Source organism: Streptomyces griseicoloratus (assembly GCF_014534645.1).
In the GTDB taxonomy this organism is placed as follows: Bacteria; Actinomycetota; Actinomycetes; order Streptomycetales; family Streptomycetaceae; genus Streptomyces; species Streptomyces griseicoloratus.
In genome coordinates this window covers 113,789-171,459 of sequence record NZ_JACVQF010000235.1, presented here as the reverse complement: position 1 = coordinate 171,459, position 57,671 = coordinate 113,789, and the positions used below count along the sequence as shown (strand labels likewise).

At 72.0% G+C, this 57,671-nt stretch carries 39 protein-coding genes (1 of these 39 cut by a window edge); 14 read left to right on the top strand and 25 right to left on the bottom strand.

What is annotated here, in order from left to right; genetic code table 11:
- A protein-coding gene (locus H0H10_RS36470; protein ID WP_188185482.1) for an aldo/keto reductase family protein crosses the window boundary here: on the bottom strand, nucleotides 1-160 show its beginning. 839 nt of this gene lie to the left of the window's left edge; only the first 160 of its 999 coding nucleotides appear in the window; its start codon is at nucleotides 158-160; its stop codon lies beyond the left edge, outside the window.
- Nucleotides 161-170: 10 nt separating this feature from the next.
- Nucleotides 171-1,037, bottom strand: coding sequence for a helix-turn-helix transcriptional regulator (locus tag H0H10_RS36465; RefSeq protein WP_188185481.1), 867 nt, complete (start codon nucleotides 1,035-1,037; stop codon nucleotides 171-173).
- Nucleotides 1,038-1,195: 158 nt separating this feature from the next.
- On the opposite strand from H0H10_RS36465, the gene H0H10_RS36460 reads away from it, so the two are divergent.
- The gene (locus H0H10_RS36460) at nucleotides 1,196-1,951 is read left to right on the top strand and encodes an SDR family NAD(P)-dependent oxidoreductase (protein WP_188185480.1); all 756 of its coding nucleotides are present in this window, start codon (nucleotides 1,196-1,198) and stop codon (nucleotides 1,949-1,951) included.
- Between the two features lie 27 nt (nucleotides 1,952-1,978).
- Here H0H10_RS36460 and H0H10_RS36455 read toward each other — a convergent pair whose 3' ends face one another.
- Nucleotides 1,979-2,542 (bottom strand): DinB family protein, encoded by a 564-nt coding sequence (locus H0H10_RS36455; RefSeq protein ID WP_188185479.1) that lies wholly within the window; start codon nucleotides 2,540-2,542, stop codon nucleotides 1,979-1,981.
- Nucleotides 2,543-2,712: 170 nt separating this feature from the next.
- Here H0H10_RS36455 and H0H10_RS36450 point away from each other — a divergent pair, with 170 nt between their 5' ends.
- Together H0H10_RS36450 and H0H10_RS36445 are read left to right on the top strand one after the other, a co-directional pair.
- Entirely contained in the window at nucleotides 2,713-4,041 is a 1,329-nt protein-coding gene (locus H0H10_RS36450; RefSeq protein ID WP_188185478.1) for an MFS transporter, read from the top strand.
- A gap of 191 nt (nucleotides 4,042-4,232) precedes the next feature.
- Nucleotides 4,233-4,958, top strand: a complete 726-nt coding sequence (locus tag H0H10_RS36445; protein WP_188185477.1) for an SDR family NAD(P)-dependent oxidoreductase — start codon at nucleotides 4,233-4,235, stop codon at nucleotides 4,956-4,958.
- 131 nt (nucleotides 4,959-5,089) lie between these two features.
- Here H0H10_RS36445 and H0H10_RS36440 read toward each other — a convergent pair whose 3' ends face one another.
- From H0H10_RS36440 to rhaI, 10 genes are all read right to left on the bottom strand, one after another.
- Nucleotides 5,090-5,458: a VOC family protein gene (locus H0H10_RS36440; protein WP_188185476.1), complete on the bottom strand. Its 369-nt coding sequence runs from the start codon at nucleotides 5,456-5,458 to the stop codon at nucleotides 5,090-5,092.
- An 86-nt stretch (nucleotides 5,459-5,544) separates the two neighbouring features.
- The gene (locus H0H10_RS36435) at nucleotides 5,545-6,102 is read right to left on the bottom strand and encodes a pyridoxamine 5'-phosphate oxidase family protein (RefSeq protein ID WP_188185475.1); all 558 of its coding nucleotides are present in this window, start codon (nucleotides 6,100-6,102) and stop codon (nucleotides 5,545-5,547) included.
- 137 nt (nucleotides 6,103-6,239) lie between these two features.
- The gene (locus H0H10_RS36430; RefSeq protein ID WP_188185629.1) at nucleotides 6,240-7,385 is read right to left on the bottom strand and encodes an RNA polymerase sigma factor; all 1,146 of its coding nucleotides are present in this window, start codon (nucleotides 7,383-7,385) and stop codon (nucleotides 6,240-6,242) included.
- Nucleotides 7,386-7,393: 8 nt separating this feature from the next.
- A complete protein-coding gene (locus H0H10_RS36425) occupies nucleotides 7,394-7,801 on the bottom strand; it encodes a YciI family protein (RefSeq protein WP_188185474.1) in 408 nt (135 codons plus the stop codon).
- Between the two features lie 140 nt (nucleotides 7,802-7,941).
- On the bottom strand, nucleotides 7,942-8,583 hold the full coding sequence (locus tag H0H10_RS36420; RefSeq protein ID WP_188185473.1) for a LutC/YkgG family protein: 642 nt from the start codon (nucleotides 8,581-8,583) through the stop codon (nucleotides 7,942-7,944).
- Nucleotides 8,580-10,004 (bottom strand): LutB/LldF family L-lactate oxidation iron-sulfur protein, encoded by a 1,425-nt coding sequence (locus H0H10_RS36415; protein ID WP_188185472.1) that lies wholly within the window; start codon nucleotides 10,002-10,004, stop codon nucleotides 8,580-8,582. Before H0H10_RS36415 ends, H0H10_RS36420 begins: the two co-directional genes overlap by 4 nt.
- Nucleotides 10,001-10,756 (bottom strand): (Fe-S)-binding protein, encoded by a 756-nt coding sequence (locus H0H10_RS36410; protein WP_188185471.1) that lies wholly within the window; start codon nucleotides 10,754-10,756, stop codon nucleotides 10,001-10,003. The genes H0H10_RS36415 and H0H10_RS36410 overlap by 4 nt, the downstream gene beginning before the upstream one ends.
- On the bottom strand, nucleotides 10,756-12,255 hold the full coding sequence (locus H0H10_RS36405) for a rhamnulokinase (RefSeq protein ID WP_188185470.1): 1,500 nt from the start codon (nucleotides 12,253-12,255) through the stop codon (nucleotides 10,756-10,758). Before H0H10_RS36405 ends, H0H10_RS36410 begins: the two co-directional genes overlap by 1 nt.
- 314 nt (nucleotides 12,256-12,569) lie before the next feature.
- Entirely contained in the window at nucleotides 12,570-14,615 is a 2,046-nt protein-coding gene (locus H0H10_RS36400; protein WP_188185469.1) for a bifunctional aldolase/short-chain dehydrogenase, read from the bottom strand.
- Nucleotides 14,616-14,774: 159 nt separating this feature from the next.
- Complete coding sequence (gene rhaI, locus H0H10_RS36395) at nucleotides 14,775-15,941, bottom strand: L-rhamnose isomerase (protein WP_188185468.1); 1,167 nt, start codon at nucleotides 15,939-15,941, stop codon at nucleotides 14,775-14,777.
- 361 nt (nucleotides 15,942-16,302) lie between these two features.
- On the opposite strand from rhaI, the gene H0H10_RS36390 reads away from it, so the two are divergent.
- The 6 genes from H0H10_RS36390 (at nucleotide 16,303) to H0H10_RS36365 (ending at nucleotide 22,567) form a co-directional block, all read left to right on the top strand.
- Nucleotides 16,303-17,832 carry a sugar ABC transporter ATP-binding protein gene (locus H0H10_RS36390; RefSeq protein WP_188185467.1) on the top strand — a complete coding sequence of 510 codons (1,530 nt, stop codon included), beginning with the start codon at nucleotides 16,303-16,305 and terminating at the stop codon, nucleotides 17,830-17,832.
- Complete coding sequence (locus tag H0H10_RS36385) at nucleotides 17,829-18,884, top strand: ABC transporter permease (RefSeq protein ID WP_188185466.1); 1,056 nt, start codon at nucleotides 17,829-17,831, stop codon at nucleotides 18,882-18,884. Before H0H10_RS36390 ends, H0H10_RS36385 begins: the two co-directional genes overlap by 4 nt.
- Nucleotides 18,877-19,908, top strand: coding sequence for an ABC transporter permease (locus H0H10_RS36380; protein WP_188185465.1), 1,032 nt, complete (start codon nucleotides 18,877-18,879; stop codon nucleotides 19,906-19,908). The genes H0H10_RS36385 and H0H10_RS36380 overlap by 8 nt, the downstream gene beginning before the upstream one ends.
- A gap of 76 nt (nucleotides 19,909-19,984) precedes the next feature.
- The gene (rhaS, locus tag H0H10_RS36375) at nucleotides 19,985-21,070 is read left to right on the top strand and encodes a rhamnose ABC transporter substrate-binding protein (RefSeq protein WP_188185464.1); all 1,086 of its coding nucleotides are present in this window, start codon (nucleotides 19,985-19,987) and stop codon (nucleotides 21,068-21,070) included.
- Between the two features lie 67 nt (nucleotides 21,071-21,137).
- Nucleotides 21,138-21,458 (top strand): L-rhamnose mutarotase, encoded by a 321-nt coding sequence (locus H0H10_RS36370; protein ID WP_188185463.1) that lies wholly within the window; start codon nucleotides 21,138-21,140, stop codon nucleotides 21,456-21,458.
- Between the two features lie 80 nt (nucleotides 21,459-21,538).
- Nucleotides 21,539-22,567: a LacI family DNA-binding transcriptional regulator gene (locus H0H10_RS36365; protein ID WP_188185462.1), complete on the top strand. Its 1,029-nt coding sequence runs from the start codon at nucleotides 21,539-21,541 to the stop codon at nucleotides 22,565-22,567.
- Between the two features lie 70 nt (nucleotides 22,568-22,637).
- Here H0H10_RS36365 and H0H10_RS36360 read toward each other — a convergent pair whose 3' ends face one another.
- From H0H10_RS36360 to H0H10_RS36350, 3 genes are all read right to left on the bottom strand, one after another.
- Nucleotides 22,638-25,904, bottom strand: coding sequence for a family 78 glycoside hydrolase catalytic domain (locus H0H10_RS36360; protein WP_188185461.1), 3,267 nt, complete (start codon nucleotides 25,902-25,904; stop codon nucleotides 22,638-22,640).
- Nucleotides 25,905-25,946: 42 nt separating this feature from the next.
- On the bottom strand, nucleotides 25,947-29,357 hold the full coding sequence (locus tag H0H10_RS36355) for a glycosylhydrolase-like jelly roll fold domain-containing protein (RefSeq protein ID WP_188185460.1): 3,411 nt from the start codon (nucleotides 29,355-29,357) through the stop codon (nucleotides 25,947-25,949).
- 102 nt (nucleotides 29,358-29,459) lie between these two features.
- Nucleotides 29,460-32,054, bottom strand: coding sequence for a glycoside hydrolase family 127 protein (locus tag H0H10_RS36350; protein ID WP_223180962.1), 2,595 nt, complete (start codon nucleotides 32,052-32,054; stop codon nucleotides 29,460-29,462).
- Between the two features lie 356 nt (nucleotides 32,055-32,410).
- On the opposite strand from H0H10_RS36350, the gene H0H10_RS36345 reads away from it, so the two are divergent.
- Nucleotides 32,411-35,464 (top strand): glycosyl hydrolase, encoded by a 3,054-nt coding sequence (locus H0H10_RS36345; protein WP_223180961.1) that lies wholly within the window; start codon nucleotides 32,411-32,413, stop codon nucleotides 35,462-35,464.
- 105 nt (nucleotides 35,465-35,569) lie between these two features.
- Here H0H10_RS36345 and H0H10_RS36340 read toward each other — a convergent pair whose 3' ends face one another.
- From H0H10_RS36340 to H0H10_RS36320, 5 genes are all read right to left on the bottom strand, one after another.
- The gene (locus H0H10_RS36340) at nucleotides 35,570-35,977 is read right to left on the bottom strand and encodes an STAS domain-containing protein (protein WP_188185459.1); all 408 of its coding nucleotides are present in this window, start codon (nucleotides 35,975-35,977) and stop codon (nucleotides 35,570-35,572) included.
- Between the two features lie 206 nt (nucleotides 35,978-36,183).
- Nucleotides 36,184-37,539 carry a GH1 family beta-glucosidase gene (locus tag H0H10_RS36335; RefSeq protein WP_188185458.1) on the bottom strand — a complete coding sequence of 452 codons (1,356 nt, stop codon included), beginning with the start codon at nucleotides 37,537-37,539 and terminating at the stop codon, nucleotides 36,184-36,186.
- A gap of 55 nt (nucleotides 37,540-37,594) precedes the next feature.
- Entirely contained in the window at nucleotides 37,595-38,434 is an 840-nt protein-coding gene (locus H0H10_RS36330) for a carbohydrate ABC transporter permease (RefSeq protein ID WP_188185626.1), read from the bottom strand.
- A gap of 28 nt (nucleotides 38,435-38,462) precedes the next feature.
- Nucleotides 38,463-39,458 carry a carbohydrate ABC transporter permease gene (locus tag H0H10_RS36325; RefSeq protein WP_188185457.1) on the bottom strand — a complete coding sequence of 332 codons (996 nt, stop codon included), beginning with the start codon at nucleotides 39,456-39,458 and terminating at the stop codon, nucleotides 38,463-38,465.
- A gap of 14 nt (nucleotides 39,459-39,472) precedes the next feature.
- Complete coding sequence (locus tag H0H10_RS36320) at nucleotides 39,473-40,789, bottom strand: ABC transporter substrate-binding protein (RefSeq protein WP_188185456.1); 1,317 nt, start codon at nucleotides 40,787-40,789, stop codon at nucleotides 39,473-39,475.
- Between the two features lie 188 nt (nucleotides 40,790-40,977).
- Here H0H10_RS36320 and H0H10_RS36315 point away from each other — a divergent pair, with 188 nt between their 5' ends.
- Nucleotides 40,978-42,300, top strand: coding sequence for an ROK family protein (locus tag H0H10_RS36315; RefSeq protein ID WP_188185455.1), 1,323 nt, complete (start codon nucleotides 40,978-40,980; stop codon nucleotides 42,298-42,300).
- 57 nt (nucleotides 42,301-42,357) lie between these two features.
- Here the strand turns inward: H0H10_RS36315 and H0H10_RS36310 are convergent, their stop codons facing one another.
- From H0H10_RS36310 to H0H10_RS36295, 4 genes are all read right to left on the bottom strand, one after another.
- A complete protein-coding gene (locus H0H10_RS36310; protein ID WP_188185454.1) occupies nucleotides 42,358-44,757 on the bottom strand; it encodes a beta-glucosidase family protein in 2,400 nt (799 codons plus the stop codon).
- A 14-nt stretch (nucleotides 44,758-44,771) separates the two neighbouring features.
- Nucleotides 44,772-45,851, bottom strand: coding sequence for a DUF1996 domain-containing protein (locus tag H0H10_RS36305; protein ID WP_188185453.1), 1,080 nt, complete (start codon nucleotides 45,849-45,851; stop codon nucleotides 44,772-44,774).
- A 71-nt stretch (nucleotides 45,852-45,922) separates the two neighbouring features.
- Nucleotides 45,923-48,091, bottom strand: a complete 2,169-nt coding sequence (locus H0H10_RS36300) for a discoidin domain-containing protein (protein WP_188185452.1) — start codon at nucleotides 48,089-48,091, stop codon at nucleotides 45,923-45,925.
- A 132-nt stretch (nucleotides 48,092-48,223) separates the two neighbouring features.
- A complete protein-coding gene (locus H0H10_RS36295; RefSeq protein WP_188185451.1) occupies nucleotides 48,224-50,428 on the bottom strand; it encodes a discoidin domain-containing protein in 2,205 nt (734 codons plus the stop codon).
- Nucleotides 50,429-50,744: 316 nt separating this feature from the next.
- Between H0H10_RS36295 and H0H10_RS36290 the strand changes: the two genes are divergently transcribed.
- The 3 genes from H0H10_RS36290 to H0H10_RS36280 all read left to right on the top strand — a co-directional run bounded on the left by H0H10_RS36290 (nucleotide 50,745) and on the right by H0H10_RS36280 (nucleotide 57,647).
- Nucleotides 50,745-51,074 (top strand): trypco2 family protein, encoded by a 330-nt coding sequence (locus tag H0H10_RS36290; protein WP_188185450.1) that lies wholly within the window; start codon nucleotides 50,745-50,747, stop codon nucleotides 51,072-51,074.
- A 69-nt stretch (nucleotides 51,075-51,143) separates the two neighbouring features.
- Nucleotides 51,144-56,324, top strand: coding sequence for a trypsin-like peptidase domain-containing protein (locus tag H0H10_RS36285; protein WP_188185449.1), 5,181 nt, complete (start codon nucleotides 51,144-51,146; stop codon nucleotides 56,322-56,324).
- A gap of 195 nt (nucleotides 56,325-56,519) precedes the next feature.
- The gene (locus H0H10_RS36280) at nucleotides 56,520-57,647 is read left to right on the top strand and encodes a glycoside hydrolase family 12 protein (protein WP_188185448.1); all 1,128 of its coding nucleotides are present in this window, start codon (nucleotides 56,520-56,522) and stop codon (nucleotides 57,645-57,647) included.
- The last annotated feature ends 24 nt before the right edge of the window (nucleotides 57,648-57,671 follow it).

Genomic DNA, 57,671 nt, shown 5'->3' with positions numbered 1-57,671 from the left:
AGACGTTGGCGGTGTCGAAGAAGTTGACGCCCGCGTCGAACGCCGCCTCCGTGCAGGCACGGGTCGTGTCCGCCTCGATGCCGCCGGAGTAGGTGAGCCAGGACCCGAGCGAAATCTCGGAGACCTGCAGGTCCGAGCTGCCGAGTGTGCGGTACCGCATGGTTGCTCCTTCAGGTGGTCCGGTCCCGTGTCCACGGGCCGACGGGCTCGTCGTGGCGCCGGGCGGCGTGGAGGGAGCCCAGGAGGCCGAGCGCCTGGGCGCTGGGGCTGCCCGGTTCGGCGTGGTAGATGACGAGCTGCTGGCCGGGTGCGTCGCGTACGTCGAAGGCCTGGTAGGTGAGGGTGAGGGCGCCGACGTCGGGGTGGAGGAGGTGCTTGGGTTCCTGCGTCTTGCCGCGCACGGTGTGGGCGTTCCAGAGGCGGGTGAACTGCGGGCTGTGCTCGGTGAGGGTGCGGACCAGGGCGCGCAGCCGCGGCTGGTTCGGGTCGAAGCCCGCCGCGTGGCGCAGGTTGGCGACGGTGGCCTGGGCGGCCCGGTCCCAGTCCGTGTAGAAGTGCCGGCCTGCGGGGTCGAGGAACGTCATCCGCGCCAGGTTGTCCGCCGGGTCGAAGGGAGAGTAGAGAGCGTCGGCCAGAGCGTTGGCCGCGAGGATGTCCAGGGTCCGGTTGAGGACGAGCGCGGGTGTGTTCGGGTAGCCGTCCATCAGCTGGCGCAGTGCCGGACCGACCCGTTCGGTGGTGTGGGTGCCGACCTGGTCGCCCGGTGTCTGCCCGGCCAGCCGGAACAGGTGCGCGCGGGCGTCCGTATCGAGCCGCAGGGCGCGGCTGAGGGCGTCGAGCACCTGGGGCGAGGGGTTGCGCTCGCGTCCCTGTTCCAAGCGGGTGTAGTAGTCGACGTTGACCCCGGCCAGGACGGCGACCTCCTCGCGGCGCAGTCCGGCGACCTTGCGTGTCCCGTAGCTCGCCATGTCGACGTCCTCGGGACGCAGGTCGGCGCGGCGTGCGCGGAGGAAGTCGCCCAGGTGGTTGTCGGTCATGTGTCCAGGCTAGGCAAGGACCGGTGGACGCTGCCCGGGTGCGCCGCACCCAGGCAGCGCGCGCCCTGGCCGGCCTCTGCCGACCTGCCCATTCTCGGTGGAGAGCGACGGATGCACGGGTCGCGAGCCGAAGACAGGGAATCGAGGCAATCATCATCATGATGGGACGTCTGGCGGGAAAGACCGCGCTGATCACCGGCGCGACGGGGGGCATCGGCCGAGCCACCGCGGAGCTGTTCGCCCGCGAAGGAGCACGTCTCGTGGTCACCGATGCCGCCGCCGACGCCGCGGCGCAGTTCGCGGCACGCCTGGAGAACGACGGCGCCGAGGCCGTCGGCACCGGCCTGGACGTGACCTCGGCACAGCGGTGGAGCGAGGTCATGGCCCTCGTCGAGCGGCGCTTCGGGCGGCTGGACGTGCTGGTGAACGTCGCCGGCATCGTGGACTGGCCCGGCGTCGAGGACACCGATCAACAGGGATGGGACCGGGTCATCGCGGTGAATCAGACCGGCACCTGGCTTGGCATGAAGGCGGCCATGCCGCTGCTGCGCGCCGGCGGCAACGGCTCGGTGATCAACACCTCGTCCGTGCTGGGGCTGATCGGCAGCGGGGCCGCCGTCGCGTACCAGGCGTCCAAGGGAGCGGTACGCCTGCTGACCAAGACCGCCGCCGTGGAGTACGCGACCCGGGGCGTGCGCGTGAACTCCGTGCACCCGGGAGTCATCGCGACGCCCATGATCCAGGAGATCCTCGACGAGGAGGGTGATCAGCAGCCCGACATCCTGCGGACCCCGATGCGGCGCGCCGGCCGGCCCGAAGAGATCGCTCCCATGATGCTGTTCCTGGCCGGCGACGAGTCCTCGTTCATCACCGGGGCGGAGTTCGTCGTCGACGGCGGACTCACCGCGCACTGACCGCCGGCTCACCGCCTGGGCCGGCTCTCACTGGCCCACCCGGCCGTCGATGCGCTCACGCAACAGGTCGGCGTGGCCGCAGTGGCGGGCGTACTCCTCGATCCTGTGCACCATCAACTCCCGCACCGAGATCTTGTCCTTGCCCAGGCGGTGGCCCAGGTCGGGGTGCTCGGCCAGCGCGGCGTCGGTGGCCGCCTGTTCGCGGGCCAGGGCCGCGTACGCGGCGTCGACCTCGGCCTGCTCGGGCACGGCTCCGTCGAAGTCGGGGTCGCCGTCGTCGCCGTACAGCTTCGGCAGCGGATCGCCGTCGGTGATCCAGTTGAGCCAGTCCCGTTCCACCTCGGCGAGGTGGCGAACCAGGCCGAGCAGCGACATCGTCGACGGTGGAACCGACCGGCGGGCCATCTGCTCCGCGTCCAGGCCGTCGCACTTCATCAGCAGGGTCGCGCGGTAGTTCGTCAGGAAGTACCGCAGCGTCGCGAGCTCACCCTCCGGACGGGCTCCGTCGCTGTGGCGGGGGTCGTCGTCCGGGTCGGCCCACATGTCGGGGTAGACGGTCGCGCGGCTCCATCGTGCGGGTTGGTCGCTCATGCGCCCATCTTCGTGCGCGAGCGCCCGAGCCCGCCAGATTCCCTCCCGACAGCCGTGTCGGACGCCGTGGCCCCCGTCTCACCGACCTCGTGCACGACCGTTGACCACATACCGTCCGGTCAGTACGGTCCCGGGGAACGTCCCCCTCGCACCCATCGGAGCGTGTACGCATGGACACAGCCCCGTCCGCCCAGCCCCTCCCCGCCACCGCCCCGGCCGTCCCCAACCGCCGCCGTGTGGCCACGGCCGCCGCTCTCGCCTCGGCCGTGGAGTGGTACGACTACTTCGTCTTCGGCATCGCCGCCGCGCTCGTCCTCGGCGACCTGTACTTCCCGGCCGGCAGCCCCACCGCCGGGGTCATGGCGGCCTTCGCCACCTTCGCCGTCGGCTTCCTGGCCCGCCCGCTCGGCGGCATCGTCGCAGGCCAGCTCGGTGACAAGAAGGGCCGCAAGCCGATGCTGGTCCTCGCCCTCACCCTGATGGGCCTGGCCACCACCGGCATCGGCCTGCTGCCGACGTACGACACGATCGGCATCGCCGCCCCGATCCTGCTGGTCCTCCTGCGCATCGCCCAGGGCGTCGCCGTCGGCGCGCAGTGGGGCGGCGCGATGCTGCTGGCCACCGAGTACGCCCCCGAGGGCAAGCGCGGCGTGTACGGCAGTGTCGTCCAGCTCGGCGTCCCGATCGGCGTGGTCACCGCCAACAGCGTCTTCCTGCTGGCCGGGGCGCTCACCTCCGAATCGGCGTTCGAGGCCTGGGGCTGGCGGGTGCCGTTCCTGGTGGGGCTGCTCGTCCTCGGCCTGGCCTGGTACATCCACACCCGCGTCGAGGAGACCCCGGAGTTCCGCGAGGCCGAACGCGCCCTGGCCGAGAAGGAGCAGACCGAGCGCACCTCTCCCCTGCGCACGATCCTGCGCGGTCACCTCGGCACGGTGCTGCTGGCCGGCGGTTCCTTCGCCGTGAACACCGCGACGTTCTACATCCTCATCACCGGTGTCCTCGACTACACCACCCGCGAACTGGACATGGACCGCGGCCCGGTGCTCGCGGTCTCCCTCGGCGTCAGCCTCACCCAGCTCGTGCTGATCCCGGCCTCGGCCGCACTGTCCGACCGGATCGGCCGCATCCGGATCTACGCGCTCGGCGCGGCCGGCATCGCCCTGTGGGCCGTGCCGCTGTTCCTCCTGATCGACACCGGCTCGCTGCTGTGGCTGGCCGTCGGCACCTTCGTCGCCAGCTGCTTCCTCAGTATCATGTACGGCCCCCAGGCCGCCCTCTTCGCCGAGCTGTTCACGCCCGAGATGCGCTACACCGGCGCCTCCCTCGGCTACCAGATCGCGGCCGTCGGCGGCGGCGGGCTCGCGCCCTTCGTCATGGTGCTGCTCCTGGAGGCGACCGGCACGTCGATGGCCGTCTCCGGCTACATCATCGCGCTGTCGCTCATCGCCCTGGCCTCCATCAAGGTCCTCGCGGACCGGGCCCGTTCACGGCGCACGTGACGGTGACGCGCGGCCGACGTCCCGGACCGGATGGCTTTCCTCGGCTTCAATGGAGGTCCCCGAGAACCCGGCCGAGCCGGGCGGGCGGCCACGAAGGGAAGGAGAACCCCCATGCGAGGAGCAGTCATCCACGGTCCTGGCGCCGACCGCGTCGACGGCCGGGCCTCGCGCGTCCGAGGGGAGGTGCGCTCGTGAGCCGGATCCTGGTGACGGGTTCCTCGGACGGCCTCGGACGCGCCGCGGCGGATGCACTGCTGTCCGCCGGACACGACGTCGTGGTGCACGCCCGGAGTCAGGAACGCGCGGCCGCCCTCCGCGCACTCGTCGACCGCGGGGCGGACATCGTCGTGGGCGACTTCACCGAACGTGATGCCGTACGGCGCGTCGCCGCCGAGCTGAACGACGTGAAGCCGCTCGACGCGGTCATCCACAACGCCGGCGTATGGAGCGGGCCTGCGGTCATGCCGGTCAACGTCGTCGCACCGTACCTGCTCACCGCCCTGCTCCAGGGGCCGCGCCGGCTGGTGTACCTGAGCAGCAGCTCGCACTTCGACGGTCGCCCCTCACTCGCCGGGGTCGACTGGCGCGGCCGGAGCGCGGGCTCGTACTCCGACAGCAAGCTGTTCGTCACGACACTCGCGGCCGCGGTGGCCCGCCTGCGCCCCGAGGTGCTGAGCAACGCCGTGGACCCGGGCTGGGTACCGACCAAGATGGGCGGACCGGGCGCACCGGACGATCTGGAGCTCGGCCATCGCACACAGGAGTGGCTCGCCTCCAGCGACGAACCCGAGGCCCTGACCTCGGGCGGGTACTGGTACCACCGCCGGCGGCTGCAGCCGCACCGCGCGGTGCAGGACGAGGAGTTCCAGGACCGCCTCCTGCGGACGCTGGCCGAGGAGACGGGCACCGCGCTCTGACCGATCGCGGCCATGCGGGGCCAGGGGCTCCGCGCTCGTGGCGAGCTGCGGCAGCGCCCGTTCCGCTTGCCTCGCGTCCTGACCTCGTAGGCGAGCACGTGGTTCGCCTACGAGGCGTCGGCCGCTCCCGCTCAGGCCCTGACGATGCAGAAGGGGTGCCCGGCCGGGTCGGTGAGGACCCGCCACCTGTCCTCGTGCGGCTGGTGGTCCGGCTTGCCCGCGCCCAGCTCCAGCAGCCCGGCCTCGGCCTCGTCCAGGTCCGCGACCTCGAAGCAGAGGTGGAGCTGCTGGGGAACGGTCTGGTCGGGCCAGCTCGGGGCCCGGTGGCCGGCGACCCGTTGGAAGCCGATGAAGAGTCCGTCCTCGCGGTTGAGTCCGGCGAAGTCGGCGTTCGACTCCGGGTGGGGTTCGAGGCCGGTGGCCTGCTGGTAGAACGCCGCCAGAGCCGGCGGATCAGGACAGTCGAGTGTGATCGCGCTCAACTTCATCTGCAGGGCCATGACACCTCCGGGCCGACCAGGGACTTCCGCGGTGAACACCCTAGAGGCAACCGCCTGCGGCGGGCGGGCCGGCATCCGGTGGACCGTCAGAAGGCCCACCGGGTATGGGTGTACACCCCCTCGTTCCGGCCGAAGCCGTACGCCGTGGCCGGCGCCACCGCGAACACCACGTCGTCCCCCTTCCGGATCGCATCCCCGATCCCGTGGAAGGTGCCTTCGGGCGAGGTGATGTGCGGCCCGTACTTCGCCTCGTACGCCGCGATCACCTCCTCCAGCACCGCGGGATCGGCAACCCGCTCCGCCTCGCCCTCGACCACGAGGTCGAGCCCTTCGGTGAGCGAGTTCCCCCCGGTGGTCAGCGCGCAGTGGCCGTCATGAGCGAGGTTCCTCGCCTTCTGCTCCCCCACGCCGGTGGAGAAGTACAGCACCCCCTCGTGCCAGGCGGCGATCACGGGAGTGACGTGGAGCCGGCCGTCCGGCCGCACCGTGGACACCCAGAAGATCTCAGCGGCCTCCAGCTGCCGCTGGGCCTCGGCCCACTCGGTGGCGGTGACGTCCGCCGCACCCGGGCGGGGATTGAGCGCGGAACTGTAGCGGGCGTCGAGCTCGGTCGTGGGTTGCCTTGCAGATCCCTGTGCCGGCATGGCGGGTCTCCTTGTCTCCCCCATGACGACTGTTCCCTCGTGAGGACCGTCCGACCGCGCAGAAGTCACTGCCGCACCCGTTCGGGTCAGGCGACCGCTTCGGCGACCGGGCCGCGGGCTCGGCCGAGCGCGGCCCGTCAGCGGGACCGGCGGGCGTTGAGCCGGGCGGACTGGCGTGTCAGGTGGTCGCGCTCGGCGAGGTTGGGTGCCCTGCGGGCCGCCTCGGCGTACAGCCGTGCCGCCCCCGCCAGGTCGCCGTCGCGCTCGTGGAGGTAGGCCGCCACCGCGGCGTGGCGGGGCAGTGAGTCGTCCAGGGCCGCGAGCGCCGCCAGCCCGGCGCGCGGGCCGTCGGCCTCGCCGACGGCCACCGCGCGGTTGAGCCGGACGACCGGGCTGTCGGTCAGGCGCACGAGCTCGTCGTACCACTCGACGATCTGCACCCAGTCGGTCTCCTCGGCGGTGGGCGCGTCGGCGTGGAGTGCCGCGATGGCGGCCTGGGCCTGGAACTCGCCCAGCCGGTCGCGGGAGAGGGCCGCCTGCAGGATCCGGACGCCCTCGGCGATCGACTCCGTGTCCCACCGGTCCCGGTCCTGCTCGGCGAGCGGCACCAGGCTTCCGTCGGCCGCGGTCCGGGCGGCGCGCCGGGCGTGGTGGAGCAGCATGAGGGCGAGCAGGCCCGCCACCTCCGGGTGGTCGATCACGGCCGCGAGCTGCCGGGTGAGCCGGATGGCCTCGGCGGCGAGGTCGACGTCTCCGGAGTAGCCCTCGTTGAAGACCAGGTAGAGGACGCGCAGCACGGTCGCGACGTCGCCGGGCCGGTCGAAGCGCACGCCGGAGACGGTGCGCTTGGCACGGCTGATGCGCTGGGCCATGGTCGACTCGGGCACCAGGTAGGCCTGGGCGATCTGGCGCGTGGTGAGACCGCCGACGGCGCGCAGCGTGAGCGCGACCGCGGACGACGGTGTGAGCGACGGGTGGGCGCACAGGAAGTAGAGCTGGAGCGTGTCGTCCGCCGCGGGCGCGGGCCCGGGCTCCGGTTCCAGGTCGACGAGGTCCTCACGCCGGCGTCGGGCGGCGTCCGCGCGGGTCGCGTCGAGGAACCGGCGCCAGGCCACGGTGACCAGCCAGCCCTTCGGGTCCCGTGGGGGGTCGGCCGGCCAGGCACGGACCGCCTCGACCAGCGCGTCCTGCACGGCGTCCTCGGCCGCCGCGAAGTCGGCTCCGCGGCGGACGAGGACGGCGAGCACGCTCGGGGTGAGGCTGCGGAGCAGGGCCTCGTCCATCGGTGGACTCACTCCGTGATGGTGGGCGGCGCGGCCAGGAACGGGCGGACCTCCAGCCACTCGTGGATCGGCTTCCCGCCGGCCCCGGGAGCTGCGGACAGTTCCCCGGCCAGCTCGACGGCGCGCTCGTAGCTGTCGACGTCGATCACCATCCAGCCGGCGATGAGGTCCTTGGTCTCGGCGAACGGGCCGTCGGTGACCGGCGGGCGTCCCTCGCCGTCGTACCGGACCCACGCCCCCTGTGGGGCGAGCGCCTGGCCGTCGACGAACTCGCCGGTCTTCTCCAGCCGGTCCGCGAAGTCCTGCATGTACTGCACGTGCGCCGAGATCTCCTCCGGCGTCCACTGGTCCATGGGGACGTCGTTGACCGCTGCCGGGGCGCCGCGGTAGTGCTTGAGCAGCAGGTACTTGGCCATCGTGTCTCTCCTCCGTGCTGGTGCGACCCATTGTGGCCGCCTTCACCACGGGGACGGAGCCGGACGCGGGTTCTCGACATCGCCGGGAAAAATCGCGTCTCTTTTTTTCTGCGAGCTGTTCATGGCCGGATGCCCGCCTGTCACTCCACCACCAGGACGACCTCCAGGGTCCGGGGTCCGTGGACGCCTTCCACCCGGTCGAGTTCGATGTCGCTGGTGGCGGACGGTCCGGAGATCCACGTGGTCGGGCGGGTGGGGTCGAGGCGGGGCAGGGCCTGCGGGAGGGAGGCGACCACCTGGCCGGCGACGTCGACCACGCAGATGTGCAGGTCGGGAATGAGGGTGAGGGCACGCCGGCCCTGCCCCGGGCCGGCGTCGAGGACGACGGTGCCGGTCTCCGCGACGGCCAGGGCGCAGCCGGTGACCACGGCGTCGGCGGAGTCCAGCTCGGCCGGTGTCAGGTGGCCGTCGTCGTGTCGCAGCCGCGCGTCCGAGCCGGCCAGCCAGTCGCCGGGCAGACCGGGCGGCACCACGACGGTCCGCGCACCGTGGCCGGTGAGGAGTTCGCCGATGAGGGCCGGAAGGTGCTGCCGGGTGCTGCGGTGCACGCCCGCCCGGTAGTCGGCGAGGTTCTCGTGCAGGAGGTCGAGCACCGTGGCGGGGTCGTCGGGTGTGTGGCTCACGAGGTAGTCGCGTGTGACCTCGGGGGCTTCGGGCGCGTCGGCGAGGGCCCTGCGCACCCGGCCCAGGACGCGATCGCGGGCGGAGGAGGCAGACGTCATTCGTGGTTCTTCTTCCACCAGTCACGGAAGGGTTCGGCGGGCAGTTCCGGCAGGTCGCGGCTGTTGGTCCACTCGCGCACGCCGGGGCCGGGGAGCCGTCTGGGATGCAGCTTGCGCGTCCTGGACGCGAGGCGTTCGCCCGCGGTGAGGGCGGCCGGGTGGTCGAGGAGCCAGGTCGCCGCCCTCATCGCGGCCCTCTCCAGACGGTGCCCTCTGCCGCCCTGGTCGGCGACCTTCTCCCGCAGGTGGACCAGGACTTCGGGGATGTCGATGGCCACCGGGCACACCTCGTAGCAGGCGCCGCACAGCGAGGAGGCGTACGGCAGTGACGCGTCGAGTTCCGTGGCGGTGCCCCGCAGTTGGGGGGTGAGGATGGCGCCGATGGGACCGGGGTAGGCGGATCCGTAGGCGTGGCCGCCGGCCCGCTCGTAGACCGGGCAGACGTTCAGGCACGCCGAGCAGCGGATGCAGCGCAGCGCCTGCCGGCCGACCTCGTCGGCGAGGGTGTCGGTGCGGCCGTTGTCCAGCAGGACCAGGTGGAAGGCGCGCGGGCCGTCGCCGTCGGTCGTGCCGGTCCACATGGTGGTGTAGGGGTTCATCCGCTCGGCCGTGGAGGACCGGGGCAGGAGCTGGAGGAAGACCTCCAGGTCGCGCCAGGTGGGGACCACCTTCTCGATGCCGACCACGGAGATCAGGGTCTCGGGCAGGGTCAGGCACATGCGACCGTTGCCCTCGGACTCGACGACGACCAGGGTGCCGGTCTCGGCCACCATGAAGTTGGCCCCGGAGATCCCGACCTTGGCGCGCAGGAACTTCTCGCGCAGGTGGAGTCTGGCCGCTTCGGCGAGATCCGCGGGCCGGTCGGTCAGGCCGTCCGGTGCCGGGCGTCCCCAGTCGGCCATGTTGTCGCGGAAGATGTCGCGGATCTCCCCGCGGTTGCGGTGGATGGCCGGGACGAGGATGTGGGAGGGCAGGTCGTCGCCGAGCTGCACGATCAGCTCGGCGAGGTCGGTCTCGTAGGCGCGGATGCCGGCTTCCTCCAGCGCCGCGTTGAGACCGATCTCCTGGGTGGCCATGGACTTGACCTTGACGACCTCCGTCTCACCGGTCGCCTTCACCAGGTCCGTGACGATCCGGTTGGCCTCGTCCGCGTCGGCTGCCCAGTGAACGGTGCCGCCCGCGGCGGTGACGGCCCGCTCGACCTGCTCCAGGTGGGTGTCGAGGTGGCGCAGGGTGCGGTCCTTGATCTGCTTGCCGGCCTCGCGCAGCTGTGCCCAGTCGTCGAGTTCGGCGACCGCCCCCGCCCGCTTGGCACGGATGGTGTGCGTGGCGTGCCGCAGGTTGCCCCGCAGGGTCGTGTCGCGTACGGCGTCCCGCGCCGCCTCGGGGAAGGACGGCATTCCGATGAAGGTCCCACTCATCGCAGCGGCTCCTCTTCCGTGCTCGCGAGGATCTCCGCGAGGTGCAGTGCCCGCTGCGGCGCGTCCCGGCGGCGCAGCATGCCGCCGATGTGCATGAGGCAGGAGTTGTCGGCGCCGCACAGCACGTCCGCGTCGGTGGACAGGGCGTTGCGGATCTTGTCGTCGCCCATGGCCGCGGACACGTCGGCGTTCTTCACGGCGAAGGTGCCGCCGAAACCGCAGCACTCCTCGGCGCCCGGCAGTTCGATCAGTTGCAGTCCCTTGACCGCCTGGAGCAGGCGGCGCGGGCGGTCGCCCAGGCCGAGCATACGCAGCCCGTGGCACGACGGGTGGTAGGTGACCGTGTGGGGGAAGTACGCGCCCACGTCGGTGACCCCCAGCACGTCCACGAGGAACTCGGTCAGTTCACGGACGCGGGGCACGAGGGATGCGGCCGCGTCGGCCAGGCCCTGGCCGCGGCCTTCGGCCGCCGCTCTGGCGCCGATCCGGGGATAGTTGTCACGGACCATGGCGACGCAGGAGCCGGAGGGCGTGACGACGTGGTCGTAGCCCTCGAAGGCGCGGGCCATGCGGTGCACCAGCGGCTCGGTCGCGCGCCGGTAGCCGGTGTTGAACTGCGGCTGGCCGCAGCAGGTCTGGGCGGCGGGGAAGTCGACCTCGACCCCGAGGCGTTCGAGCACCTTGACGGTGGCGATCGCCGTCGACGGGTAGAGGGCGTCGTTGACGCAGGTGGCGAAGAGGGCTACGCGCATCAGGGCTCCGTTCGGGCAGGGGTGAGCCTGGCGGCTGCCGCGTCCCAGGCGGCGCCGTCACCGCGGGGGGTGTAGCGCCTGAGGTGTTGGGTGGAGGCGACCAGTCGGCGCATCGCGGCCAGGTCGTCCACCAGTCCGGCGGCCCTGGCCTGGACGAGGATGTTGCCGAGTGCGGTCGCCTCGGTGGGCCCGGCGACGACGGGCAGTCCGGTGGCGTCGGCGGTGAGCTGGCAGAGCAGGTCGTTGCGGGAGCCGCCGCCGACGAGGTGGACGTGGGTGATGTCGCGGCCGGCGAGTTCGGCGGCCTGGCGCAGGGTGCGGCGGTGGGCCAGGGCCAGGCTCTCCAGGATGCAGCGGACGAGGGCACCCCGACTGCCGGGGACCGGCTGGTCCGTACGGCGGCAGTGTTCCCTGATCCGTTCCGGCATGTCGCCAGGGGCGAGGAACGCGGGGTCGTCCGGGTCGATCACGGCGCTGAACGCCGGGGACCGGGCGGCCTCGGCGAGGAGTGCGGGGATCTGGGTGGGCAGGCCCTGAGCCTCCCAGGTCCGCCGGCACTCCTCCAGCAGCCACATGCCCATGATGTTGCGGAGGTAGCGGACGGTGCCGTCCACGCCCAGCTCGTTGGTGAAGTTCGCGGCCCGGGACGCCTCGGTCAGCACCGGGGTGTCCAGTTCCAGACCGGCCAGGGACCAGGTGCCGCACGAGATGTAGGCGAAGCCCGGTTCGGTGGCCGGGACGGCGGCGACGGCGGAGGCGGTGTCGTGCGAGGCGACGGTGACGACCCGGGTGCTCGGGTCGAGGCCGGTGTCGGCGGCGACGTGCGGCAGGAGGCTGCCGGCAGGGTCACCGGGGCGGCGCAGGGGTGGCAGCAGGCCGGCGTCGATGGAGAGCCGGTCGAGCAGGTCCTTGGACCAGGTGCCCGTGCGGGCGTCGAAGAGCCCGGTGGTGGAGGCGTTGGTGGCCTCGGCCCCGATGGATCCGGTCAGCCAGTGGACCAGCAGATCCGGGATCAGCAGCAGGGTGCGGGCGGCGCGCAGCTGGCTGGTGCCGGCCGCCGAGGCGAGCTGGAAGACGGTGTTGAACGGCAGGTGCTGCAAGCCGGTGATCCGGTACAGCTCCTCGGGTCCGACGCGGGGCCAGACCCGCTCGGCGGCGGCGTCGGTGCGGCTGTCCCGGTAGTGGTACGGGCTGCCGAGGAGCACGCCGTCGGCGTCAAGGAGCCCGTAGTCCACCGCCCACGTGTCCACGCCGATGGAGACGACCGAGCCGGACCGGCCGGCCTTGCGCAGTCCGTCGACGGTGCCCTGGAAGAGCGCGAGCAGGTTCCAGTGCAGGCCGTCGGGCAGGCGGACGGGGGTGTTCGGGAACCGGTGGGCCTCTGTCAGGTCGAGGTTGTCCGGCCCGACGCGGCCGAGGATCACCCGTCCGCTGGTGGCCCCGAGGTCGACCGCGGCGAACGCCGAGGGGAAGGCCGAGGAGGCCGGGGTGATGGTCACGTGGTGTTACCTCCGCTGTGCGCGGCGAGGAGTGGTGGGGCGGGGCGGGATGAGACGTCGTGGGGTGGGGCGGGGAGGGGAGGGATGAGTCGTACGGGGGGGCGACGGCGAGGGGTGGGACATACAGGAGCGCGGCCGGCCGTCGCGACGCGGGACGCGGTGCGGCGGGACGGCGGGGCGCCGCGGACGCCGCCGGACGCCGGCCCGTGGCGCGCCGGCCCTCGTGCCGCCGCGCGGACGGCGCCGGCCGCCGGCCCGTGGCACGCCCTTGTGCCGCCGCGCGGTGGGCGGCGGCACATGGGCGGCCTTCCGGGTCAGCGCAGGAAGGCCGCGGCGACACCCGCGTCCACCGGGATGTGCAGCCCGGTGGTGTGGGTCAGGTCGCCGCCGGTGAGAGCGAAGACCGCGTTCGCCACGTGCTCGGGCAGCACCTCGCGCTTGAGCAGCGTGCGCTGGGCGTAGAACTCGCCCAGCTTCTCCTCCTCCACGCCGTACACGGCGGCCCGCTGGGCGCCCCAGCCGCCGGCGAAGATGCCGGAGCCGCGGACGACACCGTCGGGGTTGACGCCGTTGACGCGGATGCCGTGCTCACCGAGTTCGGCCGCCAGCAGCCGCACCTGGTGCGCCTGGTCGGCCTTGGTCGCGCCGTAGGCGATGTTGTTCGGGCCGGCGAAGACACCGTTCTTCGAAGCGATGTAGACGATGTCGCCGCCGAGCTTCTGCGCGGTCATGACCCGGGCGGCCTCGCGGGAGACGAGGAAGGAGCCGCGGGCCATGATGTCGTGCTGGAGGTCCCAGTCCTTGGCCGTGGTCTCCAGCAGCGGCTTGGAGATGGAGATGCCGGCGTTGTTGACGACCAGGTCGACGCCTCCGAAGGCGAGCACCGCCTCGGCGAACGCCGCGGCGATCTGCTCCTCGCTGGTGACGTCGACGGTGACGGCCACGGCCTTGTCGGGGCCGCCGAGCTCCTCGGCGACCACCGCGGCCTTCTCGGCGTCGAGGTCGGCGACCACGACGCAGGCGCCCTCGGCGACGAGCCGGTGCGCGATGGCCTTGCCGATGCCGGAGCCGGCGCCCGTGACCAGCGCGATCCGGGTGGCCAGCGGCTTGGGCGCCGGCATCCGACGCAGCTTGGCCTCCTCCAGCTCCCAGTACTCGATGCGGAACTTCTCCGACTCCTCGATGGGGCTGTAGGAGGAGACGGCCTCGGCACCGCGCATCACGTTGATCGCGTTGACGTAGAACTCGCCGGCGACCCGGGCGGTCTGCTTGTCCTTGCCGAAGGAGAACATGCCCACGCCCGGCACCAGGACGATGGCGGGGTCGGCGCCGCGCATGGCGGGCGAGCCGGGGACGGCGTGCCGCTCGTAGTACGCCCGGTACTCGGCGCGGTACTCGGCGTGCAGCTCCGCCAGGCGGGCGACCGCCTGCTCCAGCGGCACGTCGGCCGGCAGGTCCAGGACCAGCGGGCGGACCTTGGTGCGCAGGAAGTGGTCGGGGCAGGAGGTGCCGAGGGCCGCGAGGCGCGGGTGCTCGCTGCGGGAGAGGAAGTCCAGCACCGTCTCGCTGTCCGTGAAGTGGCCGACCTGCGGGAAGTCGGCGGACGCGAGCGCGCGGACGTGCGGGGCGAGCGCGGCGGCCCGGGCGCGCCGCTCCTCGTCGGGCAGCGGCTCGTAGTCCTCGGTCACCGGTCCGAACGGTTCGGGGCGGCCCTTCTCGGCGAGGAATGCCTCGGCGGTGCGGATGATGTGCAGCGAGTTGGCCTCGCACTCCTCGGAAGTGGCGCCCCAGGCGGTGATGCCGTGGCCGCCCAGAATGCAGCCGATGGCCTGCGGGTTGGCCTCCTTGATGGCGGCGATGTCCAGGCCGAGCTGGAATCCGGGGCGCCGCCACGGCACCCAGACGACCTTGTCGCCGAAGCACTCGGCGGTCAGCTTCTCGCCGTCGGCCGCGCAGGCCAGCGCGATGCCGGAGTCGGGGTGGAGGTGGTCCACGTGGGCCGCGTCGACCAGGCCGTGCATGGCGGTGTCGATGGACGGCGCGGCGCCGCCCTTGCCGTGCAGGCAGTAGTCGAACGCGGCGACCATCTCGTCCTCGCGCTCGACGCCGGGGTAGACGTCCTTCAGGGCGTGCAGCCGGTCCAGGCGCAGCGCGGCCAGTCCTTCGGCCCTGAGCGTGCCCAGGTCGCCGCCGGAGCCCTTGACCCACAGCAGCTCCACCTCGCCGCCGGTGACGGGGTCGGTGGCGGTGCCCTTGGCGGACGTGTTCCCGCCCGCGTAGTTGGTGTTGCGCGGGTCGGAGCCCAGCCGGTGCGAGCGTGCCAGGAGCCCGGCGACTTCGGGATGGTTGGCGGAGGCCATGGTGTTCTTTCCTTCAGGTGGGATGACGACGGGATGCGGGAAGGCGCGGAAGACCGCCGGGGATGCAGGAGGGCTCGGACGGCCGCCGGAGATGCGAGGGGCGGGACGGCCGCCGGAGATGCGGGAGGCCGAACGGCCGCCGGGGAGGCGGAGGGACGGTTACGCGCCCCAGCCGGCCTGCTCGCCGCCCACGCGCTCGGCGACGATCCGCTCCTGCCAGCCGCTCGCGCGGTAGGCGGCGACCGGGTCGGGGTGCAGCCCCTTCTCCTCGCGGATCTCCGCCAGCAGCGGCCGCACGTCGGTGTTGTACGCGTCCATCAGGACGGCGTTGGCCGTCAGCACGTCGCCCGCCGCCTGGGCCGCGGCCAGCGCCTCGCCGTCGACCAGCAGGGCCTTGGCGGTGGCTTCCTGCACGTTCATCACGGAGCGGATGATCGCGGGGATCTTCGCCTCGACGTTGTGGCACTGGTCGAGCATGAAGGCCACGCCGGCGGCGGGGTCCAGTCCGCCGTTCTTGACGACCTCGTGCATGATCCGGAAGAGCTGGAAGGGGTCGGCGGCGCCGACCATCAGGTCGTCGTCGGCGTAGAAGCGGGAGTTGAAGTCGAAGCCTCCCAGCTTTCCCTCGCGCAGCAGGACGGCGACGATGAACTCGATGTTGGTCCCGGGCGCGTGATGGCCGGTGTCGACGACGACCTGCGCCTTGGCGCCGAGCTTGAGGCAGTGCGCGTAGGCCGTGCCCCAGTCGGGGACGTCGGTCGTGTAGAAGGCGGGCTCGAAGAGCTTGTACTCCAGGAGCATGCGCTGGTCGTCACCCAGGCGCTCGTAGACGGCCTGGAGGGCCTCGGCGAGGCGGTCCTGACGGGCCGCGACGTCGTCCTGGCCGGGGTAGTTGGTGCCGTCGGCGAACCACAGCTTCAGGTCGCGCGAGCCGGTGGCGTCCATGATGTCGACGCATTCCATGAGGTGCGCGAGCGCCTTGCGCCGCACCGCGGCGTCCGGGTGGCAGACACTGCCGAGCTTGTAGTCGTCCTCCTGGAAGACGTTGGCGTTGATGGCGCCCAGTTCCAGGCCCCGGTCCTTCGCGTGCGCGGCCAGCGCCGCGTAGTCGTCCACCTTGTCCCAGGGGATGTGCAGCGCCACCCGGGGGGTGATGCCGGTGAACTCGTGCACCTTGGCCGCGTCGTCCAGCTTCTCACGCGGTGTACGCGGCACGCCGGGCTGCGCGAACACCTTGAAACGCGTTCCGGAGTTGCCGTAGCCCCAGGAAGGCGTCTCGACCCGCTGGTCGGCGAGTGCGGTTTTCACGGCAGTAATGTCAGGCATGTCCACCTCTGAATGCGCAAGCTGCCCCCGTGGTGGGGCACTTGAAGGACCCGTTCATGTGAATCGATTCAGGCTGCCGCCGAAACTAGCCCCTGCCCAGATGCCCGTCAAGGCCCCTGCGGGGCTTGTCGAAACTGTTGCCGGATCGCGGCCGCACAGCGCCCCAATGAGCCCGGACAATGGCTACTTTGCAGATCACTGCCGCTGTCCTAGGCCGCCGTCCGCACCGCCGCCGGCTTCGGGCGACCGCGTGCCGCTCAGACCCTTGACGTTCCGGACGGGCTGAAGCTAGCTTCCCGGCAACCCCATTGAAACATTTCACAGCGGGGTGTCCGCTTGGCACACGTACTGGAGACGACTCATGACTCATCCCGAACCGGAGACCACTCCGGTGCTCGCCCTGGAGGGAGTGAGTAAATCCTTCGGCGCCGTCCGCGCCCTGCGCGGCGTCTCACTGCGGCTGTACGCGGGCGAGGCCCACGCCCTGGCGGGCGAGAACGGCGCCGGCAAGTCCACCCTGATCAAGACTCTCGCAGGCGTGCACCGTCCGGACACCGGCACGGTCCTCCTCGACGGCGAACCCGTTGACTTCCACAGTCCGGCGGACGCCCGCGACGCGGGGATCGCCGTGATCTACCAGGAGCCGACGCTCTTCCCCGACCTGTCCGTGGCGGAGAACATCTTCATCGGACGGCAGCCCCGCCGCTCCCTGGGCCGGGTGGACCACCGCACGGTCAAGAAGGCGGCCGCCGACCTCTTCGCCCGCCTCGGGGTCGCCCTCGACCCCGACCAGCCGGCCCGCGGCCTCTCCATCGCCGACCAGCAACTGGTGGAGATCGCCAAGGCCCTGTCCTTCGACGCCCGCGTCCTGATCATGGACGAGCCGACGGCGGCGCTCACCGGCAGCGAGGTGGCCCGGCTGTTCGGCGTGGTCAAGACCCTGAGAGAGCAGGGTTCGGCGGTGCTGTTCATCTCGCACCGCCTGGAGGAGATCTTCGAGCTGTGCCAGCGGGTCACCACCCTGCGGGACGGCGCCTGGATCGCCAGCGAGCCCCTGTCCGACCTCGACGAGGACGGCCTGGTGCGCCGCATGGTCGGCCGCGATCTGGAGGAGCTCTACCCCAAGCAGGAGACCCGGATCGGCGAGGTCGCCCTCAGCGTGCGCCGGCTGACGCGCGAGGGCGTGTTCACCGACGTCTCCTTCGATGTCCGCCGCGGCGAGATCGTCGGCCTGGCCGGTCTGGTCGGAGCGGGCCGCAGCGAGGTGGCCCGGGCCGTCTTCGGCATCGACCGGTTCGACGGCGGCGAGGTCGAGGTCCTCGGCCGAAAGCTCCCGACGGGAGCGCCCAGCCTCGCCATGTCCGCCGGTCTCGCCCTGGTGCCCGAGGACCGACGCGCCCAGGGCCTGGTGATGGACATGTCCATCGAGCGGAACATCGGCCTCACCGGCTTCGCGGCCACTTCCCGGGCCGGGCTGATGAACCGCCGCGCCGAACGCAGCCGCGCCGTGGACTGGGCGACCAGACTCCAGGTGAAGTACGCCCGTCTGGCCGATGTGGTCGGCACCCTCTCGGGCGGCAACCAGCAGAAGGTCGTCCTCGCCAAGTGGCTCGCCACGGCTCCTCAGGTGCTGATCGTCGACGAGCCGACCCGCGGTATCGACGTGGGGACCAAGGCCGAGGTGCACCGCCTGCTGTCCACGCTCGCCGCCGACGGGGTGGCCGTGCTGATGATCTCCTCCGACCTGCCGGAGATCCTCGGCATGGCCGACCGGGTCCTGGTGATGCACGAGGGCCGCATCACCGCCGAGATCCCCCGGTCGGAGGCGACCGAGGAAACCGTGATGGCAGCCGCGACCGGCCGCACCGACCGAGGGAGGAAGGCCGCATGACCATGACCGTCGAACCGGTGCGGCAGGAGGTCGCACCCGAGTCCACCTCCGCGCGGCGGCTCATGGACAAGATGTTCAAGGCCCGCGAACTGGCCGTCATCGCCGTGCTGGTGGTGATGCTCGGCGCCACCCAGCTGTCCAACACCGAGTTCCTGTCGCAGCAGGGCATCAAGGACCTGATGCTGAACGCCACCATCCTCGTGCTGGTCGCGATCGGCCAGGCCATGGTGGTGATCACACGCAACGTCGACCTGTCGGTCGGCTCCGTGCTGGGCATCTCCGCCTTCGCCGCGGGACTCTACCTCCAGGACGGCGGCAACGCGCTCGTCGCCGTGCTGCTGGCGGTGGGGATCGGCGCGCTGTTCGGCGTGGTCAACGGCGCGCTGGTGAGCCTCGGCAAGGTGCCCGCGCTGGTGGTGACCCTGGGCACCCTCTACATCATCCGCGGCATCGACTCGATCTGGGTCGGCTCACGCCAGATCACCGCGAACGACCTGCCCGGCGGTTTCGTGGACTTCGGCCACGACGGCATCTCCGTGGTGCCCTACCTCGCCCTGCTCACCCTCGCCGTCCTGGTCGTCGTCGCCTACTACCTGCGCAGCTACCGCAGCGGCCGCGACATGTACGCCCTGGGGTCCAACCCGGAGGCCGCACGGCTCGCCGGCGTCCCCATCCGGGCCCGCATCATGACGGCCTACGTGGTGTGCGGCGCGCTCGCCGGCCTCGCCGGCGCGCTGTACCTCGCCAGGTTCGGCAACGTCGACTCCAACACGGGCAACGGCTACGAACTCATCGTGGTCAGCGCCGTGGTCGTCGGCGGCGTCGCCTTCACCGGCGGATCCGGCACCGTCTACGGTGCCGCGCTCGGCGCCGTACTGCTGACCTCCATCAACGGTGTGCTCCCGGCCCTGGGCGTGAGTTCGGTCTGGGTCACCGCCATCAACGGCTTCCTGCTGCTGCTCGCCATCGCCGTCGACCGGATCCTGGCGCTGCGAGTCGCCGGGGCGCTGCGCAAGAAGGCCGCACAGACGAGGAGTGCCCGTCATGCCTGACACCACCGTCAAGTCCCCCGTGCTCTCCCGTCTCGGCGGTGCCGTGCGCTGGGACACCTCCGTCGGCGTCCTGCTCGTCGTCCTGCTGATCTGCTCGTTCTCCTTCGTCGAGAACTTCGGCAACGCCCTGAACGTGTCCTTCCTCATCGGGAACACGCTGCCCATCGCGCTGATCGCGCTGCCGATGGCGATGCTCGTGGTCTCCGGCGAGGTGGACCTCTCGGTGGCCTCCACCGCCGGTCTCTCCAGCGCCGTGATGGGCGCGCTGTGGAACGCGGGCATGGCGATCGAGACGATCATCCCGCTGTGCGTGCTGCTCGGCGTGGTGTGCGGCCTGGTCAACGGGCTGCTCGTCACCCGGCTCGGACTGCCGTCGCTGGCCGTCACCATCGGCACGCTCGGCGCCTACCGGGGCATCGCGCAGATCGTGCTCGGCTCCGACTCCGTGACCGACTTCCCCGCGCAGTACCTGGACTTCGGAGCCGGTCGGTTCGGGGACACGTTCCTGCCGTACGCCGCGGTGCCGTTCGTCATCCTGCTGGCGATCGCGGTCGTCCTGCTGCACGCCACCCGCTTCGGCCGGTCCCTGTTCGCCATCGGGTCCTCCGAGGAGGCCGCCCGCTTCGCCGGCATCCGGGTCAAGCGGCTCAAGCTCGCCATGTTCGTGTCCACGGGCGTCATCTCCGCCCTCACCGGTGTCTTCTGGACGCTGCACTACGCCAGCGCCCGCTACGACAACGCCACCGGACTGGAGCTGTCCGTGATCGCCGCGGTGCTGCTCGGCGGCATCGACTTCGACGGCGGCAAGGGCACGCTCGGCGGTGCCGTCGCCGGGGTGTTCCTGCTCGGCACCATGCAGAACGTCATGAGCCTGCTGAACGTCTCCGCCCAGTCCCAGACCGTGGCCACCGGAGTCCTCCTGGTGATCTCCGTCCTGGCTCCCCGGATCGGCCGGCAGATCTCCCAGGCCCGGGCCCGCGGACGAACGGCCGCCTCCCCACCGGTGACGGCCCCGTCCGCCTAGTGCCTCCGTCCTTCCCCGCCAGACCTTCTCCGGCCCTTCGGGCCACTCCCCCTCCCGCACAGGTAAAGGAACTCCCATGTTCGGCACCCCTGCCAGATCGCGTCGCCTGACCCTCGCCCTCGCCACCGTCACCGCACTCGCGCTCGGCGCCACCGCCTGCGGCGGCACCACCAAGGACGACGCGTCCAAGGACGGCGGCAGCGCGGCGGCCGGCAAGGCCGACCCCAACGCCGAGACCAAGAAGGGCCTCACCGTCGCCTTCCTGCCCAAGCAGGTCAACAACCCCTACTTCACCACCGCGGACAACGGCGGCAAGAAGGCGCTGCAGGAACTGGGCTCCAGCTACAAGGAGGTCGGCACCAGCAGCGGCACCGACACGGCCGGCCAGGTCAGCTACGTCAACACCCTGACGCAGCAGCAGGTGGACGCCATGGCCGTGTCCGCGCAGGACCCCGGCGCCCTGTGCACCGCGCTCAAGCAGGCCATGCGCAACGGCGTCAGCGTCGTCACCTACGACTCCGACACCAACGCGGACTGCCGCCAGGTGTTCGTCTCCCCGGCCTCCGCCGAGGACCTCGGGCGCACCCAGGTCGAGCTGCTGGCCAAGCAGATCGGCAACAAGGGCGAGATCGCGATCCTGTCCGCCGCGCAGACCGCGACGAACCAGAACGCCTGGATCGACGTCATGAAGAAGGAGCTGGAGAAGCCCGCGTACAAGGACATCAAGCTGGTCAAGGTCGCCTACGGGGACGACGACGCCCAGAAGTCCTTCCAGCAGACCCAGGGCCTGCTCCAGGAGTACCCGAACCTGAAGGGGATCATCTCCCCCACCACCGTCGGCATCAAGGCCGCCGCCCAGTACCTGTCCGGCTCCAAGTACAAGGGCAAGGTCAAGCTCACGGGGCTCGGCACCCCGAACGACATGCGCGCCTACGTCAAGAACGGCACCGTCGACGCGTTCGAGCTGTGGGAGCCGGCCAAGCTCGGCGCGCTCGCCGCGCACGCGGCCGTGGCGCTGGAGTCCGGCCAGATCACCGGCGAGAAGGGCCAGTCCTTCACCGCCGGCGACCTCGGGAGCTTCACCCTGGGCGAGGACGGTGTCGTCTCGCCGGGTGAGCCGACCGTCTTCACCAAGTCGAACATCGACCAGTACGACTTCTGACCCGTACGACAGCGGTGGGGGCCCCGGCGACGCCGGGGCCCCCACCCATCGGCAGCAAGGTGATCCGATGCAACGCGTCTGTTTTCTTCTGAAGGTCCGCTCCGAGATGGTCGCCGAGTACCGCGAGCGTCATCAGCACGTGTGGGCCGACATGCGCGCCGCGCTCTTTGAGGCCGGCTGGCGCAACTACTCCCTCTTCCTGCGGGAGGACGGCCTGCTCGTGGGCTATCTGGAGACCGACGACTTCGAGGCGGCCCGCGCGGCCATGGACGCCACCGAGGTCAACGCGCGCTGGCAGGCCGAGATGGCGGGGTACTTCGAGGCGCTGGACGGACAGGCGCCGGACGCCGCCATGCGCCCCCTCACGGAGGTCTTCCACCTGGCGTGAGCCGGGGTCGCGGCTCCGCAGGACGAACGTTTCCCCGGACCGGTTGCAGGCGGGGACAAGGACAGCAGGAGACAACAGACATGTCGCACTCCACGCCGACGGTCGGCATCAAGGACGTGGCACGGGAGGCAGGGGTTTCCGTGGGCACGGTGTCCAATGTGCTCAACCGGCCCGGCCGTGTCTCGCAGCGGACGCGACGTCATGTGGAGCAGGTGATCGCGCGACTGGGGTACGTGCGCAGCGAGTCCGCCCGCCAGCTGCGGGCGGGCCGCAGCCGTGTCATGGCGCTGCTCGTCCTGGACATGGGCAATCCGTTCTTCGTCGACCTGGCCCAGGGAGCGGAGCGCACGGCCCGGGACGCGGGGCTCGCCGTCACGCTGTGCAACAGTGCGCAGAGCGCGCGGAAGGAGGCCGAGTACCTCGACCTCTTCGCCGAGCAGCGGGTCCGCGGGGTGCTGGTCACACCCGCCGACCCCAGCGGGCGGAGCCTGGCCGACTTCCGTCGGCACGGCATCCCCTATGTGCTCGTGGACCGGGTGGCGGGGGACGAGGAGGGCTGCTCGGTCTCGGTCGACGACGTCGCCGGCGGCGCCATGGCGATCCGTCATCTCACCGGCGCCGGACACCGCTCCATCGCCTACGTCAGCGGGCCGCCCCACCTGCGGCAGGTGCAGGACCGCCGGACCGGGGCCCTGGACGCCGTCGCCCAGGCCGGCCTGCCCCCAGCCGCGCTGCAGGAGATCCCCACCGAGCGCCTCGACGTGGCCGCCGGACGTGACGCGGGCGCCCGGCTGCTGGGGCTGGCGGAACGGCCCACCGCGGTGTTCTGCGCCAATGACCTGCTGGCCCTCGGGGTGCTCCAGTTCATGTACACGGCCGGGGTCAAGGTCCCGGACGACATGGCCATCGTCGGGTACGACGACATCGAGTTCGCCGCCGCGGCGACCGTCCCGCTGACCTCGGTCCGTCAGCCGGCCCGGGCCATGGGCTCGATGGCGGCCGACCTGCTGCTCCAGGAGACCGGGGACCAGGCGGACGGGCACCGGCACCAGCACGTGGTCCTCCAGCCCGAGCTGGTCGTGCGCGGTTCGAGCCTGCCCACGCGCTGACGCCCGGAGCACCCCGCTGCGGGCATGACGGACGGCGGTGGCGTCGCAGGACGCCACCGCCGTCGGTGGTTCAGGAGGCGCCGGCCGCGTACAGCGACGTGAACGTCCAGTCGCCCGAGCCGACCTCGTAGACGGCCTCGCCCTCGTCGGTCCGCAGCAGCTTGGCTCCGTGCGGGGCGGTGACGTGGCCCGAGGTGAACGGCACGCGCACCTCCGCCGTGCTGCCCGCGGGCACCGTCAGACGCAGCTCGTAACGGTCGCCCTCGCGCTTCCAGTCGGTGCTCACGGTGCCGTACGGCGTCCGGTATGAGCCCGACGCGGAGGTCAGGTCGCCGACCACGGCCGGATCGATGAGGAGCTTGCGGTAGCCGATGGAACCGGGGGCCTGTTCGATGCCGGCGACGCGGTCGGTGAACCAGGAGTCGATGGCGCCGAGCATGAAGTGGTTCTGCGACTGGCCGGGGCCGCCGTCCCAGGATTCGCCGAGCGTGGTGTTGCCGTTCAGGACCTGGTAGCCGTAGCTCGGGCTGGTCGTCTGGGTGGCGATCTCGTGGATCACGTCGTCACGGCCGGCCTCGGAGAGCACGCGGAAGGCGGCCGGGAGCGAGATCTCGCCCAGGACCAGATGGTGGCCGGCCTGCTCGACGCTGTCGACGAAGTGGCCGAGCAGGCGCTCGCGTTCCCCGTCCGGGACGGCTCCCATGTCCAGGGCGAGCGCCTCGGCGCCGTGGCCGCCGCCTCCGAAGGTTCCGGTCTGCCGGTCGTAGTACTTCGCGGTGAGGGCCTTCGCGCCGGCGTCGGCCTTGGCCCGGTAGGAGGCCGCGCCGTCCTCGTCGCCGAGGACCCCGGCGATCCGGCTCATGGCGTCGACGACCCGCCAGTAGCCGTAGGTGCCGGCCACGGCCCGCGGGAACGTCCGGTCGGGGGTGAACCAGTCACCGAGGCCGTAGTCGAGGATGCCGTCCTGGACCTTCTGCTCCAGGAAGGTCACGTACCGCTTCATCTGCGGGTAGTACGTGGTGAGCGTGTCCCGGTCGCCGTAGGTGGTGTAGAGCTGCCAGGGCACGAGGACGAAGGCGCCGCCCCAGTTGGCGTCGTTGCGGTAGCCGCCCGGAAGGTTCGTGTACTCGGGGACGGTGCTCGGGATCAACCCGTCCCCGGTCTGGGCGTCGGACATGTCGCGCACGAGCTTGCGGAAGTACGCCTCCATGTCGTAGTTGCCGGTCAGCACGGGGAAGAGCAGCTGGTTCTGCTCCAGCCAGCCGAGCTTCTCCCGGCTCGGGCAGTCCGTGAGGACGCTCATCATGTTGCCCTCGACCGCCCTGCGGATGATCGAGTGGATGCCGTTGATGAGCTGGTTCGAGCTGGTGAAGTCACCGGAGGAGGCGTTGTCGGTGTGCAGGACCTTGCCGCGCACGGTGACGGCCGCGCCCTCGGGCAGTCCCTTCAGCTCCAGGTAGCGGAAGCCGTGGTAGCTGAACTTCGGGTGCCAGGTCTCCGAGCCGTCGCCGCGGGTGGTGTAGGTGTCCCACAGCGGGCCGCCGACGTTGCTGATGGACTGGAAGGCGTGGCCGTCCTTCAGGCTCTCCGCCGGCAGGATGCGGATGTCGGTGCCGGCCGGGGCCGTGACGGTGATCTCCGGCCAGCCTGCGATGTTGCGGCCGAGGTCGAAGATCCGGCTGCCGTCGGCCGCGTCCTCGACCTCCTTGCCCCGGAGCGTCTCGATGACGCGGACGGGTTCCGTCTCGCGGGCGCTGAGGACGGCGGGGTTCTGGGCCGTGCCCGGGCCGGACACGGTTGCCGCCGCCTTCCACGAACCGCGGTCCTGGCCCGGCTTGTTCCAGTTCCGGATCTCGCGGCGCGCGTCGTAGTCCTCGCCTCCGTACCAGTTCGAGGAGGTGGTCGCGCCGAGGGTGGTGCGCCAGTCGCCGCCGGTGCCGACACGGCGTACGGTGCCGTCGGCGAGGGTGATCTCCAGCTGGGCGACGGCCTTCGGGTCGCTCAGGTTGCCGTACAGCTTGCGGTAACGGTCGGCGGTGCTGACGACGTTCGACATGCCGTTGCCCAGTTCGATGCCGATGGTGTTGCGGCCGGAGCGCAGCCGGTCGGTCACGTCGTAGGTGGCGTACTGGACGCGCTCGGCGTAGTCGGTGTTGGCGGGTTCGAGGACGGCGTCACCGACCGGCTCGCCGTTGATGCTCGCGTCGTGGATGCCGAGGCCGGACACGTACAGCCGGGCACTGCGCACGCTCTTCGGCAGGGTGAAGTCCTTGGCGAGCAGCGGGAGCGCGGCGGGGAGGTACGGCCTGGGCGGCTCCTGCCCGGTGACCTCGGCCGCCCGGGTGAACGGGCCGTCGGGCGCGTCGCCGGTGGAGACGGTGTAGTCGACGGGGAAGTTCGGTACCCGGCCGTCGTCGGTGAGGACGTCGGCGCGCGGGTAGAGGGCGATCCGGTCGAACGTCTTGGCGGACTTGAGGTCGAGGGTGAGGACGATCGGGGCGTCGGAGACGTCGGGGCCGGTGTGCGGCCCGCTGGAGTATCCGGCGGCCGTCTGCAGGGCGCTGTTGGGCAGGCCGTCGACGGCGAGGGCCGGCTCCCAGGTCTTGCGGACCGTGCCGGTCTCCGACGCGGTCACGGCGGCGCCCTTGGCGAGGCCGGTGGTCCCGGTCCGGGAGTCGCGCAGGTCGATCTCGCCGAGCTGGAGGCGCCAGGACTCGGCGGGGAAGTCGTCGGCGAGCGGCAGTCCGAGCTTGGTGACGTCGAGGCGGACGTACCGTGCCGTGGTGCGCGGCAGGTCCACGACGACGGGTTCGACGGTGCGCTCGCTGAGCCGCCAGTCCGGGTGGGTGATCCAGTCGGCGTCCCAGTCCTTCTGCTGTGTCAGGCCGGTCTCGAACACGGAGGGCTCGCTCCACGTGGAGCCCCGGCCGGTGTCGCCGGACCAGAGCATGACCCGCCAGTACACGCGGCTGCGGGAGCCGAGTTCCTTGCCGGCGTAGGTGGTCTGCGGGACGCCGGAGCGGACCTTGCCCGAGTCCCACAGGTCGGGTCTGCCCTGCTTGAGCCTGCTGAGCGAGCCGGCCGCCTGCACGCGGTAGGCGGACTGCACGACGCCTCTGGCGCGGCTGGTGATGTTCCAGCTCAGGTAGGGCGTGGTGTCGTCGATGCCGAGGGCCTGCGCGAGGTGCTGGGTGCGCAGCCCGGCGGGCGCGATGCGGGCGGGGGGAGCGGCGTCGGCGTGGACGGCGGTGGGCAGCACGGTGACCAGTGCGGTGAGGCCGGAGGCGACGAGGAGTGCGGGGCGCCGGTGGGCGCGACGGGTGAGCGCTCTGCTCATGTGGTGCTCCTTGCGGGTGCGGGGCGGGACGGCGCTGCCGGGTCAGACACGGTTCAGTACGGCCGTGACGCGGCGGTACGGCCGCAGGGCGACGGGGCCGAGCAGGCCCGAGGGCAGCGGCTTCCTGCGTTCGTTGGAGAGGGTGTTGGAGACGCGGACGGCGATCGTGTTGCGTCCGGGCCGCAGGACGTCGGTGACGTCGGTGGTGTACGGGGTCCACAGCAGCGGCGGCAGTTCGGTGCCGTTGACGGTCACGGCGGCGACCTCGCGGACGGTGCCCAGGTCGAGGCGGAAGCCCCGCCCGTCGAGGGTGTCCCGGTCGAGGTCGACGGTGGTGGTGTAGGTGCCGCTGCCGGAGAACGCCGGGTCGAGGTCGGTCCAGCTGCCGAGGGGGCGGGTCACGGGTGTGGCGCCGTCCCGGTCCAGGGTCAGTGTCCAGTCGCCGCCCAGGTCGACGGCGTGCAGCGGGTCGGTGACCTCGGCGGTGCCCCGGTAGGTGTGCCGGTCGTCGGTGCCCTTGAGCGGGTAGCGGCCGGGCGCGTCGGCGACGGCGGTGACGTGCAGGGTGTTCGCTCGGAGGGTGACGTCCTCGACGGGCAGCGCCGCGTCGGTGAGGTGCGCGCCCGGCCGGGTGGCGGAGCGCACGACGACGGCCAGGGTCTCGTAGGGGCGCAGGCTCAGCGGTACCCGCAGTCCGTCCCTTCCCCGGTCGTGGCGGTACACGGGGGCGGGCCGTGCGGTGCCGGTCGCGGGGTCCCAGAGCTCCGGGACGCCCGTGGCGGGCAGTGCGGCGACCGTCTCGACGGCCTGTCCGCTCTCGTTGTTGACGAGGAACGCGATGTCCTTGCCGCGGGTGGTGCGCAGGACGCGGACGGCGTCGGCGGCCGGTTCGAGGACGGCTGCGGCGACACCGGCCGCGTGCGCGGCCTCGCGCAGTCCGGACACGTCGGCGACGCGTACGGCCGTCCCGGCGCCGGTGCGGCGGCTGCCGGGCACCTTGTCGCCGAACAGGCCGGACAGCGACCGTTCCAGGGCACGCTCGCCGCCGTTCGCCTCGTCCCCGGGCAGGTCGCCGACGGCGACGACGGTGCCGCCGCCGCGCACGAAGTCCGTGAGCGTCTTCACGGCGGCGGCGTCGAGCGTCGGGGTCAGGGGCAGGACGGCCAGGTCGTAGCGGGCCTCGCCGACGGTGAGCCGGCCGCCGCGGGCGGTGGCGCGGGCCAGCAGCCCGCGGTCGCCGCTGAGCGCTCCCTCGTGGACGAGGTCGAAGTCGACCTGGGCGCTCTCCAGGGCGTGGGCGGCGTCGCTCAGTGCGCTGTCGACGGCGCCCTGCCGGTCGGTGCCGCGCCACTGCTCGGCCGCCCGCTGCGGCTGGATGAGCGCGGTGCGTGCGGCGGACGTGCCGCGCGCGACCTCCATGACGCGGCCGATCCAGTCGGCGAGCGGCTCCATGGCCCACCACCAGGGGGCGCGCGGGCCGAACGGCGGCGGGAAGAACACCCGGGTCTCGTCGGTCCACAGCGCGTGCAGCACGGTGAGGTTGATGCCCCGGGCGGCGTTGGCACCCACGAGGGCGCGGGCGAAGTCGGGGGCGATCTGCCAGCCCATGTTGCCGAAGGCCTCCAGCAGGGCGCGTTCGCGGCCCATCTGGTGGGCGACGCTCACCGGGTTGCGCGGGATCATCGTGGGTTCGCCGGCCACGTACTCGGCGGTGATGATGTCGCCGCCGGGCACCTGCGCCCACTGGTGGACCTTGTGCAGGTCGCCGGTGGAGGCGATGCGCTTGGACGGTGAGGTCTCGTCGTACAGGGGGTTGGTGACGAGGGCGACGTCCCGCTGCTCGTACCAGCGGGACTGCTTCTCGAAGTACACCGCGAAACGGTCGGAGACGGCCTGCCAGTACCGCCCGCGGGCGATACGGCCGTCGCGGCCGAGGTCGTCGAAGGCCGAGGCGTAGGCGGTGCCCGGTTCGACGCCGACGGCGCGCAGCGCGTCCTGGAGCGCCGGCGACCAGGGCAGGCGCTTGAAGTGCGCCTCGGCGGAGGCGAAGTAGGGCTCGTCGTCCCAGAACCCCGGTATGACGGTGCCGAAGTACCGGCCGAAGCGGCGGTGGTACTCGCCCGGCACCATGTCGAGGAACAGGTCGACGGGTTCGTCGTCGAGCAGGTCGACGTAGCTGCGGCTGTAGCCCTGGCTGTCGTCGATCAGCGGGCTGCCGCCGAAGACGTCGATCTGCCAGCGTCCGGCGGGGACCTGCCAGGGCCGTCCGGCCCGCAGGTCCGCGGTCAGCTCCACGACGCGGTCCGTGCCGGTGGCGCCGACGGGACGCGCGGCGGCGGCGACGGGCCCCGCGGTGCCCGCGGGACGCGGGCGGGCCGGGAAGTCGCCTGCCGCGGCGGGGTCGTCGAAGGTCTGCTCGTACAGCGTGGTGCCGTCGGCGGCGGTGACGGTCAGGCTCTCCCACAGGGCGCGCTGCCCGTCGACCGCCCGCACGCCCACGCTGCCCGTGGTGTGACGTGGGTCGGTGACGGTGCCCTTGTCCTTGCCGTCGAGGGTGACGCCGATGCGGTCGCCGCGGACGGTGACGGTGAGCGTGTGGAACTTCGTCCGGTTGAATCCGTCGGTACGGCTGCTGCGGGCGAGCTCCGCCGGTGCCGAGCCGGCGGTCAGGCGCAGGACGGTGACGACGCCGGTCTGGTCGAACTCCACGGCGTAGCCGTCGGTTCCGGACGCCGAGGCGCGGACCACGAGCCCGGCCGCGCCGTGCTCGGCCTTGGCGCTGCCGGTGACGGTGCAGTCGGTCCACCCCGCGCCCCGGCTCAGGACCGCCGCGCCGCCGAGGACGTCGGCGTCGGCCACCAGACGGCCGGTGTCGACGCCCACTCCGGTGGTCGCGGTGAGATCGGCCGAGGCGGGCCCCTCGACGACGGTCGTGGACCGCCACAGCGCCTTGAGCCGCAGGTCGGGCCGGGGTTCGTAGGTGCGGGAGCCGACGGTGCCGCCCTTGACGATGTACTCGCCGGCCCGGCCGCTCGGGAAGTGGTCGTCGTTGAACAGCCAGACCCGCATGCCGGTGCGCTCGGCGACGCTCAGGACGTGGCCGACGATGCCGAACCACTCCTCGCTGAAGAACACCGGCCGCATCTCGGCGTTGTCGAAGGGGAAGAGGACGACCTCGAACATGCCCTTGGAGCGGAGGTCGGCCATCTGGGTCTCGACCAGTTCCGGGGTCACGGGGCCGTTCCAGTACCAGTAGACCGTCGGCCGGCTGTCGCGGCGCGGGTCGGCGAAGTGCTCGGGGGTGTAGCCGGACGTGCGGGCGGCCCCGGCGGACGCCGGCCGGGCGGCGTCCGCGGTGGCGACGCCGGCGTTGGGCAGGCCGACGGCGAAGGCGGCTCCGGCCGCTCCGGCGGCCGTCACGAACCGGCGTCTGGTCAGGTCGGATTCGGGCAACGGGAACTCCATCGTTCGGGTGGGGGCGGGCGGGTGCCCGGGACGCGCGGGCACCGGGCAGGGACGTGGGTGTGTGCGGTGACCGGTGCGGGACGGGCGTCGTCAGCCGGCGGCGAGCCGGGCCACCTCGGTGGCGGTCAGGGCGCGGTTGTGCAGCCGGAAGTCGGCGACGGCGCCGTGCAGGTACGGGTGCGTGGAGTTCTGCGAACGGCCCAGGTAGTTGCGTGTGCTGGCGCCGAGCAGCAGCGGGCTGGTGACCATGGCGGCGTTGCGGCCCACCTCGGCTCCGTCGACGTACAGCACCCCGGTGCCGTCCTCCAGGGTGAGGGCGACATGGATCCACCGGCCCTGCGGCAGGGGCCCGGCGGCGTCGATCACGTCCTCGCCCTCCATGCCGGAGATCTTCAGCGCGGCACGTGCCTTGCCGGAGCCGGTGCGGGGCGTGAGGTACAGATAGGTGCTCTTGTGGTATCCGAGGTCGAAGACGCGCGCGGAGTTGGCGAGCGAGTCGATGCGGACGCGCACGGCGACGGTCAGTTCGGTCAGTCCGGCGGGCAGCCCCTGGGGAAGCGTGACGTGACCGTCCACGCCGTCCAGGAGCACCGCGGTCCGCGTGCCGTCCGTGGTCCAGGTCGCGCCGCCGGTCAGCGTGGCGCCGGGGAAGGTGCCGGTGCGGTCGGCCGCCGTGGTGCCGCTGCCCTCGTCGAGCGGGTAGCGGGCGATGTCGCGTTCGCGGTCCGGGCGGGGGGTGACGGCCCAGTAGACGTTGTAGTTCTGGTGGTGGACCTTGTAGAAGGGCCGCAGCGGTACCTCCCGGCCGTCGGCCTCGGCGGTGAACTCCAGCGGGACGCCCGCCACCGGCCGCAGGGACGCGGGCCGGATGGCGGGGATGGTCGCGAGTCCGGTCGACCCGTAGGCGCCGGCGAGCACGACGGGACCGTAGGAGAGCGACCGCACCTGCGGGTTGTCCGGGGCCGGCTGCCAGACCGGTTCTCGGGGCAGGACCAGTTCCACCGTGTCGCCGCGGCGCCAGCGGCGCTCGATCGTGAGGTACCGGCCCGGGCGGGCGGGCGTCCCGGTCGCACGGCCGTTCAGCCGCACCGTGGCCCGGGCGCCACCGGCGGCGAGCCAGTTGGGGATGCGGATCTTCAGCGCGAAGCGGGCGTCGCCGGCGGTCACGGTGAGCCGGGTGCGGTCGGTCTCCGGGTGACCGGTGTCCTGACGCAGTGTCACTCCCGCCTCCTGCCAGGTCACCTCGGAGGGGATGAACAGGTTCACGTACAGGGCCTCGGCGTCCGGTCCGGCGGAGCGGAAGTAGATGCTGTCGGCGAACTTGGTGTGCGTCTCCATGCCGGTGCCGTGGTCGCAGGAGAAGTTGTCGTAGTCGCTGCTGTAGCTGCCCGGCGCGGCGCCGAGCCCGCCCTTGGGCTGCCGCCGCGAACCCGCCCACAGGCCCGTGTAGTAGGTGACGAAGCCGTGCTCGGAGTCGGGGTCCTGCTCGCCGAGCATCTGGTTGTAGAGGGTCCACTCGTAGTGGTCCATGTACGCGGCGGTCGTGGGGTCGTGCAGGAAGAGCTGCCGGCCGAGCTTGAGCATGTTGTAGCTGTTGCAGTTCTCGCAGGTGTCCTCGGAGAGTCTGCTGACGATCTCGCCGGGCGGGCCGAAGAACTCCTGGTTGGAGTTGCCGCCGATGGCGTACGAGTGGTGGCGGACCACCGTTTCCCAGAAGTGGGTCGCGATGTCCAGGTAGCGCCGCTCCCCCGTGGCGCGGTAACTGCGCACCGCACCGACGATCTTGGGGATCTCGGTGTTGGCGTGCCGCCCCGCGAGTTCGTCACGGCCGGCGGCCAGGGGCGCGTAGAGCTCCTCGTGGTCGAAGCGCCGCGCGATGCGCAGGTGCGCGGGGTCGCCGGTTACGAGGTACAGGTTCGTCAGCACCTCGTTCATGCCGCCGAACTCGACCCTGAGCAGGGCCTGCATGCGGTCGTGGGTCAGGGGTGCCGTTCGGGAGTCCACCCAGGCGGACATGGCCTGCAGCACCGTCATGGCCTGCTCGTTGCCGCTGAGCCGGTACTGGTCGAGCAGGCCCGCCATGATCTTGTGCAGCGTGTAGTACGGCGCCCAGGGCTTGCCCCCGGCTTCGAGCTGGTCGAAGACCTCCTCCGGGAAGGCCGAGAGGTAGCCCGGGCGGTATCCGGCGGCCGGCGCGTGCGCCTGGCACTCGGCGAGCGCGGCCACCAGGTGCCGCGCCCTCTCGGCGTAGGCGTCGTCGCCCGTGTTGGCGTGCGCCTGGGCGAGCGCGGACAGCAGATGGCCGGTGCTGTGGCCGCGAAGCAGGACGTCCGGGGCCTCCCAGCCCCCGCAGGGCTGAGCGGCCGAGGGCAGTCCGACGTTGAGCCGGAAGGTGTGCAGCAGCCGTTCCGGGTCGACGAACAGCAGATAGGCGCAGGTGCGCCGCATGTTGGCGAGGAAGGGGCTCTCCAGGAGGCGGACCGCGGACAGCGGAAGCGGCCGCAATGCCGGCCGGACGGCTTCCACGGCCGATCCGGTGCCGGCCCCGGCCGACGGACCGGTGCCGGGGACGGCGGCGGACGCCCCGGCGGCCGTCGCGGGCACCGCGGTGGCGGCGGCCGCTGCGGCGGTCACGGCCAGGACGTGGCGGCGGGTGGGGCTGGGCGCATGGGATGGCACGGACAAGAGCCGGGCTCCTTCGGGCTGGGATGAACCACTCGGTGACGGGCCGATGCGTGCACGGGTACGGCGAAACGCCGTGCCCCTGGGGTGCAGCCGTCTGCACAGCGCGCGTTGAAACGTTTTTGTCAGCCGCACCGCAAAGTAGGCGGACCCTATGGGCGAGTCAAGGGTTCCGACAGCCCCGCCCCGGTCCGTACCTTCGCGTCATCACGCCGGATTCGCACGGTACTTGCTGCTGACAGGCCCTTTCCACGGCATGCGCGGGCACTCGGGCGATCCACCCGCACCGAACCCTTGCGGCCGCACAGCGGGCTGCGTATGTTCCAGCGCAGGCCATTAAAACGTTAAAACGAGGCGCGATGAGACACACACCTGAGCAGGACGACACCTTCGAGCACAGCAGCCTGCGGCGGCGGGCCCTGCTCAAGATGACAGCGGCGGCCGGTGCCGCGGCGGCGCTGCCGGCGGCCACCGCCTCCGTCGCCTCGGCGGCGGAAGCGCCGGTGACGGCGGCGGGCGCCACGGCCGGCCGGCCCGGCGGCGCGTTCGCCCGTTCCTTCGCCTCCCCCGCGGCACCGGTACGCCCCAAGTTCCGATGGTGGTGGCCGGACGCGCTGGTCGACACGGAGGAGATCAGGCGGGAGATCGACGAGATCGCCGCCGCCGGTTTCGGGGGCGTGGAGATCGCGGCGGTCACCCACAGCGTCTCCGAGCCGATCGACCCGTCCCGTCACGGGTGGGGCACCCCCGCCTGGGTCGGCGCGGTCGAGACGGCCCTCCACCAGGCGAAGAAGCGCGGCATCGTCGTGGACCTCACCATCGGTCCGGCCTGGCCCGCCGCCGTCCCCGGCATCACGCCCGACAGCAACGCCGCGATCAAGGAACTGGCGCACGGCGTCGCCGTCGTGCCCGGCGGCACGGCGTTCACGGGCCCGCTGCCCGAACCCGTGTCCGCTCCCGGCTCCGGGGTGACCACCCGGAAGGTGCGGTCCGTGCAGGCCGCCCGCATCGTCGCCGGGACCTCGCCGACCGCCTTCCCCGCCCGCCTGGAGAATGACTCGGTCGTCGATCTCGCCTCCCGCGTCTCGGACGACGGGCTGGAGTGGACCGCGCCGGACGACGGGACCTGGCTCCTCATCGCCTGCTACGAACGCGGCTCCGGCCAGCGCCCCGAGGGCCCGGCGCACACCAGCCCGCTCAGCTACGTCGTCGACCACTTCAGCGAGGCCGGCACGCGCGCCGTCATCGACTTCTGGGAGAGCCGGATCCTCACGCCGCGCATGCGCAGGCTGCTGCGCGAGACCGGGGGCGCGCTGTTCGAGGACTCCATCGAGATCGAGACGCACGCGACCTTGTGGACGCCCGGCATCATGGCCGAGTTCGAGCGCCGCACGGGCTACTCGCTGCTGCCGTACCTGCCCGCGCTCCTCCAGACGAAGGAGAAGTACGCGTTCGCGTTCGACGACGCCACCAACAAGGCCGTCCGCCGTGACTACATGGAAGTCGTCACGGACCTGTACGTCGAGAACCACCTGCTCCCGGTGCAGAGGTGGGCGCACGGCCTCGGCCTGCAACTCCGCGTCCAGCCGTACGGCCTGCAGACCGACGCGATGTACAAGGCGGCGCTCCTGGACGCCCCGGAGGGCGAATCGCTCGGGTTCAAGAACCTCGACGACTTCCGCTGCCTGGCCGGCGGCCGGGACATGGGCGGCAAGCTGGTGCTGTCCAACGAGGCGGGCGGCACCGCGGGCGGCGCCTACGCGACCACCTGGGACGCCACCCTCAAGAAACTCGTCACCCAGTACGCCGCCGGCGTGAACCAGGCCGTCTTCCACGGCTTCGCGTACGCCGACGCCCCGGGTGCGGCATGGCCCGGCTTCGCCGCCTTCTCCCCCTACAACGGCGGCGCCGGCTACGGCGAGGCCTGGGGCCCGCGCCAGCCGACCTGGCGTCATGTGCCCGAGATCGCCGGGTACCTGAGCCGTATTCAGCAGGTACTGCAGACCGGTGTCAACAAGGCCGACATCGGCGTGCTGTGGCAGAAGGGCTACGCCGGCTCCGGGCTCGGCGCGTCCTGGTTCAGCGGCGAGGGCGTACCGGTCGGCTGGACCCACCTCTTCCTCAGCCCGCGTCTGCTCACCCTGCCCGGCGCCGTCGTGCGCGACGGCCGGTTCGCGCCGGACGGCCCGGCGTTCAAGGCGCTCCTGGTCGACGGGGACGTCATGATCGGGCGTGAGCACACGCTGCAACTGGACGTCGCCGAGAAGCTCGTCGGCTACGCCCGGCAGGGCCTGCCGATCATCGTCATCGGTGACTGGAAGGACGGGCACGTGCCCGGACTGCCGAGGACGGGCGACAACGAGCGCCTGCTGGAGCTGATCGCCGAACTGCTGGCGCAGCCCGGCGTGTTCAACGTCCCCGACCGCCCCGACGTCCCGCAGGGCATCGCCGCCCTGGGCCTGAGGCGCGACGTCGAGTACGCGCAGTCCTCGATGCTGCTGCACGCCCACCGGGCCGACGGGGAGGCCGACTACTACTTCTTCGCCAACGACGCGGTCAGCAAGAAGGGGTCGACCGGCACGCCGATCAGCCACGACGTCACCCTCACCATGCGCAGGCCGGACGTGGTCCCCTACGTGCTGGACGCCTGGACCGGCACGATCGAACCGCTCACCACCTACACGCGGCTCGACGACGGGCGCATCCGGCTGCCCGTCGCGCTGGCGCCCGGGGCCACGACGATCATCGCGACGGCCCGTCCCGGCAAGTGGGTCCCCGGCCCCGCACCCCGCTGGAACGCCACGTCCAGCCAGGCGTCGCAGGTCCGGCGGGCCGAGGGCGGCCGGCTGGAGGTCCGCGACACGCGACCGGGCACCTACACCACCACCCTCCAGGGCGGCGCCACCGTCCGCGCGACCATCGCGAAGGTCGCCGAGCCGATCGCGCTCACCCGCTGGACCCTGACCGCCGAGGACTGGACACCGGGCGCCACCGCGTCGAGCACCGCCCGGAACCGGCGCACCGTCGAGCTGGACGGGCTCAGGCCCTGGTCCCAGATCCCGGAGCTGGCCGACGCGTCGGGCGTGGGCCGGTACCGCACCACGGTGGAACTGGGCGCGGCCTGGACCGGCGGTCACGGCGCCCTGCTGGAGCTGGGCGAGGTCTACGACACCTACCGGGTCACGGTCAACGGGCGTGCTCTGCCGCCCGCGGACCAGCTCACGCCCGTCGTCGACATCGGCCCCCACCTGCGCCGCGGCACCAACATCATCGAGGTGGAGGTGGCCACCTCGCTGCTCAACCGGCTGCGGGTCGTCAACGCACCGGTGTTCGGGGCCGCCAAGCGCCAGGACTACGGGCTCGTCGGCCCGGTGCGTCTCGTTCCGTACGGCAGGGCGGTCGTCGGGGTCTGACCGCTCCGCGCTGTTCCCTCGCCCGCCGGGCGAGGGAGCGGCGCCCTGCGGGGCGTGACCGGATGCCGAGTCACCGGGAAGGGCCGCAGGTCACCCGGGGTCGGCTCAGGTGAGCAGGGGACGGGGCCACCGAGCCAGGCCGCCGCGCTGCGGGGCGCGCCGTGTCGCCTGGTCCACCGAGTCGTGGAACGCGTAGATCCTGCGCAGGTCGCAGATCCCGAAGATCTTGAGGATCTTGTCGTTGACACACGTCAGACGCAGGGAACCCTCGCGGTCACGGATGCGTTTGGTGATCGCCACGATCATGCCGAGCCCCATGGAGTCCAGGAAGGGTGCCGGACACAGGTCCAGCACGAAGTGGCGGTGGCCCTCGTTGAGGAGCGCGATGACCGCTTCGCGGATTCTGGGGGCGGTGTGGGCGTCCACGTCCCCGGTCACCTCGACGACGGTCCAGCCGTTCGCCGGATAGTGGATGAGGCCCAGACGGTCCTCCTGGATGATGCTGGTCCGCATGGCCCGCTCCTCTCCGCCTGGGCGCCCGACGGGCTTCGTTCCCGGCCCGGGAGCGGCGGGCGCTGGGCTGCCCCAGGCTTCTTATCCACTACATGCCGGACGCAACGATCCTGCAAGCGGACGGCGGTCCCACGAGCGGTGGGGCCCCTCCGGCCGGGCGCTCGTCCCCGGCCGGAGGGGCCCCACCCCGCGCCCGACGCCGCGGGTCAGGCGTAAAGCCGGCGGTGCGCGCGGATGATGTCCGCGTAGCGGAGACCGCTCGTCTTCACCGTCCGGGTCTGCGTCGCGTAGTCGACGTGGACGAGGCCGAAGCGCTTGTCGTAGCCGTAGGCCCACTCGAAGTTGTCGAGCAGCGACCAGGCGTAGTAGCCGGCCAGCGGCACGCCCTTGCGGACCGCCCGGGCGCAGGCGCTGACGTGCTCCTCCAGGTAGCGGGCCCGGTCGGGGTCGTGGACCCCGCCGTCGGGGGCGACGGTGTCGGGGAAGGCGGAGCCGTTCTCGGTGACGTACAGCTGTCGCACGCCGTACTCGTCGGTCAGCCTCAGCAGCAGCGCCTCCAGGCCGCCGGCGTCGATCTGCCAGTCCATGCCGGTGCGAGGCACGTCCGGCAGGCGGACCTCGCGGGCGTACGGCACGGGACCCTCGGGGTCGTCGGTCACGGTCGCCGGGAAGTAGTAGTTGAGGCCGTGCCAGTCGAGGGGCGCGGCGATCGTCTCCAGGTCGCCCGGGCGCTCGGGCAGGTCCACTCCGTACAGTTCCCGCATGTCGGCGGGGAAGCCGCGGCCGTAGACGGGGTCCAGCCACCAGCGGTTGGTGTGGCCGTCCATGCGGGTGGCGGCCGCGATGTCCTCCGGGCGGGTGGAGGCGGCGTCGACGGTGGAGTGGTTGGTGACGAGGCCGACCCGTGCGCCCGGGGCCGCGGCCCGGACGGCCTGCGCGCTCAGGCCGTGGGCCAGCAGAAGGTGGTACGAGGCCCGCACGGCGGCGGTCAGGTCGGTCAGGCCCGGTGCCATCCGGCCTTCGAGGTGACCGATCCAGCCGGAGCACAGGGGTTCGTTGAGGGTGGCCCACTGGGTCACCCGGTCGCCGAGCCGGCCGGCCACGACGGAGGCGTACGCGGCGAGGTGTTCGGCGGTGTCGCGCACGGTCCAGCCGCCGCGGTCCTGCAGCGTCTGGGGAAGGTCCCAGTGGTAGAGCGTGACGTTCGGGGTGATGCCGGCGTCGAGGAGGGCGTCGACGAGCCGGTCGTAGAAGTCCAGCCCGGCCTGGTTGACCGGGCCGTCGCCGCCGGGAAGGACGCGGGGCCAGGCCACGGACATGCGGTAGGTGTCGGTGCCGAGCCGCTTCATCAGGGCGATGTCCTCCGGCCACCGGTGGTAGTGGTCGCAGGCCACGTCGCCGTGGTCGCCGTTGTCGGTCTTGCCAGGGGTGTGGGAGAAGGTGTCCCAGATCGACGGCGACCGGCCGTCCTCGGCGACGGCGCCTTCGATCTGGTAGGCGGAGGTGGCCGTGCCCCAGGTGAAGTCGGCGGGGAAGGCGGCCAGGTCGAGCGATTCGGACACAGAGGGCCTCTCTGGGTTGGTCGGGGCGGGAGGAAGGCGGGAGTCCCCCCGGCGGCTACTTGACGGCGCCGGCGGTGAGGCCGGTGACGAGGTAGCGCTGGAGGAGGAGGAAGCCGGCGACGACGGGCAGGCTGACGACGAGGGAGGCAGCCATGACCTGGTTCCAGTACACGTCGTTCTGGGTGGAGTAGCCCTGGAGGCCGACGGCGAGGGTGCGGGTGGTGTCGTTGGTCATGACGGAGGCGAAGAGCACCTCGCCCCAGGCGGTCATGAACGCGTAGACGGCGACGGCGACGATGCCGGGGATCGCCGCGGGCACGATGACCCGGAACAGAGCGCCGAGTGGTCCACAACCGTCCACCTTGGCCGCCTCGTCGAGGTCCCGGGGCACGGAGTCGAAGTAGCCGATCAGCATCCAGATGGAGAAGGGCAGCGAGAAGGTGAGGTAGGTGAGGATCAGGCCGCCGCGGGAGCCGAAGAGCGCGATGCCGGTGGCGTTGCCGATGTTGACGTAGATGAGGAACAGCGGCAGCAGGAAGAGGATGCCGGGGAACATCTGGGTCGAGAGCACGGTCACCGTGAAGACGCGCTTGCCGCGGAAGGAGTAGCGGCTGACCGCGTAGGCGGCGAACACGGCGATGGTGACGGAGCAGACGGTCGCCGCTCCCGCCACGATCAGCGAGTTCATGAAGTAGTCCGCCAGCGGGACCGTTTCCCAGATGTCGAAGTACGGGCGGACGGTGAGGCCCGAGGGGAACCACGCGAACTTGCCGGACACGTCCTCCAGCGGCTTCAGCGAGCTGGAGATCATCACGTACACCGGCAGCAGCACGAAGACGGTGAGGAGGGTCAGGAAGACCCGGCGGCTCCACAGGAAGGACCGCGGGGCGGCCATCGGGGAGCGCGGCTGCCGGCCGGAGGGGCTAGGCATCGACGGCCTTCCTTCCTCGGGAGGTGAGCAGGAGGTAGACGCCCGTGACCACGAGCAGGAACAGCAGGAGCAGGACCGACATCGCCGAGCCCGTCCCGAAGTTCCAGGTCTGGAACGAGGACTGGTAGATGTGGATGGAGATCAGGTCCGCGGCCTCCGGCGCGGCCTTGCCGAACAGGACGAAGGGGGTGTTGAAGTCGTTGAACGTCCACAGGAACAGCACCAGGACGAGGACCTGGTTGACGGGTCGCAGGGCCGGCAGGGTGATGCGGCGGATCTGCTGCCAGACGCCCGCGCCGTCGAGGGCGGCGGCCTCGTAGACGTCCTTCGGGATGTTCTGCAGTCCGGCCATGATGATGAGGAAGGCGAACGGCCAGCCCTTCCACACGGAGACGACCAGCAGCGCGACGAAGCTGTTGTCGCCGATCAGCCAGAACGGCGGGCTGCCGGTGAGCCCGAGCTGGTCGTGCAGGACGTGGTTCACCAGCCCGTTGTCCCGCTGGAACATGAACGCCCAGGTGATGACGGCGGCGTAGACGGGCAGCGCGTACGGGACGAGGAAGATCGTGCGCAGCAGGCCCCGGCCGCGGAAGGACTCCTGGAGGAAGATCGCGGCGGCGGCGCCGAGCAGCCAGCACAGGGCGACCGAGAGCACGGTGAACAGGCAGGTGGTGAAGAAGGACTTCAGCAGCGCCTCGCCCACCGGGGCGTCGAAGTCGACCGACAGTGTGTAGTTGTCGAGGCCGGCCCAGGGCGCGGTGCCCCAGTCGCGGATGTAGAACTGGGTCAGCTCCTTGAAGCTGACGACGATGCCGATCACCATCGGCACGAGGTGGACCAGCAGTTCGAGCAGCAGCGCGGGCAACAGCAGCAGGTACGGCAGGCCGACGCGGCGCAGCCGCCCGGAGCGGCGCCTGCGCGGCGCCGCCCCGGGGACCTTCTCGCGTGCCGTCCGCTCGCCTGTGTCGAGGGCAGCGGTGGTGGTCATGGCGGTGTCCGTGCTCACTTCCTGGGCATCTGCTGCTGGGCCTTTTCGAGCCGGGCCCGCACCGAGTCGGTGGTCACCGGCCGGCCGGCGGCGGCGTCGGCGAAGAGTTCCTTGACCGCGGTGCCGAAGACGGTCTCGAACTGGGACTCCTCGGGGACCTGCGGCAGCGCGGTGGCGCTGGTGACGAGGGTGTCCTTGAGCACGGCGAGCGCCGGGGTGTCGAAGGCCGGGTCCTGCTGGGCGGCCTTGACCGGCGGGATGGAGCCGTAGGCCTTGTTCAGGATGACCTGTTCCTCGTCGCTGGTCATGAACTTGACGAACTTCTTCGCGCCGTCGATGTTCTTGGTGTTCTTGAAGACGGCCATGTTGATGCCGGCGACCATCGAGTTGGCGGCCTTGCCCTGCCCGGGCTCGCCGGACTGCACCGGGGCGGGGGCGACGCCCCACTCGTCGTCCTTCATGCCCTGCGCCTTGAAGGTGGCGGAGGCGGTCTGCCACAGCACCATGGCCGTCTTGTCCTTGGCGAAGTCGCTCAGGGACTGGTTCTGCGCGTACTCGGCGTTCCCGGGCGCGATGATCTTGTCCTTGGCCATGAGGTCGACGTACTGCTTCACCGCCGCCACGGCCCCGTCGGACGTGAAGTCCGCCTTGCCGTCGGGGGTGAAGAAGTCCGCGCCGTGCTGTTTGCCGAGGACGAAGACCTGGTGGATGTTGTTGGAGAGGTTCGAGCCCTCGGCGCCGAGCCCCCACTTGCCGTCCTTGGAGAGCTTCTTGCCGGTTTCGGCCAGCTCCGCCCAGGTGGCCGGCGGCTTGTCGATGCCGGCCTCGGCGAACATCTTCTTGTTGTAGTAGAGCGCGTAGGCCATCGAGTACAGCGGTACGGCGGCCGGGTCCTGGCCCTTGGCGCCGGTGGAACCGAGCGCGGACTCCACGAAGCGGTCCTTGCCGCCGATCGCCTCGAAGTTCTTCGCGTCCCAGGGCAGCAGGGCGCCGCTGGACTGGAGCGAGGCGCTCCAGGTGTTGCCGATGTTGAGGACGTCGGGGCCCTGGCCGGAGGTGGTGGCGGTGAGGATGCGGTTGAGGAGATCGCTCCAGGGCACCACCTCCAGCTTCACCTTGATGCCGGTCTCCTTCTCGAACTTGTCGAGTTCCGGCTGGAGGACCTTCTTGTCCACCTCCAGGTTCGCGCCCTGGTTGGAGGCCCAGTACGTGAGCGTCTTCGGCTGCTCGTTGGACCCCTCCGTGCCGGAGGACCCGCCGCCGCAGGCCGCCGCGGTGAGGACGAGCGAGACGGTGACGGCGCCGACGGCCGCGGCTCTGATTCTGCGCATGACTCCAGAGGCCTTCCGGAAAGTGGTGGGTGTCGCTCGCGGGAGCCGAGGCCGCAGCAGTGCCCGCGTGCCGCCCCCGAATCCCCCCACGGCTTAATTTAGGATGTGAGTTAAACCTCAAGCGAAGGTCGCGTCAAGGGCTCCGTCCCATGTAGGTTGCAAGCAGGACTTCAGGACGAGGGGGCAGGGTGAGAGTGCGCAACGGCCGTACGGTGCGTGACCTGCGGCGGGAGAACCGCACCGCGGTATTGCAACGGTTGTATTTCGACGGGCCGCTGAGCCGCTTCTCACTCGGTCCCGCCACCGGGCTGAGTTCCGGCTCCGTGAGCAACGTGGTGGCCGAACTGGTCACCGAGGGCCTGGTGGAGGAGGCCGGCAGTGTCGACTCGGCCGGCGGACGCCCGCGACGGCTGCTGCGCATCAGGGCGCACAGCAAGTACATGATCGGCGTCGACATCGGCGAGACCCGCGTCCGGATCGAGCTGTTCGACCTGGCCCTCACCGAACTCGCCCGCGTCGAGAGGCCGCTGGAGACCGGAGGCGGGCGCCGCACCGACCGCTACGACGTCGGCGTCGTCGTCGGCCATCTGCGCGAGGGCATCCCCGAGGTCCTGGACCGGGCCGGGATCGCGGCCCAGCGGCTGCTCGGCGTGGGCATCGGGGTGCCGGGCATCGTCGCGAGGACGCCCGAGGACGGCGCCGTCGTGCACGGCCAGACGATCGGCTGGGACTCCGTTCCCCTGGAGCGGCTGCTGCGCGAGGCCCGGCTCGTGCCCGAGTCCGTGCCGTACTACATCGACAACGGCGCCAGGACCCTCGGCCAGGCGGAGATGTGGTTCGGCTCGGGCCGGGGCGCGCAGAACGCGGTGGTGGTGCTCTTCGGTTCCGGCGTGGGCGCCTGCGTGGTCGCCGACGACATGGGGCCCGGCCGGGCCGTGGAGTGGGGACATCTGACGGTACGGGTACGGGGGCGCCGGTGCCGCTGCGGCGCCCAGGGCTGCCTGGAGGCGTACGCGGGCGCGGAGGCGCTCCTGGAGCGCTGGGCGGAGGCCGGGGGGCGCCCGCCCTCGGGGGTGTCCGAGGAGACCGCGCTCACCGCGATGCTCGCCGCCGCCTACCCGGCCCCGGACGCTACGGGGGCCGCCGCGGAACCCGACGCGACGGCCCTGGCCGTCCTGGAGGAGACCGCCGAGTACCTCGGCGCGGGGTTCTCCGACCTGATCAACCTCTTCCAGCCCGAACGCATCCTGGTCGGCGGCTGGGCGGGGCTGCAGCTCGGCCGGCGCTTCCTGGACTCGGTCACGGCCTACGCGATGTCGTACTCCATGCGCTACCCGGCCGCCCGCGTGCGCATCGACCTCGGCACGCTGGGACCGGACGCCGTCACCGTCGGGGCGGCGATCCTGCCCCTCGCCGACTTCTTCGCCCGCGGCGGCCGTCAGGAGGAGACCGAGGCGGAGGAGCCCGACCCGGCGTGGCGGGCGAGCCTGCGCGAGCGCTCGGCCCACTGACCGGCGCCGGCCTGTGGCCGGGAGGGCGGGCGCGGCCGCGGGGCGGAGCCCGGCGCCTCAGGGGCCGGTGACCGTGACCGTCCCCTCCCACCGCAGGTCTCCTGCGGACCTCCCCACCCAGAGCCGGAAAGTCCCGGTCTCCGTGGACCAGCCGCCCGCCTCCCGCGACCAGTGCCGCAGGGCACGGGGCGGGATCTCCGCCTCGGCCGTCGCCGTCCGGCCCGGCCCGGCCGTCACGGCCGCGTAGCCGGCGAACCAGCGCACCGGCCGCTCCACCGCCGACCCCGGCCGCGACAGGTACACCTGTACGACCTCGCGCCCGTGCCGGCCGCCGGTGTTGCGCACCCTCACCCGTACGGTGAACGGGTCCCCCGCGGTGACGTCCGCGGGCGCGTCCACGGCCTCGTACTCCCAGGCGGGCTCCCGTCCGGCCCGCAGCCACGCCCGGTGGCCGATGTGGATGCCCGCTCGGTAGTCGAGTCCGCCGTCCACCGGCCGGGTGCGGGTGACGGGCGCGTCCGTCAGGGACGCCGCCCAGGTCGTGGGGAGCCGGCCGGCCGGCTCGGCGAGGCCGAACAGGACGTCGGCCAGTGCCCCGCCGGCTTCCTGTCCCGGGAACCAGGTGAGCAGCAGGGCGCCCACGTCCTCCCGCCAGGGCATGTCGACGGGACCCCCGCTGTTGACGACGGCGACGGTGCGCGGGTTCGCGGCGGCCACCGCCCGGACGAGTTCGTCCTGGTGCCCGCCGAGCGACAGTCCGGCGCGGTCGCGTCCCTCGGTCTCACCGTGCTCGGTGGTGCCGACGACCACGATCGCGGCGTCCGCGTTCCGCGCGGCCCGCACCGCGGCGTCCAGCGCGGCGGCCGGGTCGGGCTCCGGCGGGGCCGCGGCGAGCACGGTGGCACGCCCGCCGCCGGGCACCAGTTCGCGCCGCGCCACCACGCGCACGGGCCGCTTCGAGGGCAGGGGCATCCGCGCCGTGTGCACGGGCGGGTTCACGTGGACGACGGCCGGATCGTCCGTCTCCCGGGGGAAGTCTCCTTGCAGGAGGAGGTGTTCGTCGACGGTGAGTGTCATGCGTCCGAAGCCGCCGACGCCGAACGTCCACTCCCCCGTCGGCTCCGGCCGCAGCACCGCGCTGATCTCCACCGTGTGCGCCCCCGGCGGCAGATCCGGCTCCAGCTGCCGGCCCGAGAGACGGTGCTCCGCGCGCAGCTCCCGCCCGGCGTCGTCCAGAACGCGCAGGAGCACGCCGGGCGCGCCCGACCTTGGATCGCTGCACCGGCCGGTGTCCACCGGAGGCGGCGGTACCCCGAGGGAGGGGCCGGGCACGTGCACCACCCGGGCACGGCCACGCAGCCGGGCCCGGACACCGGCGAGCGGAGTGACCACGTCGGAGCAGAAGACACCCGCACTGCCCCCGCCCTGCGTGCGCGGGTACGCGGCGTGCACACCGATCACCGCGACGGTGGACAGCCCGCCGGGGTCCAGCGGCAGCACGCCGGTGTTGCGCAGCAGGACCGATCCGGCGCGGGCCGCGCGGCGCAGCAGCGCACGGGTCCGGCGTGCCGGCCGCACCGGCACGCGGCGTGGACGGTGCGGTTCCAGCGCTCCCACCCGCCCGGCGAGCCGGAGCACCCGCCGCACCTTGTCGTCGACGGCCTTCTCGTCGACCGTGCCGTCCCGCACCGCGCGGACCAGCGCCGCGCCCCAGGGGCTCTCCGGTCCCGGCATCGCCAGGTCGAGCGCGGCGCGGCCGGTCGCCTCGGTGGACCGCGTGGCCGCCCAGTCGGACACGACGACGCCGTCGAAGCCCCACTCCCCCTTGAGGGGGTCCGCCAGCAGCGGGCTCGCCGTCATGGTCGCACCGTTGACGGAGTTGTAGCCCGCCATGACGAGCCACACCCCGGCCTCGACGGCCGCCTCGAAGGGGGCGAGGTACACCTCCCGCAGGGCCCGTTCGGACACCCGCACGTCGACGGTGAGCCGGTCGGTCTCGGAGTCGTTGGCGACGTAGTGCTTGGCCGTGGCGGCCACTCCGAGGCCCTGGACGCCCCGGATCAGTGCGGCGCCGGTACGGCCGGTCAGCTCCGGGTCCTCGGAGAAGCACTCGAAGTGCCGGCCGCCCAGCGGGCTGCGGTGGAGGTTGAGCGTGGGAGCGAGGACCACGTCGACACCCTTGCGCGCGGCCTCCGTGGCCAGCAGGCCGCCGAGCTCCTCCACCAGGTCCTCGTCCCACATCGCTCCCAGGGCGGAGGCGGAGGGCAGCAGGGCCGAGGAGCGCCGCTCGTCCCAGGCCTCCCCGCGGACCCCGGCGGGTCCGTCCGAGGTCACCATCTCCCGCAGTCCGATCGCGGCTTCACCGGCGGTGCGCCAGGTCGTCGCGCCGGTGAGCAGGCGCACCTTCTGTTCGAGACTCAGCTTGCCGATGAGCCGGTCGAGTGTCTCGTCGTCCATTCCCGCTCTTGCGTTCAGGGCAGCCGGTGGTCCGAGTTCAGCACCGCGCCGCGCTCCGGGTGGTTCTGGTCGTAGCCCCGCGTGTCGCACTGGAGGCCGCCCACGATGCAGTGATCGACCAAGGCCTTGAGAGTCCGCTCCTCCCAGGCGTTGAAGAAGTCGTAGTGGAAGGAGTAACCGCGACCACTGGCCAGGCGGACGTCGCTCATGTCGCCGTTGACCGGGAAGGCCATCTTGAACTCGATCATCGGCAGGGCGACCGGGTGGGAGGCCGGGCACATGTTGTCGTTGGTGCCGGGTTTGACGACCGGGTAGGCCATGTGGCTCTTGTGGTCGGGGGTGTCGAGGTACTTGCCGTCCCAGCAGCTGGGCGCCTGGAAGCGGATGTTGAGCTGTACGTCGGGCCGGCTCGGGCAGCTCGCCGGGATGTCGACGTTGAAGAAGCTGTCACCGCATTCCCAGCCCTCGACGAAACCCTTGTGGCCGCGGAACTCCTGGGCGCTCTGCATCGGGTCGCCGACGACGAACCGCAGCCCCTTGGGGAAGGGCCGCACGCTGGTGTAGTCGGTGACTCCGGCCTTGTAGTAGATGACCTGGGGTCCGACCGGCAGGATCTTCTCGTCCCCCTTGTACAGGGACGGCATCCAGTACGCCGAGGCGTCGGCCGGTGCCCGGCAGGTGGTGTCGCCGCCGTAGAGGCTCGCCGTCGTGCTGCCGGCGTGCGTCGTCTTGTTGCCCATGAACGTGTGGTCGTGGGACTTGCCCGGCTGCCCCGGGTACACGATCGGGTCGTCCGGCGCGGTGTGTGTGACGGCGCAGTTGGCCTGGAACTCCTTGTGGTAGCGCGGCGGCGGGGTGGCAACGGACGGGGTCACACCGGTGACCTGGGGAACGGCCGGTATGTAGCCGTCGCCGTCGGGGTCGTCGGCGGACGCCCGGGTCGACACCGCCGTGGTGTGCGCGCTGTGAGCGCCGGCCGAAGCGGCAGGGGCGCCGCCGGGACCCGCCGCCGTGGCGACGGTGCCGACGCCGAGCACGCCGGCGAACAGTGCGCCGCCGAGCAGCAGCGCGGGGAGTTTCGAACGTGGTCTCATGGGGCCTCCTGCCCGCTGAGGTGCCAAGTGGGGGTGGTGCGAAGGGCGCCGCCGGGCGCCCTTCGCCGTCGTCAGCTGTAGATGCCGAACTCGTGCAGCGAGTAGCCCCAACCGGTGCCACGCGCCGTCAGGTGCAGTCGTACGTGTCGTGCGGTCGCCGCGACGTCGATGGTGTCGATGTCACCGTTTCCGGTGGTGGTGGTGTGGACCGTGCGCCAGGTGGTGCCGTCGTCGGAGACCTGGACCTCGTAGGACTTGGCGTAGGCGGGGTCCCAGACGAGCTGGAGCTTGCGGATGGGGGTGGCGGCGCCGAGGTCGACCTTGATCCATTGCGGGTCGCTCCAGTCGCTGGCCCAGCGCGTGTCGGCCCTGCCGTCCGTCGCCTTGGCGGGCTCGCACGGGCAGTCGCCGTACGAGGGCTGGAAGGAGGAGGCCGTGGTGGGCTTGTTCAGGGCCACGTTCGTGCCGGAGACCGGCGGGGCCACGACCTTGACCGACTCGGTCTCGATGCCGGCGTTGCCGTGGCCGTCCTCGGCCTGGACGTACACCTTCCAGACGCCCAGCTTCTCGGGGGCCGTCACGACGAAGGTGCCGTCGCCGGCGGGCCGCCACTCGGCCTCGACGAGGCGCTTGTCGCCGCTCGCGTAGTTGCCGCTGAGGAAGACCTTGTACGTGACCGGGTCGCCGTCGGGGTCGCGGACGTCCGCGCGGACGGTGAACTCGCCGCCCGCCGCGGCCGACGAGGCGGGGGTGACGGCCATGTTCGTGATGACGGGCGGGGTGTTGTCGCCTGCGCTCGATCCGGTGTAGGCCCTCTTGACCGCGTAGTAGGACAGCCTCCTCAGGCCGTCGGGCACGAGGTTGAACCAGACTCCGCCGAAGTCGTGCTCGACGCCGTAGTGGAAGAGGGTGGCGCCGAGGGCGACGCCCCGGTGGCCGGTGACGCAGTTCCAGGCCTTGGTGTAGCCCTCGGCCTTCTGCACGTCGGTCGGCTCGTCGGGGACCCCGTTGGCGTCGTCCGGCACCTCCCACTCACCGGCCGGTCCGCCCTCGGTGATGATGTACGGCTTGGTGTAGCCGCCCGCCTCCCAGGCCTCCTGGACGTTGCAGATGTCGCCGTAGGAGTTCATCGAGTACAGGTCGAGGTCGGGTGCGTTGCGCTTGTAGTACGGCCAGGCGCCGGTCCAGGCGTCGGTGGAGGTGACGGGGTGGTCGGGGTCGATGCTGTGGATCTTCTTCGCGACGTCGTTGACAAAGCTGGTGTAGGCGTTGCGCTGGGTCTCCAGCTCCGTGCCGCTGTAGCAGTTCTGCAGGCCGAGGACCGATTCGTTGCCGACGTTCCACATCAGTGTGGCGGGGTGCGACTTGTAGGCCTCCACCCACTTCGAGAACTCGGTCAGCATGTTGTTCTTGTACGTCGTGTCGGTGACGTAGTTGACGCAGCCGCCACTGCCCGGGCCGCCGCCCGGCTGGAGCCAGAAGCCGTTGATCACGCGGATGCCGTTGGCCGCCGCGGAGTCCAGCAGCGGCTTGGTGCCGCCGTCGGTGCCCCAGGTGCGGATGGTGTTGACGCCCATGGACTTGACGTCGGGCATGTACTTCGGGGCGTCCGCGATGGCGGGGCCCCAGGTGAGGCCCTTGACGGTGTACGGCTGGCCGCCGACGGCCAGTTGCCAGTTCCCCTGTGAGCCGGTGACCTCGACCGCTCCTGTGGCGGGCGGTGTGCCGTCCGTGGTCCCGTACACCTGGAACTCCCACAGGGAGTAGCCGTAGCCGCCGGACCGCTCGGTCCCCAGCATGCGGACGTAGCGGCCGGATCCGGAGACGGCGACCTCGTCCGTGCCTCCGTCGGAACCGGTCACGGTCTTCAGGGTCCGCCAATCCGTGCCGTTGTCGGACGCCTGGATCTGGTAGCTCTTGCCGTACGCGGCTTCCCAGGTCAGCACGGTGCGGCTGAGGTCCGCGCGCTGTCCGAGGTCGACCTGGAGCCACTGCGGGTCGCTCCACCGGCTGGCCCAGCGGGTGCCGGTGAGGTCGCCGTCGACGGCCGCGGAGGCGGCGTAGGCGTCGCCTTCCTGGGAGGAGGCGGTGGCGGGCCGGCCCTGCGAGAGCAGGGTCTCCGCCGCTCGGGCGGGCGGAGCGGCGAGGGCGAGCGACGACGCCAGCAGCGCGCCGAGGGTGAGCAGCGGGACGCCGGCTCTGCGGCCGGTCGATCCGCGGTACGCGGGGGGTCTGGACACATCTGCTCCTGGCGGGTTGGGGAGAGCCGACGGGGGCGGGGCGGTGCGCGCACCGCGTGAGGGCCCCTCCGGGCCGGGCCGCGAGGGGTGTCGTCCGGCCCGGAGGGGAGGTGCGGCCGACGGACGTACCGGTCAGGGATAGGACACGACGGTGGACGGCACGGTGGTGGTGCCGGCGGGAACCGTGGAAGCGCCGGTGTCGTTGACGACGTGGTTGTAGTGGCCCATGCCGCCGAGGGAGACCACGAGGAGGCTGTGGAACCTCACCCCCGGCTTGACGGGTGTTTTGAAGCCGTGGTCCTGGCGGATCGTCGGGTCGACGTTGTAGTTGCAGTAGCTGCCCAGGCCCCAGGCTTCGTGGGTGTCCACGGAGTCGTCGACCCGGTAGGCGGCGTACCCCTTCGTCGTGCCGTTCTGGATGGCGGCCTGGTTCGGGGCGTCGTACGCCTTCTCGTTCTGGTAGAAGATCGTCCGGCCGCGTTCGCCGTACCACTCGACGTCGTACTTGTTGAAGTGCTCGACGAACAGGCCGGTGGCCAGGACGTCGTCGCCGTTGACGCGGACCCCGTAGTCGGCGCGGTTGGTCTCCCAGCCGACGCCGTCGCCGTGGTCGGCCCGCCACACCCAGGTGTGGTCGATGACCGTGTCGTGGCTGTTGATCACCATGCTGGTGGTCGCCTTGCCCGCGCCCGCGCCGCCGATGCGGATGTAGACGTCCTGCACGGTGGTCGGGTTCGCCGCGTGGTCGGCGCTCGCGCCCTGCGGGCCGACCTCCAGCAGTGTCGGGGAGTTGACCGGTCCGGCGTCGATGAGGAAGCCGGCGAGCCTGACGCCGTCCACGTCGGCGACCTTCATGGCGGTCACGCCGTTGTCCGGGATGATCGTGGCCAGACCGAGGCCCAGCACGATGGTGTTCGCCCGGTCGATGTCGATCGTCCGGTCGACGTGGTAGACGCCGGGGGTGAAGAGCAGGTGGAGGCCCTGGTCGACCGCGGCGTTGATGGTGGCGGCGGTGGCACCCGGCTTGACGACGTAGAACTTGCTCAGCGGGATCGACTCGCCCTGCGGGGTGCCGTTCGCCCAGGTGGTGCCGCGCGCGTTGGTCCGCTTGGCGGGGGCGAAGACCTTGAACTCGTTGCCGTCCAGGTAGAGGAAGGGCTTCTCGCGGGAGATCGGCGTCGTGCCGAGCGTGGTGTAACGGGGCTCGGGGAAGCTGGTGGCGGGAGCGCCCTCGACGCCTGAGAAGACCTGGTTCCACACGCTGTTGGACCAGCCGCCGATGGAGCTGTCGCGGGTGTACCACTGCTGCTGCGAGTAGTTGCCCACCTGGCCGTCGATCTTGCTGTCGGCGATGTAGCCGCCGCTGGCCCAGCCGTAGCCGTTGGGCGCGAGGTTGAGGCCGCCCTTGACGTGCATGCGGCGGAACGAGGCGGCCTGTGAGACCGCCCACCGGTTCGTGCCGCTGACCGGGTTGACGGCGAGGTTCTCCGCGGCCCGCCAGAAGTTCTGGGTGGCGTTGCCGTTGAACCAGCCGGCGTCGACGGTGATGTCACCGTTGATCGTCGTGTCGTCGGGGCGCAGGCCGAGGCCGGCTATCTGGGTGTAGAAGCCGATCTGGGCGTTGAGGTTGTCGTAGGTGCCCGGCTTGAAGAAGAAGGCGTGCCGGCCGGACCCGAACTGCGCGGACTCCTGCTGCTGGAAGACCTGGTCCAGCTTGGCCTGGATGCCGGGCGTGGACGGGTCGAAGACGTGGACGTTCGGGCCCAGGTCGCCGCCGCCCGGGATGACCGGGCCCGGGTCGTCGCCGGTGGTTCCGTAGACCTTGAACTCCCAGAGCGAGTAGCCGTATCCGGTGGCGCGGGCGGTGCCGAGCATGCGGACGTACCGGGCGGTGCCGGAGACGTCGACGGTCTCCGTGCCGCCGGCGCCGGTGGTCGTGGAGTAGGCCGTCGACCAGTCCGTGCCGTTCTGGGACGTCTCGATCCGGTAGGACTTGGCGTAGGCCGCCTCCCAGCGCAGCTCGACCTGGGACAGGGAGGCCGGGGCACCGAGGTCGACGCGGATCCACTGCGGGTCGGAGGCGGCGCTGGACCAGCGGGTGCCGTTGTCGCCGTCGACGGCCGCGGTGGCCGGAGTGCCGTAGTGCTCCTGGCTCGACGCGGTGACGGGCTTGCCCTGCGACAACAGCACGGGGGCGGCCTCGGCCCGTGTCGCGGGGACGAGGCCGAGCAGGGCGGCTGCCAGAGCGGCGGCGACGACGCCGGCGACGCTGCGGCGGCCGGGTCTCTGTGACGGCGGTGGCGCGAGTGGTGCTGGTGGTATGCCGGCTGGGGGCATGAGGTCTCCTCGACGTGGGACCGGTGGTGGGAGGACGCTCGGCCAGAGAGCGCTCCCCGGAACCTTGCCCGCAGCGGCAGTTGTGGTCAAGGAGTACGACAAGGCTTTTCTTTTGGCTTGCATTAAGCACCTGTTGACGCTGCCCGGCACAGGCCGCCGCCCCGCGCCGGGCGGCCGTCGCCACCTTGCCGTGGCCGCGGATCGATCACACATACGAGCTGCGCAAGTGCTGGGCACGGCCCTCCGGGGAGCCATACACTCGTCTGGCCCTATGTGGTGACAAAGCCCGTTTCCCATCGGCTCTGGTGGTGACTGCATGACAGAAGTCCCGTTGGCGGAGGCGATCACCGACCTGCGTCGCGAACTGCAGGACGCGATGGCGGCCGGGCAGGGTGAGCAGGTGAAGTTCGAACTCGACTCTGTCGTACTGGAGTTGGAGGTCACGCTCAGCACCGGGGCCGGGGCCGGCGCCAAGGCCGGTTTCTGGAGTGTGCTGACGGCGGAGGCCACCGCGGACCACCGCCGGGGCTCGACGCACCGGCTGACCCTGACGCTGACACCCCGGCTGTCCGACGCGCCCGACGGGCAGCGAGTCCGGGTGGGCGACGACATGTCCGTACGGCCACACATCGTGCGGCCCGAGTAGGGCCGGCAGGCCGCGACCGGATTCCCGGGGGCCGGGGCGCGTTCCGTGCCGACAGGGGGGAGCCGTGCGATGGACGACGAGTTGCGGCGGCGGGGAGTCCACCGCGTGGTCGAGGTCTGGGCCGGAGACCGGCACGGGGTGAGCTACGGATCCGGCTACGCCGTTGCCGACGACCTGGTGCTGACGGCGCGTCATGTGCTGGACAAGGGGCCGCCGTACCGCGTACGGCTCTTCGGGGATGAGCGTGAGAAGGATGCCCGCGTGGCCTGGCTGCCCACCGGCACCCTGGACGCCGCGCTGCTGCGGGTGGCCTCGTCGCCCTGGCGGAACGCGCCCGACAGTGGCGCCCTGCGCTGGGGCCGGGTCGGGGACAGCGGCGTGGAGTGCTGCGCGCACGGATTCCCCCGGGCCCAGCAGCGCGCGGACGGCTCGCGTGAGGCCGAGACCCTGGAGGGGCGGATCAGCCGGACGACCGGTGCCCTCGGCGGGCGGTACCACGTCGACATCACCAGGGCGCCCCCGGTCTCCCTCGGCGCCTCGGCCTCCGCCTGGCAGGGCATGTCGGGCGCCGTTCTCCTGGGCCGGGGCCGGGAACTGCTCGGCGTGGTGGTCGAGGACCCGGTGATGTTCGGCGGACGGCGGCTGGAAGCGGTATCCGTCTCGCGGCTGCTCGACGAACCGGGCTTCGCCGACCTGGTGCGGGTGTACGCCCATCATGTCGAGGAGGTCCATCCGTGGCCGGAGGTCCGTGAACTCGACGCGTGGGCGAGCGGGTTCCTCACCCCAGCCTGGGAGGATCTGGATGCCCCGGACGTCCCGGACTTCAAGTTGCTGCAGCCCAGGCACCAGCGGGTCGGCTTCGTCGGCCGGGAGGAGCAGTTGGGGCAGTTGCGCCGCTGGTGGGCCGGTCCGGAGAAGTTCAGCGTGGCGGTGGTCACCGGCGACGCCGGCGCCGGCAAGACACGACTGGGGATCCAGCTGTGCCGGGAAGTGACCGAGCAGGGGTGGTCGGCGGGGTTCGCCGGCCTCGGAGAGCTGGCCCGCGCCGGTTCCACCCGGATCGAACTCGTCTGGCCCACCCTGATGGTGATCGACTACCCCGACGGTCTGACCGACGACATCGGCCGTCTGCTCGCCCGGTTCGCACAGCCCGGACGACGCGGGGCGCCGCTGCGCCTGCTCATCCTCGACCGTGCGCCGGGCGGCGCCCCGGACCCCCGGGCCGGCACCCCGCTGCCCGCCTCCGTCACCTGGTGGACCGACCTGAACCGGACCACCTCCGGCCTCGTGGCCCACGGAACCCGCGACGTCATCCCGCTCGCGGCCGGCCGGCTCCGCCCGCCGGACCGCGTCACGCACGCGCGGGCGGCGCTGACGGCCTTCGGCGACGGCACCGTGCCCGCGGTGCTGCCCGACCTCAGCGACGAGGGCTACAGCAACCCCCTCAAGGTGCACCTCGCCGTGCTGCTCGCCCTGCGCGGCCAGACCTCCCCCACTGCCGCCGGCACCCTGCAACTCTTCGTCGCCCGGGAACGTGCCCGGTGGCAGCGCCGCCTCGCCGCGCACGGCATCGCCGGCCTCGGCGAGGCTGCCCCGCACCACGCGGTCGTCCTCGTCACCCTCACCACGCCGACCCGCGAGGAGGCGGTGGAACTGCTCACCGCCCTCGACGGCTTCGACCGCCGCGACCCCGTCTCCCGCGTCCGCACCTCGGAGTGGCTGCAGGAGCTCTTCGCCGGCCCCGGCAGCCGGCTGGCGCCCCTCGCACCCGACCTGCTCGCCGAACAGCTGCTGGAAGACGCGGGGGAGCGCCTGTCCCCATTGGTCCAGCGGCTGTACGAGCATCCCGCGCGCACCCCGGATCACACCGTCCGCATGCTCGACGCCCTCCAGCTCGCCGCCCGTCAGGAGGACCGCCGCCATGTGCGCACGGCCCTGCACCGCCTGCTCGCCGCCCGGCTCGGCACGCTCGTCGACGAGGCCGCCGCACAGCCGCAGTCCCAGCTGCCGGTGCTGCTGGACACCGCCGTCGAGCGCTGCGCCTCCTTCGACGCCGACCGCTCCCTGGCCGCGGCGGCCGCCGCCGTCCGGCACCGTCCCCCGGGGCCCGGGAGCGACCGGTCGGTGACCGCCCTGCGCCGCCGGGTCGCCGCCCTGGCGCTCGCCGGATACGACGCCCGCACCGACCTCACGGCCGGCGAACGCGCCGCCCGCGTCGGCCTGCTGACCGACCTGACGGCTCAGCACGAAGCGCTCGGCGAGCCCGGCGAGGCCACCCGGCATGCCGAACGGGCCTGCGCGGAGTGCGCAGAGGACGACCCGGCGGCCCGGGCACGGGTGACCTACAACCTCGGCACCTGCCTGGCCCGAGGCCGCGCCTTCCGGAAGGCGCTCCCCTGGCTGCAGGACGCCGCCGGGCACTACGAGAGGCTCGCCGCCCGCGATCCGGGCCACCGGCCCGCCTGCGCCGACGCGCTGATCAACCTGGCGCTGTGCCATGCCGACCTGGGGCAGCAGGCCCAGGCCGCCCGGGCGCTCGTACGGGCCATGCAGTTCCACGACACGGGCTGGTGGACCGAGGAGCTGCGCGACCTCCTGCTCGACCTGGCCCGCAGACTCGACGCGGAACAGGGCGCCGGTGCCGCGTCGGGCGCCGGCGACGCGTCGGACCCCCTGCCCGAAGCCGGGCCGGGCGCGGACGGCTACTGCGGGTGCGTGGGCTCGGACCCGGCCCGGCCCAAGGCCCACCAGGACGCCGGGGCGCTGGAGTTCGCCGTCGCCCGCACCGTCCAGGGCTTCGGCGCCCATGCCCCCGACCGGGTCAGGAACGCCCTGTTCCCGATGCTGATCCCGCGCCTCGCCGCCAACCAGGCCCGCTATCTGGCGTTCACCCAGGCCGAGCAGCTGAGGGTCCTGGCCGGTGGCCTGGCCCGGACGGGCCGGCCCGAGGTGGCGCTCGCGCCGGCGGCCGAGAGCGTCGCGCTCCTGCGCCGGTTCGTCGTACCCGCGGAACCGGACAAACGCTGGGTGCTCGCCCGGGGTCTCGGCATCCTCGCCGACTACAGCAGTCAGGCGGGCCGCCTCGACGATGCGATCGCCTATGCGCGGCAGCACGTGGACGAGCGCCGCGCGCTCCTGCCGGAGGACCACGCGGCGTACGCCCCCGAGGACGCGGACCACCGGTACGCCGAGGTGTTCCCGCCGGCCCCCGGTACAGCACTGGCCTCGGCTCTCGGCGACCTCGCCGACCTGCTGTGCGACGCCGGCCGGCTCGACGAGGCGGTCGGGTACGGTCAGGAGGCCGTCGCCCTCTACAGCGAGCTGGCGAGGCGTCACCCGCGGCTTCGGCCCGAACTGGGAGGCGCCGCCGCCGCGCACGGTTCGTGGCTGCTCCAGCTCGGCCGGCCGGAGGAGGCGCTCGATGCCCTCCGGCTCGCCGCCGGTGCCTTCGAGGAACTGGCCGCGGAGGACGGCCAGTACGCCGGACTCGCCGCCCAGGTGTTCACCGACCTCGCCTGGGCCCAGTTCCCTCAGGAGAGGGACGGCCCCGCGCGCGCTCTCGGCGCTGCCCGGCGGGCCGTCGAGCTGCTGGGTGCGGCCGGGGAGGACGAGCGCGACGAGCCGGCCGAGGCCGCGGCACTCGTCTGTCTGGGCACGGCCCTGCTCGTCCTCGACCGCACGCGGGAGGCCGCCGAGGCCGCCCGGCAGGCGGTGGCGCTGTGGCGCGCGGCGGCCGACGGCGGCGACGAGGCCGGGGCCGGCCTCGCCCACGCCCTGAGCCTGACGGGACTGTGCCACCAGCGCCTGAACCGCCACGACCTGGCACTCGCGACCTTGCGCGAGGCGGAAGGCGTCCTCGCGGGACTGCCCGTGGACAACCCGGTCCTGAACACGGTGCGCGGCATGGCCCTGTCCGCACTGGCCGCCGCGCTGATCATCACGGGCGACCCGGCCGGGGCGGAGGGCGCGGCGGCCCGTGCGGTCGCCGCCTTCGACGCGCTCGAGCAGGAGGGAGGACACGCCGTGACCGGACCGGGGAGGGCGGAAGCACTGGTCTCCCTGGCCCAGAGCCGGATCCACACCGGACGCCCCGAGGAAGCGCTCGACCCGCTGGACCGGGCGGCCGAGGACCTGCGCGGGTATCCCGCGGACAACCCGGTCGTCCGCGCCGCACGCGGCAGGCTCCACTACAGCCGCGGGCTCTGCCTCGCCGGCCTGGGGCGGCCCGCGGAGGCCCTGCGGGAGCTGGCGGAAGCGATGGGCCGGCCCGAGGACGAGGCCGATGCGGGCCAGGCCCTGCTGCGGGCGGAGTTCCTCACGGTCCAGGGGACCTGTCACACCGCGCTCGGCCGTCCGGACGTGGCGGCCGAACGGCTCGCCATGGCGGTGCGGCTCTTCGCGGGCGTCCCGGCCGACGCCGCGGCCGCCGTCGTCGTACCACGGGCCAGGACGCTCGTGCTTCTGGCCGAATGCCTGCTGGCCCTCGGTGACCAGAGGGGAGCGCGGGAGGCGGCGGAGGAGACGCTGAGGCTGCCGGCCGCGGCGAGCACGACGTCCGCGTACGCCTTCTTCCGTGCGGGCGCGCACCTGGTGCTGGCCCAGTGCGGTGCCCAGCTCGGCGAGCCCTTCGGCGATCACACCGACCGGTGTGTCGGCCTGCTCCGTGCGCTCCCCGAGGACCCCTCGCTGCGGCCGATGCTCGCCAAGGCGGTCGCCCTGCAGGCCGTGCACCTGTTCAACACGGCTCTGACCACCGAGAGCGAGGAAGAAGAGGAAGTCCTGGACGCGTTCCGGGCGGCACTGGCCGTGGCGCAGGAGGCGGCGGACCGGCAGCGCGAATGGCCCGGGGAACCGGAGGCCCTCGCGGCTCTGGGTTCCATGCTGCACATCGCCGGGGCCTGCCTGAGCGCCCTGGACCGGCCCGCCGAGGCGCTGGACCCGCTGCGGGAGGCCACGGCCGTCCTGCGCCCCCTCTCCGACCACCCGCACATCGCGCTCGAACTGCTCGGCGCCGTCCACCGGACCGCGCTCTGTCACGGGCGACTGGGACGGCACACCGAAGCCCTGGAGGCGTACGACGAGGCCGTGGACCTCTTCACCCGGCCGGCCGAGGAGAATCCCGCCGCGTACGCACCGCAGCTCCTGGAAGTCCTGGACGGCCGGATCCGCACGCTCCGGGAACTGGGCAGGGACGACGAGGCGGAGGCGGCGCAGACGTGGGCGGCACGGTGGCGGAGGTCCATCACCTGACGGCCGTCGGCAATCCCCTCCCGGGCGCCGGGACATCGGCTCACACGCCTGAACTGGGGCTTCGACACCCGATTCGACGGGCTCACGCCGACGGTCTTGTCAGGTACATGAGCCTGTCTCTACAGTCCCTGGGAGCCAGCCATGGGAGCGCTCCCATTCCAGCCCCGGCGCTCCCCCTCCCCCGAGAGGACCCGCATGCGACCGTCGAAGCACCCTGCCCGCAGGGCGTTCGGCCTGTTCAGCGCGTTGCTCACCGTACTCGCCGCGCTGGCGGCGCTTCTGGGCACCGCGTCGGCAGCGCAGGCCGACACCGCGATCTGCGAACCCTTCGGAACGACCACGATCCAGGGCCGCTACATCGTCCAGAACAACCGCTGGGGCATCAGCGAGCCCCAGTGCATCACCGCCACGGACTCGGGCTTCAGGATCGACCGGGCCGACGGCTCGGTCCCGACGAACGGCGCCCCGAAGTCCTACCCCTCCGTCTTCAACGGCTGCCATTACACCAACTGTTCGCCGGGCACCAGCCTCCCGGCCCGGCTCAGTACCGTCTCCAGCGCGCCCACCAGCATCTCCTACAGCTACGTGAGCGGCGGGGTGTACGACGCCGCGTACGACATCTGGCTCGATCCGGAACCCCGCACCGACGGCGTCAACCGCACCGAGATCATGGTGTGGTTCAACAAGGTGGGCCCCGTCCAGCCCGTCGGCTCGCAGACCGGCACCGCCACCGTCGCCGGGCGCCAGTGGCAGGTGTGGTCCGGCAACAACGGCTCCAACGACGTCCTGTCCTTCGTCGCCCCGTCGGCGATCAGCAGCTGGAGCTTCGACGTCATGGACTTCGTCCAGCAGGCGGTCTCCCGCGGACTGGCCGAGGACGACTGGTACCTGACGAGCATCCAGGCCGGCTTCGAGCCCTGGGAGAACGGCGCGGGACTCGCGGTCACCTCGTTCTCCTCGACGATCGAAACGGGCGACGGCGGCCCGGGCGGCCCCGGCGAACCGGCCGGCTGCAAGGTGGCGTACAAGACGAACGTCTGGCCGGGCGGCTTCACCGCCGACGTGACCGTCACCAACACCGGCTCCTCCCCCGTCGACGGCTGGCAGCTCGCGTTCACCCTGCCTGCCGGGCAGCGGATCACCAGCGCCTGGAACGCGGGCGTCTCCCCGTCCTCCGGAGCGGTCACGGCGAGCAGCGTGACGCACAACGCGCGGATCGCGCCCGGCGGCTCGGTGTCCTTCGGGTTCCAGGGCACGTACGGCGGGAACTTCGCCGCGCCCGCCGGCTTCAGCCTGAACGGCTCCGCCTGCACCACCGGGTGACGCCTGCGGTGCGAGGCGTGCGCC

Excerpts from the sequence above, each read along its gene's own strand:
- H0H10_RS36310 (WP_188185454.1), bottom strand. The coding sequence starts at position 44,757 with ATGGACGACGAGACACTCGACCGGCTCATCGGCAAGCTGAGTCTCGAA.
- H0H10_RS36280 (WP_188185448.1), top strand. The coding sequence starts at position 56,520 with ATGCGACCGTCGAAGCACCCTGCCCGCAGGGCGTTCGGCCTGTTCAGC.
- H0H10_RS36290 (WP_188185450.1), top strand. The coding sequence starts at position 50,745 with ATGACAGAAGTCCCGTTGGCGGAGGCGATCACCGACCTGCGTCGCGAA.
- H0H10_RS36460 (WP_188185480.1), top strand. The coding sequence starts at position 1,196 with ATGATGGGACGTCTGGCGGGAAAGACCGCGCTGATCACCGGCGCGACG.
- H0H10_RS36320 (WP_188185456.1), bottom strand. The coding sequence starts at position 40,789 with ATGCGCAGAATCAGAGCCGCGGCCGTCGGCGCCGTCACCGTCTCGCTC.
- H0H10_RS36305 (WP_188185453.1), bottom strand. The coding sequence starts at position 45,851 with ATGAGACCACGTTCGAAACTCCCCGCGCTGCTGCTCGGCGGCGCACTG.
- H0H10_RS36440 (WP_188185476.1), bottom strand. The coding sequence starts at position 5,458 with ATGGCCCTGCAGATGAAGTTGAGCGCGATCACACTCGACTGTCCTGAT.
- H0H10_RS36425 (WP_188185474.1), bottom strand. The coding sequence starts at position 7,801 with ATGGCCAAGTACCTGCTGCTCAAGCACTACCGCGGCGCCCCGGCAGCG.
- H0H10_RS36390 (WP_188185467.1), top strand. The coding sequence starts at position 16,303 with ATGACTCATCCCGAACCGGAGACCACTCCGGTGCTCGCCCTGGAGGGA.
- H0H10_RS36410 (WP_188185471.1), bottom strand. The coding sequence starts at position 10,756 with ATGCGCGTAGCCCTCTTCGCCACCTGCGTCAACGACGCCCTCTACCCG.
- H0H10_RS36450 (WP_188185478.1), top strand. The coding sequence starts at position 2,713 with ATGGACACAGCCCCGTCCGCCCAGCCCCTCCCCGCCACCGCCCCGGCC.
- H0H10_RS36420 (WP_188185473.1), bottom strand. The coding sequence starts at position 8,583 with ATGACGTCTGCCTCCTCCGCCCGCGATCGCGTCCTGGGCCGGGTGCGC.
- H0H10_RS36435 (WP_188185475.1), bottom strand. The coding sequence starts at position 6,102 with ATGCCGGCACAGGGATCTGCAAGGCAACCCACGACCGAGCTCGACGCC.
- H0H10_RS36340 (WP_188185459.1), bottom strand. The coding sequence starts at position 35,977 with ATGCGGACCAGCATCATCCAGGAGGACCGTCTGGGCCTCATCCACTAT.
- H0H10_RS36360 (WP_188185461.1), bottom strand. The coding sequence starts at position 25,904 with ATGAGCAGAGCGCTCACCCGTCGCGCCCACCGGCGCCCCGCACTCCTC.
- H0H10_RS36325 (WP_188185457.1), bottom strand. The coding sequence starts at position 39,458 with ATGACCACCACCGCTGCCCTCGACACAGGCGAGCGGACGGCACGCGAG.
- H0H10_RS36465 (WP_188185481.1), bottom strand. The coding sequence starts at position 1,037 with ATGACCGACAACCACCTGGGCGACTTCCTCCGCGCACGCCGCGCCGAC.
- rhaS (WP_188185464.1), top strand. The coding sequence starts at position 19,985 with ATGTTCGGCACCCCTGCCAGATCGCGTCGCCTGACCCTCGCCCTCGCC.
- H0H10_RS36365 (WP_188185462.1), top strand. The coding sequence starts at position 21,539 with ATGTCGCACTCCACGCCGACGGTCGGCATCAAGGACGTGGCACGGGAG.
- H0H10_RS36330 (WP_188185626.1), bottom strand. The coding sequence starts at position 38,434 with ATGGCCGCCCCGCGGTCCTTCCTGTGGAGCCGCCGGGTCTTCCTGACC.
- H0H10_RS36345 (WP_223180961.1), top strand. The coding sequence starts at position 32,411 with ATGAGACACACACCTGAGCAGGACGACACCTTCGAGCACAGCAGCCTG.
- H0H10_RS36370 (WP_188185463.1), top strand. The coding sequence starts at position 21,138 with ATGCAACGCGTCTGTTTTCTTCTGAAGGTCCGCTCCGAGATGGTCGCC.
- H0H10_RS36385 (WP_188185466.1), top strand. The coding sequence starts at position 17,829 with ATGACCATGACCGTCGAACCGGTGCGGCAGGAGGTCGCACCCGAGTCC.
- H0H10_RS36380 (WP_188185465.1), top strand. The coding sequence starts at position 18,877 with ATGCCTGACACCACCGTCAAGTCCCCCGTGCTCTCCCGTCTCGGCGGT.
- H0H10_RS36430 (WP_188185629.1), bottom strand. The coding sequence starts at position 7,385 with ATGGACGAGGCCCTGCTCCGCAGCCTCACCCCGAGCGTGCTCGCCGTC.
- rhaI (WP_188185468.1), bottom strand. The coding sequence starts at position 15,941 with ATGCCTGACATTACTGCCGTGAAAACCGCACTCGCCGACCAGCGGGTC.
- H0H10_RS36415 (WP_188185472.1), bottom strand. The coding sequence starts at position 10,004 with ATGAGTGGGACCTTCATCGGAATGCCGTCCTTCCCCGAGGCGGCGCGG.
- H0H10_RS36400 (WP_188185469.1), bottom strand. The coding sequence starts at position 14,615 with ATGGCCTCCGCCAACCATCCCGAAGTCGCCGGGCTCCTGGCACGCTCG.
- H0H10_RS36285 (WP_188185449.1), top strand. The coding sequence starts at position 51,144 with ATGGACGACGAGTTGCGGCGGCGGGGAGTCCACCGCGTGGTCGAGGTC.
- H0H10_RS36295 (WP_188185451.1), bottom strand. The coding sequence starts at position 50,428 with ATGCCCCCAGCCGGCATACCACCAGCACCACTCGCGCCACCGCCGTCA.
- H0H10_RS36455 (WP_188185479.1), bottom strand. The coding sequence starts at position 2,542 with ATGAGCGACCAACCCGCACGATGGAGCCGCGCGACCGTCTACCCCGAC.